Genomic DNA, 57,671 nt, shown 5'->3' on the forward strand with positions numbered 1-57,671 from the left:
ATCATTCGAGACAATGGAAGACGCATATGCGGCTATTGATCGGTACATGGACTTTTACAACAATCGCAGAATGCACGGAAGTTTGAAACGCAAACCTCCAAAGGTATTTAGCACTTGGATCCTGCAACAAAACGAAGAAGAACGCTCCAAATTCCATAAAGCCATGTAATCCGCTGAAAAACCTAGAATTTATACGATAATTAAATTTTTCGTGGCGTAGACTCCGGAATTAGGGGGCCTAGCCGAAAGTGCAGTTTTTTGGATCCTGCAACCGCTTGCAATAAGAAATACCTGCAAAAATACAGGAATTAAAAGAAGAAATGGCCGAGTTATCAAGTTTCATTCAATAAAAAATGTACTTTTGCAGCAATTTTGTAATTTTCAGGTAAAATGCGACGAAAAAGATGTACAATTGCAGGAATTTCATATCCAACTGCCTTGAGTGCCATGATTGACCTGACGGCCATTTGCATGCCCTGCCCCATACAGGCATTCTTGAACCGGTACCGGCAGTTCACATTTCTGCGCAATCCGGCTCCTTGGCTCCTTCGTTCCCTTTTATCGCTCTGCTCTTCCGCGATAACTTCCCTTGTTCAGGCCGCCACTTGCCTTCCCTTTCGTTTCCACTCTCCTTTTTGCCGCCCCTTTCCCTGATCGTTATCACGCCTTCTGACCGACTCCCTTCACTCTTTTCGGAGCGAGCTCGGCCGCCATGCGGACGGCTTCGAGCAAACTTCGTTCGTCCGCCATATTCTTGCCCGCGATATCGAACGCCGTTCCGTGATCGACCGACGTGCGGATGACACCCCCTTTCAAGCCGACCGTAATATTGACGCCCGCTTCGATTCCCATCACTTTGACGGGGATATGCCCCTGGTCGTGGTAGCAGGCGACCACGATATCGAAATCGCCCCGGGCCGCCCGGTAAAACAACGTATCGGCCGGATACGGTCCGGTAACGTCGATCCTTTCTTCCCGCGCCCGCGCGATGCCCGGCACGAGCTTCGCTTCCTCCTCGCCTTCGCCGAACAGCCCGTTCTCGCCGGCATGAGGATTGATGCCGCATACCGCGATCCGCGGATGGTCGAAGCCTGCCCGGGCCAGCGTATCGTGCGCGAGGCGGATCACCTTGTACGTGCGGTCGGGATCGATCAGCTCGATCGCGTGAAGCAAGCCGACATGCGTCGTCAGATGAATTACCTTGAGCGTCGGCGTGGCCAGCATCATCGAATAATCGTCCGTATTCGTCAGGGCGGCCAGTATTTCCGTATGGCCGGGAAACGGATGTCCGCCTTTACTGAGCGCCTCCTTGTTCAGCGGTGCCGTGCAGATGGCGTCCGCTTGCCCTGCCTGCACGAGGCGCACCGCCTTCTCGATGTACCGGTAAGCGGCGTCTCCGGCCGAACCCGACACGACGCCGTAGGGCAAATCCGCCGGCAGCAGCCGCAAATCGATGCAGCGGATCGCGAACGGATCGACTGCCGACATGCCGCTCTCCTCATCCATCGGCACTACCCGGAAAGGCAGTCCGAGCGAGGCGATTTCCCTTCTCAGAATGGCGGCATCTCCGACGACGAACGGCCTGCATATGTCATGCAGCGCTTCGTGCCGGTAAGCTTTGAGGATAATTTCCGGACCGATCCCTGCCGCATCGCCCATCGTGATTGCAATCCTCGGTTTGTTCTCTGCGTTCATACCAGAACCTCCCCACGAAGCGTTCGCACCGCATTCCACAGCGCGTCGTCGCTGCCGAAACTCCCGGCTTTCGTCACGGCCGCCACACCTCCGACGGACAATCGGCCTATCGGTATCCCTTCCTCGACTTCGCCGACGATCTCCATCCATTCCGCGCCGATTCGGTCGCACACCTGCCTTGCCGTATCTCCGCCCGTCAAGACATAACCGCCGACCGGAACGAACTGCCGGAGCGCGGCGACCGTTTCGCCAAGTGCGGCCGCGATGTTGTCGCTTGTCTTCTTGTGATCCAGGCCGCAATTTCTCCCTGCCGCCTGGGCCAGCCGGACATCTTCGGGATGTCCTGTCGTATACAGAACGATCGTACGAAACCGCGCATGAAGCGCCTCCGCCTTCCGAAGGACCCGCTCCATCTCCCGTTTGCCGGACCGTTGACCGACAGCGAGTACATGAGATCTCATCTCGAGCGGAAGAACGTCCGGCTGCCGCAGGAGGACCTCAAGTTGTTTTCGCGAACGGGGGCTCACACTGCCGACGACGACGAGAATCGTCGCCTCGCCATGGGTCACGGCAAGACGGATCTCCTCGTCGTTGCCCTCCTCTGCCGGCAATTGGCCGATAAGGCCGGCGGATCCCGCCCATACGACGGAATATCCGGAATTGTTCACGCCTTCTACAATCCGCCGCAAATCGTCGTCATCCAAGGAATCGAATACAAGATACGGCGTATTCTCCGAACGAAACCGCGACAGCCTGTCGTTCAGCCGGAAATCGGCCTCATGCAGTTCGCTTCGGGTCAGGAGGCCGACGGAACGAGTCGTCTGCGAACGCAGCAACGCGGGAATGTCCGATATCGTAACCGGCGTTTTGGGATCGCGGGCAATTTCCGTTTCGTGAAGCGGCAGCCCGTGCATGTACAGCTTCCCGTCCATCACTTGCCTGCCATGTTTCGGATAGGCGGGGGCAATCACGACGAAATCCGGCCGGTATACGTCGTACAGCGCATCGATTTCCCGGCCGGTATTGCCGCGAAACGTCGAATCGATTTTTTTGTAGACGAAGGAGAAACCGCTCCGTTTTACAAATTCCGCTGCCTCCTTCACCTTGGCGTACGCCTCTTCCGCGCGGGACGCCCGGCTGTCGGTATCGATCACGAGCTGGGGGAATCGTGCGTCTACGGAAGGCCCGCCGCCCGTCACAGCGGCGGATGGAAAGGAGCTCGCGTCGGCGCCATCGACGGGACGAATCATAATGAAAGGCCGGCATCCTTTCGCGGTCAACCTGACGGCGCAATCGTTGGCTCCGGTTAAATCGTCTGCAATTATTGCGATTTTCAACATTCCACTCCATTCTCATGTAGTCCTCATCGAGATTACCACAACTTTCAGCCTCCATTTTATCATTATTAGATAATACTGCAACAGTTTATTTGCAATTTGGTGGTACCTTTGATAAAATAGTTTTATTTTGCAACACTATATATGTACCAGGTACGCGCGGGACGGAGACGTCCGGCATGGCGCATCATGTGCAGAAATCCAGCCGGTCCAATGCAGGCTGTAAGGTCCCGCTGTAACGAAAAAAGCGACAACAAAGCCTTCCGCATGGCGCGGAAGGCTCGTGTATGCAGTTCACCGGTTTTCTTCGATTTCCCTGATCTTTCTCCATAATGTGGAGCGGTTGATGCCGAGCCGCTTCGCCGCTTTCGACTGATTCATGTTCTCTTCCTCGAGCACGATCCTGATCACGTCCTGCTCGATCCGGTCCAGCGTCTGGCTCAGATCGAGTACTGGCCGGCCGCTTACGGGGACGCTTTGTTCGGGCTCCTCGGACTGCGGCTCGCCGGTCGCGGCTTCTTCGATGTACGGTCCTTCCGCCCGCTTGACGCTTTTCCGGATCGCGTTTTCCAGCTCGCGGATGTTCCCGTCCCAGCGACGGGCCTTCAGTTCGTCCCAAACCGCCGGACGGACGCCGACGATCTGTTTGCCGTAACGCTCATTGTATTTGACGAGGAAGGTGCGAACGTATTCCTCCAGCCTGTCCATCGTTTCGCGGAGCGGCGGCATGCGGATGACGCATCCGGCCAGCGCTTCGTACCACACGGCGTCCATCCTCGACTCGTCGCGCATTTTCTTCGGGTCCTTCTCGAACGAATAAATGATGCGGGCCGGCACTTCCGCATGCAGGCCGGCCAGCTTGCGCTGCAGCTCCGGCGGCAACTGTTCCGCCCCTCTGACGTAGAGGACGGATTCCGGCCTCGCCTGCCGCATAAAGCGGACAAGGCGTTCGAACGTCCAATTGTCGTCGTAGGCGATGGCCGCTTCGACCAGCAACCCTTCCGGATTGCCGAGCGCATCTTGCACGGCGCTGGCGAAAAAGCGCTTGCCTGTTCCCCGTTCCCCATGAACCGCGGCAGGCAGGCCGGACTTCAGACAGCGGACGGCCAGTTCCACCTTCTCCCGAAAATCGGCACCGATGACGACAAACTGCGAAAACACCCCGGCCGCCTGTCCGTGATACCGGACCCGCAATTTGTTGGGCGTGAAGTGCCGAATTTCCAGGCTGTACATCGTCTCCCCCGATTCGGTCGCGACCGTTTTTCCGTCGATCATGATCTTTCGCCCGGGATCCTCCAGCGCCGGCCGCGCGCCGGCCGCTTCGTCCCCGCCGATATCACGCATGTAATGCCCAAGAGCGGGAATAAGATCGAACAGGGAACGATCCTGGACCTCCGCATGGGACAGGCGCATAAGCCGGAAAAACGACTCGTTCGCGTATTGAATCGTCCCCGCGCCGTCAAGCACGGCAAGGCCGCTATCCATGCCGTCGATCACCCGTCTGGCGGTACGGATTTGCCGCTCGTACCTTTCCAGATAGGCGTACATTTGCCCGACCTGCCGAAACGCCTCGATGACCGATTCCCGGCCCGACGTGATCAGAATGCCCTGCAGCCCCTCCTCCTTCGCCAGCCGCACCGCAACCGTATCCCCGACGATGACGGCCGCCCCCTTGCGCTTCGCCGCGCGAAGCGCCTCCGTCACTTCGCTTTCCCGCTCGATCGCCGTATGCGGAAACGGAATATTCATCAGGCCGGAGACGGCCGCGACGCTTTCGATAATGTTGGGGAAACCGATCATCTCGTAAGGGGCGGGATAGTCCTTGAGCAGCGTGAGCAAGCGCATGATGTCGATGCCCGAGACCGGGATTTCCGTGACCGGCAGGGCGGTGCGCCGGCGCAGCAGCCTGGCTGTTCCTCCCCGGCTGACGATCCATTCGAAGCCTTCCGATTCGTAGCGCCGCAGAATGGCTTCCGCCTCTTCCAAATCGCCTTGCACGACCGTAATATCGAATCCTTGCAGCTCCGGTTTGAGTCCGGCGATCAGCTCGGCAAGCCCCCGGTAAGGCGCGACAACGAGCGTTTTGATTCCCATATCCGACACCTGCCACTCCAGATTTTCCCCTCATTATACCTGACTGTCGTAAAAAGCGACAGTACAGGTTATCGGTTCAACCCGGAAGCAGTCGTCGATAAATGCCGGCAATATCGTCGACCGTCATCGGTTTCGGATTGTTGTCCATCAATCGCCGCACGCTCGCGGCGGCGACCGCCAGATCGGCAATATGCTCTTCCCTCACGCCGAACGGCCCTAGGTCCTGCGGAATTTCCAGCAGGGCCGTCCATTCCTCGATCTGCCGGACGACTTTCTCCGCTGCCGCGACAGTTCGGCCGTCGCTTCGTCCGATGCCCATCGCGCCCGCGACGGCGGCGAGCCGGTCCGCGATGCGGTCCAGATTGAACGCCATGACGTGCGGCAACAGCATGGCGTTCGCCACTCCGTGCGGAATGCCGAACTTTCCGCCGAGCGGATAGGCCATCGCATGGACGGCCGCCGTGCCGGCAGCGGTCAGCGCCATCCCTCCGTACATCGAACCGACGAGCATATCTTCCCGCGCCTCCAGGTCGCGGCCGTCGCGGAACGCCCGGACGATGCCGCCCGCGATTTTGCGGATCGATTCGAGAGCGGCCATGTCGCTGAACGGATTGGCTTTGTTCGAGATGAACGATTCGAGCGCATGGGTGAACGCGTCCATGCCGGTCGCGGCCGTCACATGCCGGGGCTGCGACACTGTGACGATCGGGTCGAGCAGAGCGAGCCGCGGCAGCAGCCGGCGGCTGACGACGCCGACTTTAAGCTCCCGCTCGGGCAGCGTGACGATCGCGTTGGGCGTTACCTCGGAGCCGGTGCCCGACGTCGTCGGGACGAGCACGGTCGGAACGCCGTCCCGCGCAATCGCGTCCGTGCCCGGCATGCTGCCTACGGGTAAGTCGTTCGTCTTGCGGACGGCCAGCAGCTTCGTCGCGTCCAGCACGCTTCCCCCGCCGATTCCGATGTAGACGTCATGCTCCTCTCCGGCCAGGCGGGCGGCAAGCTCTTCGATATGATCCGCAGTCGGCTCCGGCACAATGCCGCTCAGCGTATCGCAGGCCACGCCTTCCCCGGCAAGCTGCGCTTCGATCTCCGCGACGAAGCCCGAGCGCATAGCCGAGCCCGATGCGACGACGAGCGCCCTGCGAACCGGCCCCATCTCGCGGAGATGGGCGCCGATCCCCGACAGGGCATGGCGGCCCGCCACGATGCGTCCCGCGGTTTGAAAGGTATAAGTTCGAACGGCTTCGTTCAATATCGATTCCTCCTTGTGCCGGGCTTGGGGCCAACGCTTGCGCCCTCACTTGGGCTTACGCTTGGCGCCTTCGCTTGCGCCTTCACTTGCGCCTCAGGCGCTAAGCCCTGGGCACGATCGTATAAACCGCGCCCGCCTCGGTCTTAAATTCGGCCACGCCGGGTCCGATTTCCGCGGCGGCGATCTCGCCGGCTCCTTTTCGGACCCGGATCGGCACGGAGGCGCGGATGCGGCACGCATTGCCTCTCACCGACTCGATGACCGCCTCCCGCAGCCGGCCGCCGCTCCATTCGATGCCGACGGTGAAGCCGCCGCGCGCGCGCAGGCCGCGAATCCGCCCGTCCGGCCAGGCGGACGGCAGCGCGGGCAAGAGCCTCAGCTCGCCGCCGGCATGGCTTTGCAGCAGGAGCTCCGCGATGCCCGCCGTCGCGCCGTAATTCGCTTCCACCGTCAGCGGGTAGAAGGTCAGCTTCGGATGGCGGTGCGCGTTGAACAGATTCGGGAACGGGTTGCGGAGCAGCTTGACGAGATAGCGATGCGCCATCTCGGAATCTTCGAGTCTCGCGAACAGGCTGATCAGCCAGGCGAAGCACCAGCCGATCGCGTCCTCCTTCTCGTGCAGCAGCCGCCGCCTGATCGTATTCCGGCAGGCTTCCGCGAGCCCGGGATCCGCGTGCAGGTCGATCCGGCTGCCGGGATGAAGCGCGTACAGATGCGCCATATGACGGTGGCCGGGCTCCGCTTCTCCGAAATCGTCGAACCATTCCTGCAGCTGACCGTGGCGGCCGATCTTGAGCGGGCGAAGCCGCGCGCGGGCGGCGGCCAGCTCCTCGCGAAGCTCACCGTCGACCCCAAGTATGCCGGCCGCCTCGATGCAGCCCGCGAACAGTTCGTCGATCAGCGAATTGTCCATGGTGGAAGCCATGCTGACCGCCGCCTTCCGGCCGTCAGGCCCGACGAACGTGTTCTCCGGCGAAGTGGACGGATTGGTCACGAGATACCCTTCCGGATCCTCCACCAGCCAGTCGAGGCAGAACAGCGCGGCCTCCTTCATGATCGGATAGGCGACGTCCGCCAGGAACGTCCGGTCCTCGCCGAACAGATAATGCTCCCACAGATGCCGGCACAGCCACACCCCGCCCATCGGCCAGAACGCCCAGCTTGCCGGCCCTTTCGACGGGCCGCCCGACGGCGTCGTGATGCGCCACAGATCCGTGGCGTGATGGCACACCCAGCCTCTCGCCCGGTAATGCGCGCGCGCCGTCTCCCTGCCGGCCTTGCGCAGATCGCCGAGCAAGTCGAACAGCGGTGTGTGGCACTCCGCCAGATTGCACACTTCCGCAGGCCAGTAATTCATCTGCGTATTGATGTTGATCGTATAGTTCCCCGCCCAGGGTGGCCTTGGCCGGTCGTTCCATATCCCTTGAAGATTCGTCGGCTGCGTCCCCGGCCGCGAGCCGGCGATGAGCAGGTAGCGGCCGAACTGGAAGAAGAGCGTCGCGAGCCGCTCGTCCGTCCCGCCATCCCGCAGCGCCTCGATGCGCTCGTCCGTCGCAAGCTCCGGCCGCTCCGGCGCGTCAAGCTCGAACGAAACCCGGCCGAACAGCGCCCGGTAATCGTCCAGATGCCGGGCGAGCAAGTCCCCGTACGCGTATCTCGCCGCTTGCTCCAGCCGTTCCCGGCAAAGGCGGGACGGATCGCGGCCGTCCTTGCGCGGATCGCGATCGAAGCCATTGTAGCTCGTCGCCGCCGCCAGCAGGAAGGTGACGGCATTCGCGCCTTTCACCCGTAGCCCGCCCCCGTACGCTTCCACTTGGCCGCCTTCCGGCATGGCGACAAGCTGCATCTCGAAAGTTACGCCTTTGTTGTCGTCGTACCGCACGGGGTCCGCGCTCCTGGCGTGAAACGGTTCCACATGGCTCGGGCTCTCGCCCGACAGCGCGATCGTATCGGCGGCGACTTTGTGCGAGCGGTGCTGAAGCAAGCTGTCCAGCCTGGCCGTCACGGACACTCGTCCCGGACGGTCCGCCGCAAGCCGCACGACCAACACCTGATCGGGCGCGGATACGAATACGTCGCGGGTATACCGAACCCCGTCCATCGCGAAGCGGGTCCGGCAGACGGCGTCGTTCAGGTCGAGCTCGCGCCGGTAGTCCTCCGCATCCCCGCTCCCTTCAAGCTCGAGATACAGATCGCCCATCGGCTGATAGGAGGCCGTCCACGGACCGAGCATATACTCCTCGATCATTTGCTGGGCTTCCGGATACTTCCCTTCGAAAACGAGCCTGCGCACGTCCGCAAGCCGCTCCGCCGCATCACTCCGGTCCGGTTCGCCGGGATGGCCGGACCATAGCGTGTCCTCGTTCAGCAGAATGCGCTCGCGCTCCGTCCCTCCGAACACCATGCCGCCGAGCCTGCCGTTTCCGACGGCCAGCGCTTCCACCCATTCGCGGGCCGGCTTCCGGTACCACATAATCAGGTCGCCGGCGCTCATTTCGAGATCAGCTCCCTTGCCGGTTGACATGGGATGGCGCCTTCCAGAATGAATACGCCGTATGCGGGAATTTCCGCTTCCCCGCTCAGCGTCCCGCCGCCGAGCAGCTCGGTCAGGGGCTCGGGTCCGAGGCGAACGGCCGCCGGCCGGTCGTTGTGATTGAGCAGAAACGTATAGCGCCGCCCGTCCTTCACCCGAACGGCCGCTTCCACCCCCGGAGCTGTCTCGGCCGCGGGCCGGATGCCCTTCCGTTCGATCAGGCGGCCGAAGAAGGCGTCGAGAAACGCCTCTTCCGGGTCGGACGCGATATACCACGCCTCCCCCTTCCCGAACCGGTTGCGGGTCAGCGCCGGCATGCCGCGGTAAAAATCGCCGCCGTAGACCGCTTCCGTCTCGGCCCCCTCCGGATGCAGCAAGTCGCACAGCAGGCCGCACGAATAGGTACCCGCAAGCCCGGCCGTTCCTTGCCGCATGACGATCGTGTTGGCGTCGCCGGGGAAGAGCGCGTCCGTCTCTTCGACCCATATGCCGAGCAGCTTCCGCAGCTCGCCGGGATAGCCGCCCAGCACGATGAGGTCGTTCTCGTTTACGATGCCGCTGAAAAACGTCGTCACGAACGCGCCGCCGCCCGCCACGTACGCCTCCAGCTTCGCCGCGTACCCCGGCTTCGCCATGTATAGCACCGGAGCGATGACGAGATCGTACCCGCCGAGCTCCGCTTCAGTGCCGATCATGTCGACCTGGACGTTGCGGCGGTAGAAGACGTCGTAATACTTTTGAACCTGTTCCAGATATTTCAACCGGTCGGTCGGTCCGCTCGAATGCTCGATCGCCCACCAATTGTCCCAGTCGAAGACGATCGCGACCTTCGCTTCCGTCGCCGCTCCGAGCAGCGTATCGCCCAGCCGTCGCAGCTCGCCGCCGAGCGCGGCGCATTCCCGGAAGACGCGCGTATGCTCATGTCCGGCGTGGTCGATGACGGCGCCGTGGAATTTCTCGAACGCCCCGGCCGAGCGGCGCAGCTGGAAAAACATGACCGACTCGGCGCCCCGGGCGACAGCCTGATAGCTCCACAGCCGCATCACGCCCGGTCGCTTCAGCGGATTGACAGGCTTCCAGTTCAGCTGGCTCGGGCTCTGCTCCATGAGCAGGTACGGCTTGCCGCCCTTCAGCCCGCGCATCAAATCGTGGCGCATCGCGATCCGACTCATCGGCATGTCGTTCGTCGGATAGCTGTCGAGCGCGACGATGTCCAGCTCTTTCGCCCAACGGAAGTAGTCGAGCGGCTTGTACGTGCCGTTGCTCTGGAAATTGGTCGTCACGATCGCGTCCGGAATGACGGCTTTGATCGCGTCGCGCTCGATCTTGTAGCACTCAAGAAAGCTATCCGAGTTGAACCGGTCGTAATCGAGGGACATGCCCTGGAACGCCGTCTTGTCGTCGTCCATATGCTCGCTCAGACGGCTCGGCAGCACGATTTCCTCCCAATCGTAGAACGTGTGTCCCCAGAACGACGTATACCAGGCGCGGTTCAGTTCTTCCAGCGAGCCGTAGCGCGACTTGAGCCATTCGCGAAACGCGCGCTCGCAGTTGTCGCAGTAGCAGCGCCAGCCGTATTCGTTGTTGACGTGCCACAAGAGCAGCGCGGGGTGGTCCTTGTACCGCTCGGCCAGCTTGCCCGCCATGAGCCGCGAATGGCGGCGGAACGTCGGGCTGTTCGGGCACGAGTTGTGGCGACGGCCGAACTTCCGCTTCCGCCCGTGCGAGTCGACCGTCAGCACGTCCGGATATTTGCGCGCCATCCAGGCCGGGTGAGCCGCCGTGCCGGTCGCAAGGCAAGCCCCGATGCCGTTCGCGTGGAGCATGTCCATGACGTCGTCCAGCCATTCGAAGCGGTAGTTCGTCTCGTCCGGCTGATTGCGCGCCCACGAGAAAACGTTGATCGTCGCGATGTCGATCCCGGCCAGCTTGAACAGCCGCATATCTTCCTGCCAGACGTCCCTCGGCCACTGCTCGGGGTTATAGTCGCCGCCGTACAAAATTTTGGTCCATCGTTGGGTCATAAGGACATAATCCTTCCTTGCTCGTATTCGTGCCGGTCGACCGGCTCCGGCACCAGCCGGCTCCATTCCGCCGGACGGTTCTCCTTCAGGTTAAAAGGCTTCAGGCGGACCGCGAACCGGATCGGCTCTGGCGGAAGCAAATATCGATCCAGCGTCGGCGCATATCCGCAGCTATGGTTGCCGAGACCCGATTGCTTCATGTCGACGCTCACTTCGACGAAGCCGGCCGGCGCCAGCTCTTCGAGATGCTTCGCCGCACCGAGCGCCTCGGCCGTATACGGCAGCGCCCCGACCTGGCCGAGCGGCGCGGCCGCTCCCGCGATGAACAGCCCGACATCGTCCGGAGCGGATAGGACGGCCCAGCGGACATCCGCTTTCGAGCCGTTCTCCTGCGGCTTGATGTACGGCACGAATTGCTCCGCGACCGCGCCTTCGTACAGGCCCAGCTTGCCGCTCTCCTTGCGGTCGGCGTAGCATTCGTGCGGGCCGCGCCCGAACCAGGAGAAGCGGCCGAAGCGCTCCGGCATCCGGAAGCGCAGCCCGGCCCGCGGCAGCGGCGGCAGTCCGTCCCGCGCCGGCCGAAGCCGCGTCTCGATCGCGACGTCCCCGCTTCCGTACACGGTGTACGCCTGGGCAAAAGCGAACAGCGGCGGGACGCCTTTCACGCCGAGCACCCCCTCCGACCGGATCCGCACCGCCTTCCCTTCGCAGGCCGAATAGGTTCGGACGCTGCGGACATAGGGCTGTAGCTCCGGGTAGCCTGCCTCCCGCCACCGCTTCGCCATGCGGACGTCGTTGTCCACCGGCGCGCGCCACAGATGGATGCGCGGACCGGCCGCAAGCAGCGGCTCGCCGTCGAACGTCCAGGCGGCGATTTCGCCGGCCATCTTGTCGAACGTCAGCGCGAACCGGTCGCCCGCGATGCCGATGGCGCGCCCGTCCTCCTTCAGCCCGAGGATGGGCATCGTCCCGACGCGAACGGCCGGAAGCGGAGGGGCCGCATTCGGCAGCGGAATATCCGTCCACGCGACTTCGTGGCCGGCCGGCGCCCAGATCGCAGGCTCGCGCAGCGTAAAGCTGATATGGAGCCAATATTCGGCGCCCGGCTCCGCCGCTCTCGTGCGATACGGGACGGCGACGATCTCCTCGCCCCCGGGGGGAATCGCGAGCGTCGGAAGCCCCCCCTCCTCGACGGCTTCCCCGTCGCGATAGACGCGCCAGCGAATCGCCAGATGCTCCGTCGTGACCGTATCGTACCGGTTCGCGATCCGCACGGTCCCGCGTTCGGGATCGACCGGATGGACGGCAACGGGCTCGATCGCTTTCTTGAATTCCAGCAGCGCCGGCTTGACCGACCGGTCCGGGAACAGCAGGCCGTCGACGCAGAAATGGCCGCTGTTCGGCTCGTCACCGAAATCGCCGCCGTAGGCGTAGGCGAAGCTGCCGTCCTCCCTCCGGCGGCGGATCGCAAGATCCGTCCATTCCCAGATGAGGCCCCCGCACAGCCTGGGGTATCGGTAGACCGTATCCCAGTATTCCTTCTGGTTGCCCAGCGCATTGCCCATCGCATGGCCGAATTCGACCATCAGGTACGGCCGCTTGTCCTCCGCTTTCTCGCCCTCCGCGGACAGCATCTCCACCGACGGATACATGCTGCTCACGATGTCGACGACGGCAGCGTCCCTTGCCCGCTCGTAATGGATCGGGCGCGTCGGGTCCGCTTCCCGCGTCCAGGCCGCCATCGCGTCGTGGTTCGCGCCGTAGCCCGACTCGTTCCCGAGCGACCAGACGATGACGGAAGGATGGTTCTTGTCCCGCTCCACGAGGCGGATCATCCGGTCCAGGAATGCCTCTCGCCAATCCGGATCCCTAGCCAGACGGCTCTCGTGGATGGTCTTCTCGTCCGGATTGTCGATCCAGCGGCTGATGTCGCCGAGGAAGACGCAGCCATGCGTCTCCAGATCGGCCTCGTCGATGACGTACAGGCCGTACCGGTCGCACAGATCGAGCCACCGCTCGTCGTTCGGATAGTGGGAGCAGCGGACGGCGTTGATGTTGTGCCGCTTCATCAGCTCGATGTCCTTCACCATCAGCTCCAGCGTCGGCACGTGGCCGAGCTCGGGGTCGAACTCGTTGCGGTTCACCCCGCGAATGACGATCGGGCGGCCGTTCACGAGCAGCTTGCCGTCCGCCGTGCGAACGTCCCGGAAGCCGACCGCGTACCGCTGCACTTCCGCCGTCCGGCCGTTCTCGTCGACGACGCTCAGCAGCAGCGTATAGAGAGCCGGACGCTCGGCCGACCACAGCTCGGGGCCGCTTACGGCAAGCTCGGCGAGGACGGCGGTCTCCGAGCGGGGACCCGGCGCCGCATCCGGTACGAACCTTCCCTCTGCGGCCGTCTCAAGCGACGGACCGAGCAGCTCGGCCCGCAAGGCGCAGGCGCCCGCCGGACGGTCGGACGCGTTGCGCAGATGCACCAGAAGCTCCAGCGTTCCTTCCCGGTACGAGGCGCCAAGCCTCGTCCGGATGCGGACGTCGCGCATATGCACGCGGGGGACGGCGACTAGCCAGACGTCGCGGAATATACCGCTCATCCGCCATTTGTCCTGATCCTCCAAATAGCTGCCGGTCGACCATTGGTAGACGCGCACCGCGACCGTGTTGCGACCGGGACGGACGAGCGCCGTCACGTCGAACTCCATCCGGTTGTGGCTGCCCTGACCGAAGCCGGCTTCCTGCCCGTTGACCCAGACGTGGAAAGCGGCGTCCACGCCGTCGAACGCGAGAAGGACGACGCGGTCCGACCAGCTGTCCGGCAAGTCGAACGCACGTCTGTAGGAGCCGGTCGGATTCGGCTTCGGAACGTACGGCGGATCGACCGGAAACGGATATTTGCTGCTGCTGTACAGCGGCGTCCCGTAGCCGAGCAATTGCCAGTTCGACGGCACCGGGATGTCGTCCCAGCCTTCCGCCTCGAACGGCTCCTCCCAGAAGCGCTCCGGCGCGTCGGCCGGACCCGGCGCATAGTGAAACTTCCAGCTTCCGTTCAGCAGCATAAAATGCGGAGATCGGGTCCGGTCGCCCGCAAGCGCGGTTTCCCGGTCCGGGTACGGAACCGAGAAAGCGCGGGGGCGTTCCGCCCCGATCTGCAAGACGCGCGGATTTTCCCAATCGGGTATGCCTCCGGCATTGAATCGGTTCATCACGATCCTCCCCGTCTGACAAGCTCGAAATAATCGGGGCCGCCGACCTGTCCGCCCTTCAGCGCCAGCTCCAGCCCGTCAAGCCGCGAATCCCGGGCGTGGCACCGGCAGAGCGGACCGCCGGGCACGATCCTGCGCAGGCAGGTAAGCGCATGGGCGCCGAGCTCCCGTGTCGCATAGCCGGACGTGTCGCCGCCGGCGATCAGCAGTCGCGTAACATCCGTCGCGAGCAGGATGTCCCGCGCCAAGCGGCCGAGACGTGTGCCGATGAGGCGGCCCGATTCCGCGGTGGCGACGCCGCGGCGGTGCATCGCCTCGCGCAGCCGCCCGATCGCCGGATCGCCGGACCCTTGCGCCGTGTACAGGATGACGCTGCGGCCCTCGCGAAGACGGCGGACCGCCTTCTCCAGCAGCTCCAGCATCGAACGCTCAGCCTCTGCGGGATCCAGCCACTCCCACACGGGCACCCGGATCCCGGCGTAGCCGTCGGCAACCGCCCGCTGCAGCTGCGCTTCCGTCACCGGTGAACAGCTGCCGGAGACGACAAGCAGCTTGTCGGTCTCGCCCGGGTCCTCCCAGCGGACCGGTTCTGGCGGCACGATGCCCGCCTTCCGCCAATGGGCGGCAAGCGCGTATTCGATGCCGGAGGAGCCGATCGCGAACAGCCCTTGGCCGCCAGGCGCGCCGAACCGTCCGGCTTGCCCGTTGCAGCCGGACGGTCCGGTCCACACGACGCCGGAACGCCCGTCAGGTCCGGATGTTCCCGCGCCGGCGAACAGTGCCGTCCCACCGGCCTCCCCCGCGCGGGTTTGCCCCGCTCCTGCAGCGTCCCCCGCCCGGACTCCCAGCGCTTCTTCCCAGATCAGCCGGCCGGCCGTCTCCAGCCTCGCCTCGTCCAGCACGTCGAACAGCACCGCGTCCGGCGCAGGCGTTCGCGCAAGCCGCTCCTCCAGCCGGCTGCGGACGTCTTCGTAAGGCCCGTCGAGCGCGGTCAGCTCCATCAGCCCGACCGGCAGCTTCGTCTGCCGCGCCAGATGCAGCCGCAGATCGGATTCGTCCATCGGCGTCACCGGATGGCGCGACATCGTCGGATGCCGGTCCAGCCGGTACGTCTCGTCGCCCGCCGCGGCAAAATGATGGCCGAACACGGTGTACCGCCGAAGCGCCGGCGCGCCGGCCAGCAGCGGCACGAAGCGCTGTCCGGCGAACAGCCGTCTGCCGAGCTCCAGCATTCGGCCGATGCTTCCGGTTTCCGGCGACGAATCGAAGGTGGAGCATATTTTGTAATGGACGACGGGCGTCCCGTACGATTGCAGCATGGCAAGCTGCGGCGCAAGCTCGCGCTCCATCTCCTCCGGAGCCAGCGACCGGCTCACCCCGGCGACGCCGATGCATCTGACGTTCGGGAACCGCCAGGCGAGCAGCTCCGGCGAAGGAGGCGACAAAAACAGCGCCGTCTCGACGCCGCTCGCGGCAAGCGCCTCAAGCGCGTCCGTCGAGCCGGTGAAGTCGTCGCCGTAATAGCACAGCAGGCGGCCTTCCCTGCGATCGTTCTCGCTGTCCATCGGCCAGCACCGTCCTTACTTTGCGAATTTGTCCATGGCCCTTCTCAATTCCGGACAGTCCATGGCGTACTGCTCCAGCGGAATGCCGCGGACGGCGGCTTCCCACCCCTGCTTCATGCTCTTGGCGCCGGCGGCCGGCCCGTCCGGATGGGCGAGAATGCCGCCCCCGGCCAGGTGCATCACGTCGACGGTGCCGGTCCGCTCGTAAGTGGCTGGAGCCGTGCCGGCCCATTGGCCGGAGGACAGCACCGGCATCGTCCGGTAGCCGCCGAACAGCGGCTTCATGCAGGCCTGCACGGAGCGGACGACTGAATCGTCGCTTTCGTAAAATTTGCTGCCGAGTCCGTTCACATGGAGATGATCGGCGCCGGCGAGCCGGCACAGCTTCTGATACACCGCGAAATCCATGCCGAGCAGGCCGTGCCGCGTCAGCATCCCCCACTGGTTGCGATGGCCGTGGATGGGAACTTCGCTGAAGCCGTTCAAATAGGCGAGCCCCGCGAAGCCGACGCTGTTGATGCTGACCATGACGCAGTTGCCCCCGGCCGCCACGACGGTGTCGTGGTGGCGGCGCAGCTCGTCGATGTCCCCGGTAATATTGAAGGCGTACATCAGCTTTTTGCCCGTGCGGTCGGCCGCCCGGTTCACCGCCTTCATCACCGCCCGCACTTTCTCCTCGAGCGGCAGATATGGAGGATTGGCGTTCAGCTCGTCGTCCTTGACGAAGTCGAGCCCCGCCGTCGCGAGCTCGTAGACGAGCGACTCCAGCTCGTCCGCCGATAGCCCGACGCTAGGCTTCACGATCGTGCCGATAATCGGGCGGTCCCATACGCCGGTCAGCCTGCGCGTCCCCTCGATGCCGAAGCGCGGACCGGGGTAACGCGCCGCGAACGCCTCGGGCAGCTCCACATCGAGGAGGCGAAGGCCCGACAGCTCGCGAAGCTCGTACAGATTGCCGGCGATCGCCGCCATCAGATTGGGGATCGAAGGCCCGAAATTGTGCAGCGGAAAAGAGACGACAACTTCCCCGCGCGTATAGATGCCGTTATGGCCGGGTGGCGTCCGCGCGCCCGCGAGCGATGGCTGCCGCACCTCTTCCAGCGCCGTCACCCGCTCCAGCCGGGCGCCGAACCGGTCTTTGACCGACTCGGTCTCGCCCGGAACGGCCGTGAACGTGCCGGTCGACTGCTCGCCGGCGATCGCTTGCGCCGCCCGCTCCAGGGCGAACGGCGTTTCGACCAGATAAGTGGCCACTACCCGCTTCGTTTCCATCATTTCACCGCTTCCCGAAAATTCAGGCCGGCTGCTCGAGCAGCCGCTTGACCGCCGTAACGCCGAGATAGGGGCTGGAATAAACCGGCTTGCCGGTCGCCTCCCGAAGCGCCACCTCCATTCTCGCCATCGACCCCTGGGCCAGCACGATCGCGTCGGCGGAAGCCGAGAGCCGTTCCGCCGTCTCCCGGATGAGCCGGTCGTGATCCTCCGGCCTGCCGCCGACGAGCGCGTCGTACGCTCCTTCGGCCAGCCCGTCGAACAATTCGACCGCTTTGCCGGCCGCTTCCGCCTGCGCGCGGATCAGCTCCGTCGTCGGCCGCAGCGTCGTCGGCAGCGTGGCGATGACGCCGAGGCGCGAATAGCGGGCGACCGCCTCCCGCGCCATCAGCTCGTCGATTTTGACGATCGGGACGGGGATGAACGGCCGCGCCTGGTCGACGACCGCGCCGACGGACGAGCAGGTGTTCAAGATGACATCGGCGCCGATGTCCGCGGCGTTCCGGTAGTAGCTCAAGAGCCGGGAAGCGACCTGCGGCGTTACCCGCCCGGCCTTGATGACATCATGGATCAGGCTGTCGTCGACGATATTGACGAGCCGGCAGTCCGGCAGCAGCTCGCCGAACACCTTCTTGAGCGGTTCGGCAAGCCCCTGCCCGGTATAAACCGCCACAACGGTTTTCTGCATCGTTACACCCTCCTTTCGATCGCTACCATACGTATTCGCGTTCCGGGCGGTAATAATCGCCCTCGCGCATCGGCGCCCGGTCCAGATTCGGCCGGCCGCTGTACAGCGGCTTGCGCTTGCCGCGCGGCGTGATGTCGATGACGTCGTCGCCCCGCCACTTCGTCTCGAAGCTCTCGCCCATCGCCGTCTCCGTCGTCGTGCGGAAGCTGAGCGGGAACGTGACGACGATCTTCTCTCCCGCATGCGCCGGCCCGAGCTGCAGGAAGCAGCCGCCCAGCCAGCGGCTCGGCTCCGTACCCGTGCCTTCGGACGTCTCCCCGCCGAGCGTGCGGGTAAAGCGCAGCTTCGTATAGCCGGCCCACTCCGGAATCCGGATCTGCAGCTTCGGAATGTCCCGGTGAATGTCGAGCTCCACCTTGCCCTCGTACGGCAAATAGCTGCTCACGTCGAGCCAGCGGGAGCCGCGGCTGAGCAGGAAGTTGACGCTGACCTTCCCGTTCTCCTCCGTCACCGTGTTGCTCCACCCCATGTACAGGCCGCGCGTTCCCGAGCCGAGACAGCAAATCTGCAGGTCGCTCGTGTGCCCCCGGCCGTGGTTGTGGTCGCAAATGAAGTCGTTCGGCGCGGAGTACCCGGCGAACGAGCCCCGCGTACGCTGCGCCACCTTGTAATAGGACAGCCAGCCCGGAATATCGTTCGACTTGTCATCCGTCTCCTCCACCCAGCTCAAGTCCAAGAGCTGCGACTCGGCGAGATGGTTGCGGAGGAAGCGCTCCACGACGCCCCAGTAGGATGTGTAGCCGCTGCGGGCGAGCGTAATGCCCGTCGCGATCAGATCGACGAGCGAGCAGGTTTCGTGCTCGTAGGCCTGATCGTGCATGTCGCCCGGCGTCCAGCCGAACGCGGTGCTCCAGGTGAGCGCCCAGTCGTAGCTTTTCTTCACCCAGTTGATCAGCGAGGCGTCACGGTTATAATAGCCGAGCCGCGCGATCGCGTCGAGCGTGCCGAGCCGCGTATGGAAGTGGCCGCTGCGGTAGGCGAGCGCCGAATTGAAGCTGCCGTCCTCGTTGAAGACGCCGCTTCTGTGCACGATCATATGGGCGAAAAACTGGCACAGCTCGTACGCGTCCGGATTGCCCGTCAGCTCGTGATATTTCAGCAGCGGCATGATGAGCCGCCCCGAGAACGCCGCCGGATCCGGAGCGAGCCTGAGCTGGACCGCGTTGGCCGACGGCCAGCCTTTCTCCGTATATTCCGAAGCCGGATAGTACCATACGTCCTTCTCCTTGACCGCGATCCGCTTCAGCGCCGCCACGTGGCGGTCGGCCGCCTCCTTCGCCCGGCTGTCGCCGGTCGTCATGAACCAGGTCGTCAGCGCGAGCAGAACCGCCCGCTGGTCGATCAGATTCGCGTTCGGCTCCCAATTTTTGACCGGGTTGCGCCCGCGATAGCTCATGCCGTCTGCCTTGAAGAAGCTGAGCAGATTGTCCCGGTAGCGCCGCTCCGTTTCGACCCCGTAATCGGAGCCGGTCATCAGCCTCGCCAATATCATCGAGTCGACCATCCGCCCGTGCGAGGAGCCGTAATCCCAATCGCCGTGCGTCATAAAGGCCGGCTTATGGTTCAGATCCGCGTTGAAAAACGGAATGCCGCCGTGATCCTCGTCCTCCATGCCGACCATGGCGTTCAGCGCATGCGCCGCCCTCTCTTCCAGCAGCAACGTATCCGGTATTTGCCTCTTCCCCATGATTCTCCCTCTCTTTCTGTTCCTTCTCGGCTTCGTTAGAGCGGCAGCGCGACGCTTCTTCCTCTCCGCCAGATCGATAATGCCGGGAGCCGCCGCATCCGGGGGCTCCGGCGCCTCTTCCCCGCCCATGTCGGTATGGAGCCATCCCGGATGGACGGCTTACACGGCCACCCCTCTCGGCTCCAGCAACCGCTGCAGCTACCGGGAAAACATATTGAGCGCCGCCTTCGAGATCGCGTATGAGTAATCGCCACCGTACGCCCGATGGAAGCTGCCCGAGGCGGACGAGACGTTCACGACGGCCGCTTCCCCGTCCGGCGGAAGAAGCGGCAGGAAGTGCTTCGCCATGCGGATCGGACCGTATACGTTGACGTCCATCGTCCGTTCCAGATCGGCGATGTCGAGCCGCTCCAGCGCGTCGCCGCGGCCGAGCAATATCGCGGCGTTGTTGACGATGGCGCGGACGACGATCCCCGCCTCCCGCAGCCGCCCGGCCAAGCTTGCAATTTCCGACTCCTTCGTCACGTCGAGCGGCGCGATCTCCAGTTTCCCGGGATGGCGTTCGGCGAGCTGCGCGAGCCGTTCGGCCGGACGGCTCGCGTCACGGACGCCGGCCCATACCGCATGTCCCCGGCGAAGCGCTTCCTCCGTCAGCGCCAGACCGAGTCCGCGATTGGCTCCGGTGATGACGATATTCATGGCCACATCGCAAACCTCCCGGTTACTCGATTTCATGCAAATCGACGGGCCGGTTCTCGGCCATCGAGCGGTACGCCGCGAAGACGGTCCGCATCGTGACCAGATTGTCGCGCACGCTGTTCTCCGGCTCGCGGTCTTCCTGGACCGCCAGCATCAGCTCGCCCATCGGTCCCATGAACGCATGGGGAAACCAGCGACCCTCGAGCGCCGGCTCGTACGGCCGGTCCGGGACCAGCTTGCGGGAATAGAAGCGCAGCGTATCCTCCCGGCCTTCGGGATAGTTGTACAGCGCGCCGTTCGTTCCGCCGACCGCCCCTTCCGTCCCTTCGAACCGGAACGTGGCGTACCAGTCGTCCTGGGGCTGGCGGTTGTTGTGGCTGTCGTGGACGAGCCCCCGCGCCTCGCCGGGAAACTTGAGATGGATCAGCGTGCGCGTCTCCCCCTTGTACGGCTGCCCGGGCCAGCGCGCGCCGTCGGCATAGACGTATTCCGGGTCCATGCCCATCACGTAGCGGATCGCATCGAGATAATGAATGCTGTGGTACATCACTTCGAGCGTGCCGATCTTCGTCAGCCACTCCCAATTCTCCCATTCCGTCCGCACGTTGACCTGGACGGTGCCCTGAACCGGCCGGCCGATCCAGCCGCGGCGGACGATCGACCGGCTGGCGGCGATCCCGGGCGCCCAACGCATCTGCTGGTTGGAGGCCGCCCGGATGCCGGCCGAGGCGCACATGTCCGCGATTTCCTTCGCCTCCCGGAACGTCTCGGCGAGCGGCTTCTGGCACAGCAGATGCTTGCCCGCGGCCGCGCACTCGCGCACGATCCCCGGCTGATGCCGGGCCGGCACCGCAATATCGACGATCTGCACATCGGGGTCCGCGAGCAGATCGTCGAGCGAACGGTAGACGCGCGGCAGCTTATGCGCTTGCGCCGCCGCCTCCGCCTTGACGGGATCGATATCACAGATGCCCACGACCCGAAAGCCGGCCATCCGGTAAGCAGGCAAATGGCAGCTTGTCACGATTTCCCCGGCGCCGACGACGGCGATGCCCATGTCCTTGTTCTCCGGCAGCTTCGGGGCGTAATCCAGTTCCGGCGTCTCGCCGGAGGATGGTTTGTTCAACGCGTTCGCCTCCTATCGCTCCAAGCGGTAAAACCGGGCCGCCGTCTCGCCCAGCATCGCCCGGACGTCGGTTTCGGAGTAATCTTTCAGCGCTTCGTTCGTTTCGCGCCATACCCGTCCGTACTCGTCCGCCAGCAGGGCGACAGGCCAGTCGCTGCCGAACATGAGCCGGTCCGCCCCGAACGTCTTCACGGCATAGTCGACGTAAGGCTTCAGATCGGCGGCCGACCAGCCGGCTTTGGCGGCGGTGTTCAGCCCGGAAATTTTGGCGCAGACGTTCGGATATTGCGCCGCGCGGGCGAGCTGCTCCGCCCAAGGCTCCCAGCCGTCGTCCGCGATCGGCGGCTTCGCCAGATGGTCGATGACGAGCCGGAGTCCGGGCACGGACTCCGCGAGCAGCGGCACGTGCTTCAGATGGTTCGGGAAGACCGCCACCACGTCGAACGACATGCCGTACTCGGCCAGCAGGCGCAAGCCTTCGATGACGTCGGCGCGCACGACCCAGTCCGGATCCTTCTCGTCGTGAATGAGATGGCGGATCCCTTTGAAGACCGGTAGCTTCGTCCACCGCTTCAGCCTTTCTTCCGCTTCCCGCCGGTCCGGAAGCGGCACCCAGCCGACGACGCCGCCGATCCACTCGTAGCGCTCGGCCAGTTCGAGCATATATTCGGTATCCTCGTACGAATTGGCCGACTGCACGAGCACCGTCTTGTCGATGCCCGCCGCCCGCAGCTCCGGCTCAAGCTCCTCCGGCTCGAACGTGCGGTAGATCGGTCCGTGCTGCGGACCGAGCCACGGATAATCGCCCCGCGACAAATTCCAGAAATGCTGATGCGCATCCACTTTCATATCCGTCTTCCTCCTTCCGGCTGCTGAGCCTCGTCATAATTGAAATTCTTCGCGAATCCGCCCGTTGTGCTCGCCGATCTTCGGCGCGCCGAGAGCGGACTTGTAGATTTCGCCGTCGATCCGGATCGGGCAGCGGGTCGTCTCCAGCTTGGCGCCGTTGCCGCGGGAGACGGTCTGCACCATCTGCAGCGCCCGGAACCCTTCGTGCGCGAGCAGCCGGTCCCAGCCGAGCACGTCGGCGCACCAGATGTCGGCCGGCTCCAGTATGTCGAGCCAATGCGCCGTCGTCTCCGTCCGCAGATGATCGCGCAAAATCCGCTTGATCTCGTCCCGTTCCGAGAACAGCCGTCCGGGCTCCTTATACGCCGTCAGCTCGGGGCATCCGAGCAGCTCGCCGAGCCGGTCGACCGGATTCATGGCGATGGCGATGTAACCGTCCGCCGTACCGTAGATGCCGTAAGGCGCGCCGAGGTATGCGTTCGCATTGCTTACCTCGCTGCGTTCGGGAAGCTTGCCGCCGTCGTTCAGATGGGTGGTCAGCACCTCGAATTGGACGTCGAGGATCGATTCCATCAGGCTGACTTCCACGAGTCCGCCTTCGCCTGTCACGCCCCGGCGGACGAGACACGCCAAGATGCCCTGCACGAGATGGGCGCCTGCCATCATGTCCGCGACGGACAGCCCGAACGGCACCGGACCTTGGCCGGCGTCGCCGCTCAGCCAGGTGAGCCCCGACAGCGACTGGACGAGCAAATCCTGTCCCGGTTTGTCCTTCCACGGCCCCTCCTTGCCGTAGCCGGTCACGACGCCGTACACGATGCGCGGGTTGATCGCCTTCACCGCATCGTAATGGAGACCGATCTTCTCCATGACGCCCGGCCGAAAATTTTGAATGAGCACGTCCGCCTTCGCAATCAGTCCGCGCACCGCTCTCAGATCGTCCGGATTTTTCAGATTCGCCGCGAAGCTCTGCTTGTTCCGGTTGATCGAATGGAACAAGGTGCTGTCCCCGTCGAGCTCCAGATTGGAAATGTACAGCCTCCGGCACAGGTCTCCACCGTCCGGCCGCTCGATCTTGATGACGCGGGCGCCCAGGTCGGAGAGCCGGAGCGCGGCCGAAGGGCCGGACAGAAACTGGCTGAAATCGAGCACGGTGAGCCCCGCCAACGGCTTCATGTCCGCTTCCCTCCCCTAAGCCCGAGCGATTCGGCGTAGAGCGCGTTCAGCCGCTCCATGACCCGGTCCGTACGGCCGCCTTCCCGCAAGTAATCGCGGACGACGTCCCCCGCACGGTCCTGGAAGTGGAGATACCCGTCGTACCGCGGGCGCACGTAAGCGCGATCGAGCGCGGGCAGCGTTCGGCGGAAATAGTCGCGAGCGCGCCGGTTCGCCTCGTCGTCCTCCCAGGCGGCGCGATGACCGGGCTGCCCTCCGCATTCGACGTACAGCGTCCGCTGCACGAGCGGATCGGCGACGTATGCGGCATAGCGCAGCGCCGCTTCCCGGTGCGGGGTCCCGGCCGAGACGGCAAGCCCCGTCCCGCCGAGCGTGCTGCGCAGCCGGCCGTGGCCGGTGAGCGACACGAGGTCGCCGAACGTAAGCGGGCGATTCGCGTAGCCGGGACGCGAATAGTTGGAATAGCCGTAAGCGAACGGGCAATAGGCGTAATCGTCCCCGTCCGTCATCGCTTCATAGACGGCGATCGGATTCCAGCCGTAGATCCGGTCCGGACAGAGCGCTGCAAGCTCCCGGTACATCTCCAGCGCCCGCGCCGCCGTCTCCTTGCCGACGACCTCCTCCTCGGAAGCGAACGGTTCCTCGCCGAGCGTCGCGCACAGCATGTAGAAGTTCATCAGCGTGTCGATCGGGATGCCCGGCATGACGACCCGCCCCCGCCGGGCCAGCGCCAGCAGCTCCTCCCACTTCTCGGGAGGCGTCAGGCCGTCCCGCTCCATCAGGTCGGGCCGGTGCGACGAGACCGGGGCCGCGGCGTCGATCGCGAGCGCCGTCTGCTTGCCGCCGAAGCGGTAGCTTGCGTGGGACGCGCCGACGGAGTGCGCCGCCTGATCGGCCATGAACGCCTCCGGCAGATGCGCGCCGAGGTCGAGCAGCACGCCGTGCGCGGCGGCATAGCCGGCCCACGGATGGTCGATGACGAGCAGATCGTACCGCTCGACCAAATGCGAGATGGGCGCGTCCGCGAATTCCTGCAGCGACCGCTTCTCCCACGTGATGCGGACATCCGGGTTCCGCTCCTCGAACCGCTGGGCAGTGGCGGCCATCGGCACATAGCCCCGGGAATGGTTCCACGTGATGCCCTTCAAATGAACGGTCATGTCCGCGCCTCTCCTTTCCGCTTGACCATCAGCAGATGCTCGCAGGCGAGCACCGTTTCCCCGTGCTGGTTAACCGCTTCCAGCCGTTCGCTGACGATGCCGTACTCGGGCCGTTTCGGGTGGTCTCTCTTGTCGTGAACGGTCACTTTCGCGCGGATCGTATCGCCGATATGGACCGGCCGGACGAACCGCAGCCGGTCGTAGCCGTACGAGAACGCTTCCGGATTGATCTCTCCCGCCATCATGCCGACCGCGACGCTGAACACCAGCGTGCCGTGGGCGATGCGCCGGCCGAACGGCTGCGTCTTGCACCATTCCTCATCCATATGATGGGGGTAGAAGTCTCCGGTCTGCCCGGCGTGCAGCACGATGTCCGCTTCCGTGATCGTCCTTCCCGCCGACTGCCTGGCCGCGCCAAGCTCGTAATCTTCGAAAAATATCGAACGGATCAAGCGCTTCCCCGCCTTTCACCTTTTATAAACCGTCATGAGCTGCTATAATGAATGATAAAGATCCTCGGTACCCTGGTACTACCACAGCACCACAATACCAGAATACCACCGAAGGGTCGCGAACTCAATACGAAATTTCCAAGCGTGAACGGCTTTGCCGTCTTCGATTGGCGGAGATTCCGTTTCGCGGATGAAACATAAGCCCAATATAAGGGTGAGACTTGTCATTTCTTATATTTTGAACAAAGGGAGTTGTTTTCCGATGGTTCAAATTAAAAGCGTAAAACGCGTCACCGTTACCGAGCAAATCATGGAGCAGATCGTCGGCCTCATCCGTTCCGGCGAGCTTCAGCCCGGCGAGCAGCTGCCGAACGAGCGGGATCTGGCCGAGCAATTCGGCGTGACGCGGGGGCGGGTGCGCGAAGCGCTGCGCGCGCTGTCGCTGATCGGGCTCATCACGATCAAATCCGGCGAGGGCAGCTTCGTGAACCGCCGCCAGGAGCCGATTCCGCCGGAGACGATCGTCTGGATGTTCCACCACGAGCTCGACAATCTCGACGAAGTGTACGCCGCCCGCAAGCTCATCGAGACGGAGGTGTACCTGTCGGCGGCCGCGAACGCCAAGCCGGAAGAGGTGGAGCCGCTGAAGGAAATCGCCGACCGTCTGGAACGCCTGCAGCATGCGGAGGAGCCTGAGCCTTTCCTCGACGAGCTCGACCGGTTCGATCTTCACGTCGGCCATATATGCCGCAACCGCATCTATGCCAAGCTGATGCAGACGATCGTGTCGCTGCGCCGGGAGACGAGTCTCAAGCTGCTGCGCGTTCCCGGGGCGATGGCGAGCAGCGTCGGCAGCCGGTCCGCCCTTCTGGATGCGCTGGCCCGGAACGACGTGCCTTCGATGAAGCGGGCGACCGAAGCTTTCTTCGAGCAATCCAAGCGGTTCTACGCCTCGATCGGCGATTCCGATCTATCCTAGATTCGAATAAGGCCCCGCAAGGCCGTCTGTCATCCGGCATTCGGCCTTCTTTCGCAGGAGCTCTCCTACTTCATCTTCTCAAGATTGGCGCGCCATATGTTCGTTTTCTCCGCCAATATTTTGTTGTAGCCCGCTTTCGTCACGTCGGTTTCCAGCTTGGCGTACACCGCTTCGAACGCTTCGTCCGTCTCGGCGAACACCAGCTTCGCGTTCGCTTCATGCCAGATTTGGCGGATTTGCTGCTCGACGATGCCGAGGTCGGACTTCGGGTCGATCGACATATTGTTGAACTGATCCGCATTCAGCTTCGCGAACGATCCGAAAAATTCGCTTGCCGCGTTGCCCCAGTTGGCGGTTTCCGGGTTTTGCGCGTTCTTGTGATGCCCGATGACGTAGAACAGCCACGAACCAAGCGGATTGAACAGCCCGAGCTTCAGATTCGCCTTCTCCTGCGGCGTGATCGTCTTCCCTTTCTCGTTGTCGATCGGCGCGCCGTTCTCGTCCACCTCGTCGTACAGCAGTCCCGGCGGTCCGAACGCGTTGATGCGCTGCCCGTCCTCGCCCGCCCACCAATCGTAGAACTGGAAAATCTGCTCCGGATTGTCGGCTTTTTTCGTAATGATGACGACGTTCCAGCCAAGCGTGCCGTACGTATGGGGATTGACCGTCTCCGGATCGGCCCCTTTGTCGTAAAGGAACGGAATATAGTCGTAGCCGGCCTCCGGATCCTTCGCCTGCAGGATGGCGTTCGCGGTGTTGCCGTGGCCCGTAATGTTGGACAGCCCCGTGACCGCGACCCGTCCGGAATTGATCTTTTCCTGCACCTGTTCGAGCTTCTGCGTGAACATATCCTGCGTCACGAGCCCTTCGCGGTACAGCTTGTTCAGAAACTTGTACGACGCCTTGTAGGCGGGATCGCGGAATATCGGCTCGAGCGTCTTCGTCTCCATGTTCGGAAAGGCCGGAACGTCGCCGATGTTCCAGATCGTCCGGTTGTCGCCGTACCCGGCATAGATCAGCTTGTACAGCATGTTGATGCCGCTCAGCGCCATGCCGGTTTCGAGCGGCACGACGTTCGGATATTTCGCCTTGACCTTCTTCAAATAGTCGTACAGATCGTCGAACGTCCGAAGCTCCGGCTTGCCGAGCTCGGCATAGATTTTCCGGTTGACGGTCCAGCCGGTATTCGAATATTTGTAAGGGTTCCGCTCGCTGTCGAACCAGTTCGGGATGACATAGATATGGCCGTCTTCCGCCTTCAGCATGTTGAACGTCTGGTCGTCCACCAGTTCCCGCAGCACCGGATATTTGGCGTAGTAGTCGTCGAGCGGGACGAGCATCCCGTTCTTCCGCATCGTCTCGTATTCCGGAGATCCCCTGTCCAGCATGATGACGTCCGGCAGATCGCCTGCCGCCACCATTGCGCCGAATTTCTGCTTCGCGTTGCCGTTCGAGCCGATTTCGACGATATTCAGCTTTTTGTTCTCTTGAAGCCACTTCGTCGTGACGTCGTTGCCGTATCCGATCGGGGAAGCGAAATCGTAATTCGAATAAAAGCTGAATTCGAGCGGATCCACCCCGAATTTCGGCGCGGCCGCCGCTTCGCCGGCGGAACCGGACGCTTCGGACGGCGGCTGCATCCCGGCCGGCTCGCCCGTCCCGCCTCCCGCGCAGCCCGACAGCGCCGCCCCGGCCATCATGACGCCGGCCAGGCCGGCCAGCAGCCATTGCCGCCTTCTTCTCCCTTTCATGGCCATTACCCCTTTCAGGACTGATGAATTTATCGTAGAAGGGCGATGCGCCCTTAAACGCCGGTACGGTCATTCCTTGAGCGAGCCGATCATGACGCCCTTGACGAAGAAGCGCTGCACGAACGGATACACCGCGATGATCGGAAGGCTGACGACCATCAGCGCGGTCATCTGCAGCGATTTGGGCGTAATCGCGCTCGCGACCATGTCCCCCGCTCCGCCGGCCGTTCCGCCGAGCTGGCTCAGCATTTCCTGCGCGGAATTGGAATTGATCATGTTCATCAAGTAGTTTTGCACCGGAAGCAAGTCGGCGTTGTTGACGTATATACCGGCCGCGAACCATTCGTTCCAGAAGAAGACGGCCTGAAACAGGGAAAGCGTCGCGAATACCGGTCCCGACAGCGGAAGCACGATGCGAAAGTACAGACCGTACGCGCCGCATCCGTCGATTTTCGCCGACTCTTCCAGTCCGTCCGGAATACCCTGGAAGAAGGTGCGGAAGACGATCATGTTCCATACGCTGACGGCCCACGGCACGAACAGCACCCAGAAGTTGTTGAACAAGCCGAGCTCGCGAAGCCATAAGTAGGTCGGGATGAGCCCGCCTTGAAAATACATCGTGAAGACCGCGACGAGCATATAGCCTTTGCGTCCGATCGTTTCTTTTTTGGACAGGCCGTAGGCGAGAAGCGACGTGAAGAAGATCGCCGCCGCCGTTCCGCACGCGGTGCGCAGAACCGAGATGCCGAACGCCTTGAAAAAGCGCGGGTCGCTCAGCACGACGCGATAATTGTCGAGCGTAAATTCCCTCGGCCACACCGTCAGCCCGCCGAGACTCGTATCCGTCCCGGCATTCAGCGAGATGACGAGCGCGTTCCAGAACGGATAGAGCGAAATCAGGGACAGCGCGGTCAGCGCGGCGTACACGAACGCGTCGAGCAGCTTGTCTTCGAGGCTTTTGCGCCCCATTCGCGTCCGAGCCGTCACCATAGCGACGACCCCCCGACTTTCCGCGCCAGCGCGTTCGCTCCCCACAGCAGCAGCACGTTGACGGCCGATTTGAACAGTCCCGCCGCCGTCGCGAACGAATAGCGCTGCTGGTTCACGCCGACGTTGTACACGTACGTGTCGAGCACCTCGGACACTTCGCGCAGGATCGCGTTCTTCCCGCCGTTCGTCAGCACCAGAATATCCTCGAAGCCGGCGTTCAGCAGGCTACCGATATGGAGGATCAGGAAGATCGTCACGACGGGCGCGATCGTCGGCAATGTAACCGAGAAGATCTGCCTCAGCCTGCCGGCGCCGTCCATGGCGGCCGCCTCGTACAGATGGGGATTGACCCCGGCGATGGCGGCGAGATAGACGATGGAGCCGAAGCCGACCTCCTTCCACAGCCCGGACGAAATCAGAATCGCATAGAAATAGTCCGGAATCGACAGCCAGTTGACCGGGCGTTCGATCAGGCCGAGCTTCTGCAGCAGCACATTAAGGCTCCCGCTCTCGACGGACAGAATCGAGAAGACGAGACCGGATACGATGACCCACGAGATGAAATGCGGCAAATACGTCATCGTCTGGACGATCCTTTTGAACACCGCGAGCCGCACTTCGTTCAGCATCAGGGCGAGCGCGATCGGCGCCGGAAAGATGAATGCCAGCTTGAGCAGCGCGACGATGAGCGTGTTCTTCATGACCATGGCGAAATCCGGGGATTGAAAGAACAGCCGGAACTGCTTGAGGCCGACCCACGGGCTACCCGCGAAGCCCTGAAATATGTCGTACTCCTTGAACGCGATGATAATCCCCCACATCGGGATGTAGCTGAACAGCACGATGAAGATCATGCCGGGCCATATCATCGACTGCATTTGCCACTGAGCCGCAAACCGCCGGATGGAACTTCCGCTGCTCCTTGCATCCGCGCCGGCCGTCCGGATCGGGTTCATGCTCCCGCCTCCTTTTTGTCGCAAGTTGTTAGCTCAAGCTTACGATTTTCAAGAGCGCTTTCTAATGGAGCGGAGCAACGAAATATAGTACATTTTCAACGGTGCCGGCCTATACGTTGTGCAATCTGCGGTACTCGCCGGGCGTCATCCCCGTCCGCTGCTTGAACTGCCGGTTGAAGTACAGGATGTTGCGGTAGCCGATCCGATCGGCGATTTCGTACACCTTCAGCGTCGGCTCCAGCAACAGCCGGCAAGCGCGCTCGATCCGGACGCGGATCAAATAATCGCTGAAGTGCTCGCCCGTCTCGTCCTTGTACAGCTGGCCCAGGTAATTCGGCGAGAAGCCGAAATGGTCGGCCACCTGGCCGAGCGTCACCTTCTCTTCCAGCCGGTCCGCGACATACGTCCGGATGGCGCGGATGAGCTTGCGGCCGGGCATGCCGGGGTCGCTACCATCGCGGGGCGCGGAGCGTCCGTCGTCGGCAAGCGCGGCAATGGCGGGCTCGGTGGCGGCAAGCCGGTAGGCGGGCACGAAGTGGGCGAACCGGCCGGACGCTCCGGCATCGGTGGCTGCGGCGTTTGCGGCGCCGACGTCGCCGAGCCTTGCGTGGCCTGGCCCTGCTGTGCCATGCGCGGCTCCGCCGAGCCCTGCCCTGCCCGACCCGGCTTCGTCGAGTGCGGCGATCAGCCTGTCGAGCGTGTCCCCGAGCTCCCGGTCGTCGATCGGCTTCAGCAGATAGTCGCTGGCGCTCACCCGTATCGCCCGCTTGGCGTAATCGAAATCGTTATGACCGCTCGCGAACACGATGCGAAGCTCCGGTCTCAGCTCGCGCGCGCGTTCGGCCAGCTCGAGGCCGGACATGATCGGCATCCGGATGTCGGAGATCATCACGTCGACCGGCCTTTCCCGCAAAATCCGCAGCGCCGCGAACCCGCTGTTCGCGGTTGCGACCACCTCGAACCGTTTGCCGCAGCCGGCGACGCGCCGCTTCAGCCATTCCAGATCGACCGATTCGTCGTCCACCAGCAGCATCGGATACACCATCGTTCAACCCTCCCTCACGTCCGGGCCGTACGGCCGGCAAGGAATGACGATCCGCACCGTTGAGCCGATACCCGGTCCGCTGAAAATTCGCACCCCGTACTCGTCCCCATACTGCAGCCGAATTCGTTCGTCCACGTTGCGAATCCCGTAGCCGCCGCTTCCGTCCCGCCGTTCGCGCATTCGTTCCGGCACCATCCCGACGCCGTTGTCGATGATCCGGAATTCGATCCGTTCCCCCTCCCGCCTGCCGCAAATCCGGATATGGATGCGCTCCTCGAACCAGGCATGCTTCAGCACATTTTCCACGAACGGCTGCAGAATCAGTTTGACCGTCTCGCACCCTAGAATGCCGGGTTCCACTTCGTACGAGACCGTAAACCGGCTCGCGTATTTGATCGCCTGGATATGGAGATAGCTTCTGACATGCTCGATTTCATCCCCGATGGCGATCGTCGTGCAGCCGTCGTTCAACGCCAGCCGATAAAACTTCACCAATCCCGCCACCATTTCGCTCAATTTCCGGGTCTCTCCGATGTGCGCGAGACTGTTGATCGAAGACAGCGTATTGTACAAAAAATGCGGATTCATCTGCGCCTGCAGCGCGCGAAGCTCCGCCTCCTTTTTTTGCAGCCCCTGGACGTACACCTTACGGATCAGCTCGTCGATGCTTTGCGCCATCCGGTTGAAAGCGGAGGCAATGAGCGCGAACTCGTCGCGTCCCGCATGCGGTATTCGCCTGGAGAATTCCCCCGACTGAAAGCTTCGGGCGAACGAGACGATCCGCATCAGCTTTCGCCCGGAATACCGGGCGACCGCGAACGCCATCGCGGCCATCGCCGCGAAGCTTAGCCCGCAGACGAGCAGCGTGATGCCGCGAATGCGGCCGGCATCCTTCTCGAGCAGCCTGAGCGGGATTTTCGCTTCGAGCAGCAACTCCGTCCCCGGAACGCGTTCCGAAACCGTCATATAGTCCCGGTCGCGGGGAGAAAGCACTTCGGGTCCGTTCGTGAACAGGACGCGGCGGTCCCCCGGCCGAACGTCAATCGCCCGGAAGATCATATCCGGATGCAGAACGGCCTCTCCGTTCGCGCCGAACAAATCGCGCAGCGGGACGGCGATCCGCAGAAAACCGATTTCGGTCTGGTAATCCTCGAAAGAGATCAGCTTGCGCAGCAAGGAGATGTTGCCCATCTCCTTGTCCGTATCCGCCTGCCGCCACACGTTGTCCTCTCTTGCGCGCAGAAGCTCGAGATGCCAGCCGCTGCTTACAATCCGGTCCATGGAGAGCAGCGCGTAGCTTTTTCCTTCGATCTTCTCGCTCAACTTGCCGTATATTTCATCGATGGCGGGATTCGCCGCGTACACGAAAATTCTGGCGTTCTGGACCGTCATCTCGAGCGACGCCTCGAGCAGCGGTAGCAAGCCGCGAACCGTCGCCTCGTACACCGCCGGGCGATCTCCGGACGCCTGCAGCGATTGCTGAAAGGTAGGGCTGCTGAACAAGGAGTCTGAAACCGCTTGCAAATCTGCCATCCGATACTGCACGCCATCCCGGATTTGCCGCAGCGCCCAAACGGCGTTCGAGCGGACAAGCTCGCTTCTCGACTGAACCGCCGTACGGTAAGAGAAGTAGCCGACAACGGCATCCGTCAGCATGACGAGCAAGAGGTACGGAATCATCATTTTGTAGGAAAACGGAATGTACCGTCCGTATCGATAACGCAGCACGTCCGTCACCCACCCTCCTTGAAAATATGATGCAAACGCCGTTTCACCCGCCAGCCGGGGCTGCACCCGAAGCGGCGACTGCAAGGAAAGCCGGGCATACCGCTTCCCGGCTTTCCGGCTCTCCACCCGACGCGTTTCGGCTCCAAGCAAGCGGCAGCTCGTGCATCACACCTCCACCGCCTCCGCCCTCCGACGCGTCTCCAATCTTTTCGGCCGGCTTTCATTCGGATTCGGGCGCTGCTTCGCGTTCGGGACGGACGAGCCTCCCGTTTGCGGCTTTTTGATCCGTTGCCCCTGAAGGCTGCACGACGGACATACCTGGCTATCTTGCAAAATGAGGCGGCAAACCTCGCAAGTTTGCAACGTTAGTCCGACGTGAGCTTGATACTGCGTGAAGTTGATACTGCGTGAAGTTGATACTGCGGAATCCGAGCTCCTTACCAAGAATACAGCCATAGCAGAGACGAATAGCGAGTGGTGAATCGGTTACGTCAGATGCAAACGGACTTGCATTCCGTTATTTCCGGGGGAACGCCCCGATCTTAGCCGCTTTTCGGACTCAGATTCCGTTATCGCCTCCCGATAGCTCGGAATTGCGGCATATTCCCGAAAATAGCGGATTCTGAGTCCCTTTAATCGGGAAATCGGCCTTGGCAAGCACCAATAGCGGAACGATTGTCCGTTGCATCGGCGGCTTGGCCAACGAAGTCTCGTTCCGGCGCCCGGAAAAGACGCCGGAGCCTGACGCCATTTCCGTCAGACGGGACATCCTTGGCTGCCCGGGGGCTGCACATAAAAGTCTGCGGCAACGACGGCTTGCGTCATGCCGCTTCGCGCTTACCGGCGCGCGCCCGCCCCGATTTTGCTCGTCAAGACGAAGCTGCCGGAGCCGGTTCGGAGCACGGCGTAGCCGGCCTCCAGCTTCAGCAGTTCGGCGGCGGGGCCTTGAAGCTCGACATCGTCTGCCGACGCCGCGGGAATGAAGATCGTCCCCTCGGCATTGACGGGAATGTCGACTTTCATCTTAAGCGTCCCTTCTTCCCGCTCCCAACGCACCCCTGCCCGTCCTGCCCGCAGCTCGCACCAGGCTTCCGCCCAGTCGATCCCGTCCGCGGCATGCGGCTTAACCGTTACGGCAAACCGCCCGGTATCGGGGCGATAGCGGTAATCAAGTCCCGCAAGTCCGGTGTACAGCCATTCCTCGAGATGCCCGAGCATGAAATGGTTCTGCGATTTGCCGACCGTCGGGCCGTCCCACGCTTCGGTCAGCGTCGTCGCGCCGTTCGCGACCTGGTAACCGTAGCCCGGCTTGTCCGTATGGCAGGACATGCGAAAAATGACGTCCGAACGTCCCCCTCTTGCTAGCGCGAGCAGCACGTAGCGATGGCCGACGTCGCCGGACGTCGTCTGCCAGCCGCGCCCTTCGATATTGCGGATGAGCCGGTCAAGCAGCGCGGCGCGGTGCTCCTCAGGCGCAAGTCCGATGGCGAGCGGCATGGCGAGTGCGGCATCGCTTCCTTCCGCATAGCTCGCTTCAGCGGGGTCGAAGAAGGCGTCGTTGAACGCCGCTTTGATCGATGCAGCGAGCCGTTCGAACGCGGAAGCGTCATCGTACCGCCCGAGAAGACGGGCAATCTTGTCCATCACGACGGCCAGTCCGTAGAAAATCGCCGTTTCTGCCAGGGGGACAGGCGTATTCTGGGAAAAGCCCGGCCCTTTCGGCCCGATGTCGTACCAGTCACCGAGCCCTTCCCGGAGGATGAGTCCGTCCGATTTGGCGGACAGGTAGTCGACGTATCGCTTCATGCCCTCGTAATGTCTTTCCAGCACGGCGAGGTTGCCATAGCGCTGCAGCATCTCCCATGCCGACAGAATGAAGGTGCCGCCCCAGGCGGCCGCGTCCCGGAACATGTGCCACGGCTCCCGGAAGACGACGTATTCCGGCGCGGTCGTCGGCACCATGCCGTTCGGCTGCTGGGCGTCGGCGATGTCCGCCAACACTTTCGCAAGAAGCGCTTCGATATCGTAGTTGAACATAACGGCCGGGCCCATCAGGTGGACCTGCTCGAGCCAGCCGAGCTTTTCGCGATGCGGGCAGTCCGTGAAGACGCTCTTCATGTTGCTCAAGACCGCCATATTGATCAGTTCGTGTATGCGATTCAGCATCCGGTCCGAGCAGCGAAAGCCGCCCGCAGCCGGGACGTCGGGGTACAGCATCTGCCCTTCGATCCCCAGGACGACCGGCTTCCCTTCCGACGCGGCCGCATGCCCGGCCGGGACCGCCCCTTCCACCTGCACGTAGCGGAATCCGTAATAGGTGAACCGCAGCCGCCATCTCTCCGCGGCGCCGCCTTTCAGCGTATAGTTCAGCGTATAGGGCGAGCCCGACCATTTCTGATTGGCCATGCCGTCCTCCGTCAACAGTTCGGCCGGCGTCAGCTTGATGCGCGCCCCTTCCGGTCCGCTCGTCTCAAGTTCCGGCCATCCGGAGAAGTTTTGTCCGAGATCGTAGACGAAAATGCCGGGCTTCGGTTCCGTCACGGCCGCAGCCTGAAACCGGCGCATCACCTTCACCGGGGGAGACGGCTGGGCGATAAGCTTGCCGGAAGGAGCGCCGACTTCGGCCGCCCAAGTCCAGCCCCCGTCTTTCGCGAAGCCCGGGGCGTCCCAGCCTTCCTGCTCCAGCCGGGCGTCGTAATCTTCTCCGCCGTAGATGCAGGAAAAGGTCAGCGGGCTCGGGGCCGTCCTCCACGTCCGGTCCGTTCCGATCGTCTCCGTCCGGCCGTCCTCGTATTCAATGAACAGATCCGCCAGACATTTCGGCTCTCCGTACGAATCTTTGAATTTCGCGTACCTTCCGCCGGCGACGTTGTAAAATCCGTTGCCGAGCAGCACGCCGACGACGTTCTCGCCCTGCCGCAAAGCCGCCGTGACATCGTGCGCCGCATACAGCACCGTCCGGTCGTAATCGGTCCAGCCGGGATCGAGCTCGCTGTCGCCGACTTTCGTTCCGTTCAGCCGGAGCTCGTAATGGCCGAGACCGCTGATATAAATCCGCGCCCGACGAACCGGCCCCCGGATGGAGAAGACGCGGCGGAATTGCGGGAGCGGAAGGCGCTCTATCGCTGCGGCCGTTTTCGGTTCGGCCGAACCTGCTTTCGCTGCGGCCGGATCTGTCGAAGCCGAATCCGCTTTGGCGGGATCCAATTGGGCAGGAGCGCCGATCCACCGCCCTGTCCAGTTGTCCGCTCCGAGCTGTCCCGTCTCCCACAAGCCTAACGGGCTCTCCGCCTGCCCGCCTTCATCGTCCCAGACGGTGACGCGCCAAAAATAGGACCGTCTCGGCTCCAGCGCGGGACCGGCGTAACGCACCGAGGTGTGCCGGCCGCTTTCGACCGTTCCGCTGTCCCATACGTCGGCAATGCCGTTCGCCAACCGTTCTTCGGTCGAAGCGACGGCGATCCGGTAAGCGCGCTGGTACTGCGTCTCGGCAGGTCCGAACGACCAGCCGAACAGCGGCGTTTCGGCATCGATGCCGAGCGGATTATGGCGTCCTTCGATCCATAGCTTCGCAATAGTTAAGGGCATGGAAACCTCCTGAGCGTTTTACGGAGTAAAGCGCAGCTTCGCAAAGCATGAACTTCAATAGCAGTAAAGCGAGGATCATCCGATAAAGGCAGGGACCGCCTTGGCGTGAGGAGCGCGGGGCTTTTCTACCCTTAGCGCTTTACCGCCTTACGGGACCTCGCGCGCGAGGCTCTTGTCCCCCGGTGCGGGTTCCGGCGCCAGAATGGCCGGCAGCCGCTCTGCGAGCCGGTCCGCCATGTGATGGAACCCCCGGTCGTTCGGATGCAGGCCGTCGGCGAAATATTCGTCCCGATGCGGGACGAGCGTCAAGCCGTCGATATAATGAACGTTCCTCCGGGAATCGCATATCGCTTCGAGCGTTCTGTGAATGTCCGTGAACGCGCCGCTCGGCCTGGCGCCCCCCATGTCCGACCGCCACAGCGGCGACAGAACGGCAATCGGCACGTCCGGATACAGGCCGGCCAGCTTGCCGATGAAGCCGTCCGCCTGACGCTCGAACTGCCCGTGCGACTTGCAAACCGTCCAGTCGTTCGTGCCGTACGCGACGGTCACAAGATCGGGACGGTACGGCAGATCGGGATCGATCTTGTCCGGGTGAAAGACGAACCCGCTGATCGCCTGGTTGAGCAAATTCATCCGCAATCGGCGGGCAATGAGCGCCGCATACGTCTCCGACGAACGGGCCGCGTTCATGCCCTGCGTAATCGAATCGCCGAAGCAGAGGAGATTCCGCGCATGCGGCTCCCCCGGCCGGCAGACAGCCCCATCGGCGAACGCCAATTCGTCCACCGCAACGCTGGCCAGATACGGAAGCCAGACCGTTACGCGGCGCGGGGATCCGGCACGGATCGGCAGCTCCGCCGTCCATTCGCCCGCTCCTTCCCCTGTGAACGTCTCCCCCGGACTGCCGGCAGGCTCGTCGTCGATGAACAGGTCGAAGTGAAGCCGCTCCGTCGTTCCAGGCTTGAGGGTTACGCGATAGCGCATTCGGATAAACGGAGAATCCGTCACGACGTCAAGCCGAATGCCCGCGGCATTGTAGCAGCGGAACAGGTGCGGTCGCCCTTTGAAAAAATCGATCTGGGCATCGGTAAAGCGAAGCGGCATCATCCCCCCGCCCACTTCCCGCACTTCGAGGCAGCCGTGAAACCATTCCTTCATCCCGGTCCCTCCTCCCGCACCATCATTCCGTCAGCTTCCGCGACGTCGCGACCGTAATCGTGCGGAATTCCGGGAAAATGTTGCACGTCCGGTCCCCCTCCCGCGGCCGTCTGCTGGCGGTGTAAAAATGATACAGCACGCCTTCGTGCGTAATGACCGACGGCTTGTGCGCGAAAATCGCGTCCAGCTCGCTTTCCTTCCCGACCGTGATGATCGGTTCGGGATATTTGGTCCAGTTCAGCAGATCGTCCGAGAAGGCGATGCCTTCCTGGGCCGCCTTGTAGTCGTAGCCGAAGAAGAACATGACCCAACGGTCGCCGTCCCGCAGCACGCAAGGATCGCTGACGAATCCGCTGTCCCACGCGTCCGGCGTCACCCGGATGACCGGATTGTCCGCATGGCGCCGCCACTGTACGAGATCGGTCGAAGTCGCGACTCCGGTCTGTTCGACCCACCGGCCGCGGTTTTTGTTTTTGGCGTTGTAAAAAAGGTAAAACGTGCCGTCGTGCTCCAGCAGACATTCCTTGTAAAGGCCGCCGCGCTCCCATTCCTCACCGTCCTCCGGCGCAAGGATCGGATCGGGAAGCCGGTGCCATGTCGTGAGGCTCTCGTCCTCCGTCCAGGCGAGACCGATCTTGGCCGATCCTTCCTCGTAGCCGTCGCCGGGGTACGAATGATAGGCGAGCCAATATTTGCCGTTCCACCGCTTCAACGTGCCTGGACCGTGCATATCGTTGTCGCGCATGATCCAGGTGCCGGCGATATTTCTAGAATCCCAGCCGGAACCTTCGTCCCGCCGCAAAATCGTGGACATGTGCTCCCAATGCAGCAAATCGTCGCTTACCGCAAGCGCCGTCTGGTAACCCTTGCCGTCGAAGCCGACATACATCATATAAAACCTGTCATGATGGCGGAACACGTACGGGCAATCGACGGCATGGCAATCGAAAGCGCCCGGCTCGCCGGAGCCGACAAGCACCGGCCTGCCCCATTTGAACGGCGTCAGGCAGCCCGACAGCTGCTCCCGGTCCAATCCCTTCTCCATCTACTACTCCTCCTTGTTCACGCTTGCCAAATCGATCCGAACGGGACCGTACAGGCCGCCCGACGGGAACGCCGCCTGCCATTCGGGCCTATGCGTCCGATCCCAATACGTTACGGTCGGGTCGGCGCCGACGAGACTCGTCGGCCTTCCGTGCTCGTAATGCGTACCGAGCGTATTGGTCACCCGGACGCGCAGCCGGTGCGGACCGGGTTCGAGCTTGCCAAGCGCGAAACGGTACGGACGCCATACGCGCACGCCCGCCGGCTTGCTGTCGATCCACGCCTCGGCCGTACCCCGCACATGACCGAGATCAAGCGATGCCTCCGATTCCGCGGCGACCTCCACCACCGTCTCGTATTCGACGGCCCCGCTGTGATGCGGCAGATGAAGCGCGGTGCGCCAGTCGCCGAGTTCGCCGCGGAACGGAACGATGTCGAAGCGGACCGGGGCTTCCAGCACCGCCGCTTCCGTCTCCATGCCGGCCGGTTCGATCCGGATGGCCGCGATGGTCCCGGCGTCTTGCGGCGGGAACGAGACGACGCCGCCCGCGCAAGGCGTCTCCCGGCCGCCGATCCAGACGCGCGCGGCGCCCGCCGCGGCCAGATGCATGCGATGCGCGCCGACCGGCAGCGGAAAGCGCAGCCAGACCGGCTTGCCGAGAGCTTCCAGGTCGGCCGCGAACGGCACCGGCGGCAACTGCGGCACCGAGTCGGGCATCAGCCAGCCGACCCCGGGCAGCGGGTGCGGCCGCGGGTTGATCCAGAGCGACTCCGTCTCGGCGAACGGCAGGACGGCGCTGTGCAGGACGAGCGGCGCTTCTCCGCGTTCGTCCTGCCAGTCGGTCCCGGTGCAGAACGGTACGACGCCGCCGTCCGCCAGCTCGATCCGGCCGTCCGCGAACACCTCGCCTTTGCCTTCCGGCAGCACGAACTTCACCTCGTTGTCGCCATCCCGCCAGTAGCCGGTAATATCGACCTCTTCTTGACCCTGCCGGATATACGGATTGAAATCGCCGTGCTCAGTTACCGTGACGCCGTTCACCTGCATGATCGCGCGCCCCCGGGCGGCGAAGACGACGCGCACCTTGCGCACTTCGCGGCCGGCCGGCGCGGCGAGCGTCCGGCTCAGGAAGGAAGCGGACGAAGGCTGCCCGGCATAGATCCACTTGGGCAGCGGATCGCCGGCGTCGGCGCTGATTTCGACGCCGGCCCGCTGCATCCCGCCCGCCCGCGCTTCCGCCCGCAGCAGAACTTCGTTCGGCCCTTCCCGCAGCTCGATCCATGCCGTCTTCTCTTCCGGGCCGCCCGACCAATCGATGGCGCGGCCGTCGATCCAGCCGGCAATGTCGGCGTTGCTCTCGGTCCGGATCCAGTACCGTCCGGCGCGCGGCGCGATCGCGTACGTCCGCGCCCATACGCGCTCGCCCTTGTCCGCTTTGCCGAGATGCAGAAAGCGGCGGGGCACGCGGCCCATCCGGCCGGCCCAGGTGCGGAACGCCAGGTCGCCGAATACCGTGCTGTACACGAGCGGCTGTGCCTCGGCTTCGTCGAATGCCTCGCCTTTGTGCGCAAGCCAGTACGCGGATTCGCTCCACAGCCGCTCGGTCCAGCCTTCCTCGTCCGTCCCCTGCAGATGCCAGCCCGCCGCCATGCCGTCTTCGGCGCCGCGCTCGGTGCGAACGAGTACGATGCGCCGCTCCGGCGGCATCTGGCCGCGCCGTTCGTTATGCAGGTCGAAATCGCCGTACCGGTTGTCCAGCGTCGGATCGACGCGCACCCGCCACTCCTGCGGCGTCACCGTTACGACCGCGTCCCCGGTCAAACCGGCCGGCCGAGCCGGCATGCGGCCTCCGAATGCCGCGACGTATGCCGCCGGGGACGTAGTATCTGCTGACGCCGGGACCAGCAATGTGGCCGCCGGCGCCATCGGTGCCGGGGGGACGGACCGTGCCGACGGCTGTGCCCCCGGCGTTGCCGGCGCCTTCGCGCTGTCCATATCCAGCGCTGCGGCAGCCTCCGCTTCGGCCTCGCCCTCAGCCGCGCAGACGACGAGGGCGGCCGGCCAATCGCAGAACTCGACGGTCAGCCGGACCCACTCGCCCTCGCGCACGTACGCGAGATCGGCGGTCCGGCCGCTCACCGGATCCCACAGCCGCGGCGTACCCGGCGTGCGGAGACGGTACTCGGCCGGCCCCGGCGGCTTCGCCGTCTCGTCCGCCGGCTCGTGCATGCGGAGCAGCGCCCCGTCCTTCGGCAGCAGCAGGAAGATGTCCGCATCTTCCGTCCGGCGCTGCAGGGTGAGGCCCGGCCCTTCCACCCGCCGCGCCACTCGGCGCTCGACGATGTCCGCCGCTTCCTCCGCCGTCTGCACGTATATCACTCCCGGCAGCGCCGCCCGCTCCTCCTCCGGCACGTTCACGCCGACGACGAGCCCGCCGCCCTCGAGCATTTGCCGCACTCGTTCAAGCGCGGCCCGGTCCATCGTCGCCGTGCCGCAAAGAATGAGGGCGGCGAAACGCTCGCCCGCGATGGCGAGCGTGCCGTCCGCGGCGTCCCCTTGAGCCAGCGCCGAATCGTCCACGACGTCGAAATCGAGATGCCGGCTGCGCAGGACGCCCGGGAACGCTTCGGCGTCGCGCCGGTTGATCGCGCCCGCCACGTCGCGGTACGCCTCCCGAAGCCGCGTCACATGCGGATTCGGATCGCGGTTTGAGGCCGCCATCGGGTGCTCGAACGGCTTGACGTCGTCCAGGGACAGATAGCCGACCGCCGCATACGAAGGATAATGAACGGCGACGTCGGCGACATGCGTCCCTTCGCTGAGCAGCGCGCACACCCGGCTGACCGTATCCGCGAAGATGCCGTAATGCTCGAAATACGGTTGCCGCCATCCCGTATCCGGCGGCGCCCATTCCCACCAGCCGCCGCGGGTAGAGTAATAGACCGCATGAGGGCTGAACAGCGTCGCCCCGGCCTGCAGCCACGGCACGAGCCAGTGCATCGTCTCCTCGATCGTGCCGCCCCAGCCACTCGAATGGAACGCTTCCAGCCATACCCGGGAGCCGCCGTTCGCATGGACGATCGAGGCGTGCGGCTTGATCTCGCCTTCCATATCCGCGCCAGGGGCGTTGTACCAGCGGTGCGTGCGAAAGTAATCGAGATAGAGCCGCTGCGCGGCGTGCACGTCCACCCGCCGGGCGGGGCCGGCCTGGTCGCAGCCGATCAGCATGCCGTGCCGGCGGTGCCACTCGCCGAGCGGGATGAAGAACGCCCGCTCGGCCAGCTCGGCCGCGATCGCGTATACCCGCCGCCGCACCTCCTCCGCTCCCGGAATGTCGTCGAACAGCGCGGGAAGCGCCGCGATCAGGTCCTCGCCGTGGCGCTCTGCGTAGAGCGCCGGCACGTCCGGCGACCAGAGCGGCAGCGGCGGCAGCTCGTCCTGGAAGCTTCCGGCGATCGTGCGGCCGAGATCGTGCGGGAAGCGCCGCTCCAGCTCGCCGTGCACCCGGTCGAGCAGAGCCGCCGCCGCCTCCGCGTCCAGCCAGTTGAACCCTTGACGGACGGCCGCGTACCGGTGCCGCTCCGTTCGGAGCAGCGGCTCGGCGCCGTCCGGGAGCGCTTCCTCCGGGCCCAATCGGCGCAGCTGGTAGCCGGCGAACTCCGGCCGGGCGGCGACGAGCCGCGCCAGCTCGTTCGCCCCCGAGAAGCCGATCTGGTCGTAAAACCAGAGCCGCATCCCGAGCCGCTCCGCCTCCCGCAGCGCCGCCTCGAACAGAACCCACCATTCCTCGCTCATGAAGGCGGGGCTGTCCCCGCAGGAGCCGTACTGCGGTCCGGTCGGCGCCAGGTGAATGATGCCGATGTTGCGAAGACCGCCCTCGCGGAATTTTCGCAGCTGCCAGCGAACGCGCTCCTCCGTCACTTCCTCGCCGCTCCACCACCAGAACGGCACCGGACCGTAATGCGGGTCCGGCACCGCGAACCGCGCTTCCAACGTTTTCAACTTCATACGACTATCGTCCCCTCCGTTTTCGTTGACGCTATTCCGAGACTTCGTTCACTTCCCGCGTCATTTGGTCTCCGCCAAGCTTCTTCCAGTTCTCGACGAACTTGTCGAATTCGTCGACCGGCGACTCGCCGTAGATGATTTTCGTGAACGTCTCCAGCTCCAGCTTGTCGAGCGTCGCCTTCTTCGTCGCCATCGTGGCCGTCGGCGGCGCGCTGAACTGGTTCAGCATGAGCAGATCGTTGTCGACATAATGCTTGACGACGGCAATTGTGCTCTCCGGACCGAAGATCCGCTCATACACCCACTGCGCCGGATCCTCGCCGCTGCGATATTTTTGAATGAAGTCGTAATAACTCCTCTCTTCCCGGTTCAATTTGGCCGGATCGTTCGAGGCGAGCGCGCTCGTGACGTTCTGGTATATCGTCAAGTTTTTGTTCGGCTGCAAAATTTTGACCGGCACGACCTGGAAGCCCTGGCCGGACGGGCCGAGGTAGTCGGCGGCTTCCTTCTCGGCCGATTCGCCGTACAGCTTCTCGACGGAGAAATTGAGCAGTTTGACGAGCGCTTCTGGATGCTCGAAACCTTTGCGCACGACATAGACGGTGGAGTTCTGAATCTGGTTCGGCACAACCGTCGGCTCGCCGTCCGCGGACGGGATCGGATAGGCCATCCAGTCCGCCCCGGACTCCTTCGCCATCGCGCCGATGGCGAACGGCGAGGCGAGCGGGCCGAAGAAGATGCCGGCCTTGCCCGCGATCAGCGACTCGGACGCTTTGGTGACGTCCTTCGTGCCGAATTCCTGATCGATCACCCCGTTCCGGTACAGCTCCTGCAGCTTGGCCAGCGCCGTCTTCATCTCCGGCTGAATGCTGCCGTATACGATGCCGCCGGATTCGTCGCGGATCCATGTCCCGGAATAGGCGCGATAGGCGCTCGCGAACCCGTTCAGCTTGATCGTCCAGCCGCCGTCCAAATCTTTGTTGAGCTGAATGCCGAACGTATCTTTCTTGCCGTTACCGTCCGGGTCTTGCGTAGCGAACGCCTCGGCGATCCCGATCAGATCGTCCATCGTCTTCGGCGGCTCGAGGTTCAGCTTCTTCATCCAGTCCGTCCGGATGAACACCATCGGCGCCGTGTCGAGCGATCCGCTGTAATCGGTCAGCCCGTAAAGCCTGCCTTCATGCCGGACCGGTTTCAGACCGTCTCCGCCTTCGCCGTAAAACCGCTTCAGCAGCTCGGAGCCGTACGTTTCGTAGGCGTCCGTCAAATCGGCGATTTTCCCCGCCTCGAGAAGCTGCTTGTACTGCGTCTGGTTGACCGGGAAAATATCGGGGAGATCGCCGCTCGCGAGCGTCACGTTCATTTTGTTGCCGGCGTTCGCCCGCTCCACGATCCAGTCGTATTCGATCTTGATGCCGAGCTCGTTCTCGTACCCTCTGAGCCAGATGTTGTCTTCCAGCGTGTCCCCGGGAGCCAGGAAATCTTTGCCCACGTCGTTCATGACGGACCGTACCGTAATCGGCGGATCGTACTTGGAGAGCGGGCCTGTATCCGCCACCGTAGGTCCGGACGGCACGCCGTCCCCGCCTCCCTCCGCTCCGCCGCGGGCTTCCCCGCCGCCGTTGCCGCAAGCCGCGGTCAGCGCCATTGCCAGCAAACCGGCCGTCGCAAGCGATCTTTTCAAGTAAGTTTTCACCGCAGAACCTCCCTCGCATCTCTGTCGGATTTGGCTTTCGCTGTCCATTGTAGCCGCAGGAGGCTGAACGCAAGTAGTGGAAGCTTGTGACATTCGGTATCTTTTCTTTACATCGCCTCGTGGCGGCGCCGTCACGACGCGTTCCGGTTGCGGTACTCCTGGGGCGTGCAGCCGACCGCCTTTTTGAAGAAACGGTAGAAATAATGGGGGTCCGCAAAACCGAGCATCTCGGATATTTCGTGAATTCTGCACGCCGTCGTCCGCAGCAGCTCCTTGCTCCGCTCCACCCGCGCCTCCTGAATGTACTCCGAAAGCCCTTTGCCGCACGTCTGCTTGTACCATCTGGACAAATACGACGGATTGAGCGACACCTCCCGCGCGATGCGCGACATCGAGAGATCGCCGCCCAGATTGTTCCGGACAAAATAATGGATGCGTCCGACAAGGTTCGATTCCGTCAGGCGCAAATGATCGCTTCGCGCATTCTGCATCCATTCCAGCAGCGATTGGAAGTATGCGACCAGCTCGACCCAGCGGGTATGCGCGCCGAAATGCAGCATGGCGGCAAGGTTCGCCTGCGATACGGCCCGATCCTTCAGGCCGAGCTCCTCCAGACAGACGATGCACAGGCGGCACAGCGCCTGGAGCACCAGCATCCGGTCGAACGGATCTTCCGGACCATCCTCCGGAAAGAGTCGGACGAACTTGCCGTAATGCTCCGTCCATTCCCCGCCGCCGCTCTCCAGCAGGCTTTGCCGCATCTGCTCCAGCAAATACTGCGCGGACAATCTGCCGGACGGGTCCGCTCCCCTGCCCCCGTCTTCATCCTGCACGAAGGTGAGCCTCTCGTTCCCCTTGAACCCGCCGTTCAGCACGGCGAGCCTCAGCCGGTGCGCTTCCCGCGCGAGCTTCTCGAACGGAAGGAAGCGTCCGCTCGCCGCGGCGGAGACGGGGATGCCGAACAAATCCCGGCATACCTCCTGAATCGTCTCCAGCGTGCCGTGGGCGAAACTGGCGGCGCGCTCCTCCCGCTCCGCCGTCCCGTCCGGCGCTCCTTGCGGCTGAATGAGGCCGACCAGCGATCGGCCGTCGTACGGCACGCACTTGGCGACGGTTCGCGAGCCGAGCAGCTCTTCCGCGATATTGCCGATCGCGAACAGCATCAGATCCCGCTCGTGAACGGACTGATATTTTCCCCAGTCCTCGACGAAGAGCGACAGGACGAGGACCGGCTCGCCGGCGGACAGCGGCAGCTTCACGGCGTCGAACTCCGTCTGCAAGCCCCGCAGCGACGCTTCTTCCGTCCGGCGCAGCACGTCCAGCAGCAGCTGGCGCTGCAGTTGGGCGATCGCTTTCGGAAGCTCCCGCTGCAGCCATTCCTTCTGATGATAGACCGACAGCTCGTCCTTCACCGCCGCGAGCGCCCGGTCGACCGCTTCGCCGATTCGCTCCATCCCTTCCGTTTTCAGAATGTAATCGATCACGCTGCCGCTGCGCAGCGCCCGGTGCGCGTAATCGAATTTGTCGTGGCCGGTGAGCAGAATCACTTTGCAGCGCGGCCACCGCTTCTCGATATGGCCGAGCAGCTCCATTCCGTCCATGCCGGGCATGCATATATCGCTCAGCACGACGTCGATCTTCATCGCGTCCAGCCACGAGACCGCTTCTTCGGCTGAATAAGCGAGCACGATTTCGACATCCTTGAGGCAGCGCTTCAGAAAATATTCGTGTAGCCCGTTCACGATAATCGTTTCGTCGTCGATAATGAGCAACCGGTACATGATGCGTCAGTCCTTTGTTTCAGGTTGTGAGGGCAGCCGGATTTCGGCGCGCAGTCCGCCGAGCGTGCTTCTCGACAACGCAAGTCCGTATTCCGGTCCGAAGCGGATCTTGAGCCGGTGATGCACGTTGAACAGCCCCGTCGTCTCGCAGTCCGGCAATGCGGGCACGCCGGCCAGCCTCTCCCGCAGCCGCCGCAAGTTCTCGTCCGTCAGCTTGGCGCCGTTGTCCTCGACCGCGACGACAAGCGTCCCCGCCTCTTCGCGATGCGTCAGGCGCAGCACGCCGCCGGAAGCCTTCTGCGCCAGGCCGTGCATGAATACGTTTTCCAGTATCGGCTGCAGAATGATGCGGGGCACCCGGATCGGACGGTACCTCTCTTCCAGCGGCTCGGCCTCGACGACAATCCGGTTCGAGAAGCGGATTTGCTGAATGCGCAGATAGACCACGGAATGGTCCATCTCCTCCCCGAGCGTCACTTCCTTGTTGAAATCGCGCGTCATGAACCGGAAATATCGGCCCAAATAGTCGGAGAACTCCTTGATGGCGTCGACGTTTTCGAGCTCGGCCATCTGCTTGATCGTAAACAGGCTGTTGTACAAAAAATGCGGCGCGATTTGCGACTGCAGGTGCTTGAGCTCCGCGTCCTGCGTGCGGATGCGCTGCAGGTAGTTCTCTTCGATGAGCGCATGGAGCCGCCTCTGCATCAGGTTGAACTGGCCGTACAAGTATTCGAACTCGTCGCCGCTTCGATGCGCGATCCGCTTCGTCATATCTCCCCGCTCCACGGCCCGAAATCCCCGAATCAGCTTCAGCAGCGGCCGGTGGATGATCCGGTAGAGCCCGTAGGTGAACGCGACGATCAGCGCGCACGATACGGCCGTCAGGGCGAGCATCCGGAACGAATAGCGCCGGATCGGCTTGAACAGCGCATCCTTCGGGACGTAGCTGACGAGACGGAACTGGTAGGCGTCGTCCGCCGCCGCATAATAATAGCCGTCGTCCGTCTCGGTGCGGACGATCTCCCCGGTCCGCGCGCCGGCCGCCGGGCGGTAAGACGCGAGCTCGCCGCGCACCGACTCGTCCGACACGAGGGCGCCTCCGCTCTCTCCGAAGAGGAGGAAGGCGCCGCCTTCCGCCTCCTTCCGGATGCTCCTGAGCTGCCGGATCAGCTCCCCGCGGGAAAGCTCGACGACAAGCAAAAAATTCGGCGCGGCGGACGGATCGAGCAGGTCGGGCTGCGATTTGGCCAAATAGTACCCGCCCCCGTATTCGGTCACCGTTTCGCTCAGACTCGCTCCGGTAGCCAGGAGCCCCCGCCAATCTTCCGCGCGGCTGTCCGACACCCCGCCCCTTGCCGAGACGACTTTGCCGAGCGCGGGAAGGTAGTAGCGCACATCCTCTATGTACGGGCTGCTCGACTGCATCTGGCGCAGCTTGAGCCAGATGCTGTTCAGCCTGCGGGCGATCTCGTAGTTGGACATGATCGGCGCCATCGCGCTGAAATCGGACAGCTCCCCGTCGAACGAATACTCCAGGAGCAGGCTGTTCATTTTGGACAATTCGAATTCCAGATTCGAATAGTGGAACTGCAGGACGGATTCGTTGGAGCGCTCGATCTCCGCCCGCATCTGTCTGGAGCTGTCGCTCGTAAACCAGACGCCGAGCCCGTAGAGCGGAACGATCAGGACAAAGAACATCAGCAGCATCTTGACGAATAAGGAATTCCACCCGGTGCGCATGAATCAGCCGCCTTTGTTTTTTTTCCCTAAGCTTAACCCTTCACGCTGCCGAGCACCAACCCCTTCACGAAATATTTTTGCAGGAACGGGTAGACGGCCAGAATCGGCAAGGCGGCGATGAAGATTTGGGCCGCGCGAAGCGTTCGGCTCGACACGTCCTGCAGCATCCGGGCTTCCTCCACCGTCAAATTGGTCTGCGGGATCGACGTTTTGTTCAGGATCGATTGCAAATAGGTGGCCAGCGGATATTTATCCGTATCGTTCATATAGAGCATTCCGTCGAACCAGGAATTCCAGTGAAGCACGAGCGTGAACAGCACGATCGTCGCGAGGCTCGGCAGCGAGACGGGCAGATAGACCCGCGCCAGCGTCGCGAAGTGGCTCGCTCCGTCCATCAGGCTCGCTTCCTCCAGCTCTTTCGGCAGACCCCGGAAAAAGTTGAGCATCAGCAGGATGTTGAACACCTGAACCCCCGTCGGCAGCACGAGCGCCCAGATGGAATCGAGCAGGTGCAGCTCCTTGACGACGAGATAGCTCGGAATGATCCCCCCGCTGAACAGCATCGTGAAGACGAACAGCCAGGCGTACATCGTGCGCTGCGGGAAGACGGCGCTCTCCTTCGACAGCGGGTAGGCGACCAGTACGGTCACGGCGACGCTGATGACGACGCCGACCGCAACCCGCGCCACGCTGTTCATGAAGGAAGTCGTGAATTGGCCGTTCTGCAGCACGTAACCGTAGGATTTGAACGTAATATCGACCGGCCAGAGCGCCACCTGACCCGCGCTCGCCGCCGCGCTGGAGCTGAAGGAGACCGCCAGCACGTTGACGACGGGAAGCAGGCACAGGAGCGTAAGGATGACCAGCATGCCGTTGTTGAGGACGAGGAACGTCCTGTATCCGCGAGACAAGAAATGCATAATCCCGATGCCCCCCTCCGTTAAAAGATCCGGTATTTCGCGAACCGGTAGGCCAGCCAGTATCCGAGGCCGATCAGGACGAGCGACACGACCGATTTGATGAGCCCGATCGCCGCCGCGACCGCATATTGCGTCTGTACGATGCCGATCCGATAGACGAGCGTGTCGAGGATGTCGCCGGTCTCGTACACCATCGGGTTGTACAGGTTGAACACTTGGTCGAAGCCGCCGTTCAGAATGTTCCCGAGACTGAGCGTGCCCATCAGCACGACGATCGGCCGGATTCCCGGGAGCGTAATGTGCCAGGTTTGGCGCCACCGGCCGGCGCCGTCCATGACCGCAGCTTCGTACAGCCCCTGATCGATCGCGGTAAGCGCCGCCAGATAGACGATCGTGCTGAATCCGAACTCCTTCCATTGGTCGGTGAAGACGAGCACATACCGGAACCAGTCGTTGCTCGAAAGGAACGGAATCGCATCCCCGCCGAGGAAGCGGATTGCGGTATTGACGAGGCCTTCGCTCGGCGACAGGACGTCGATGACGATGCCGCCGAGAATGACCCACGAGAAGAAGTGCGGCATATAAATGACCGTCTGGACGGAGCGCTTGAACAGCGTCGAGCGCACCTCGTTCAGCATGAGCGCTACGACGACGGGGACGGCGATGCCGGCCGCGATCTTCATCGACGAGATGATGATCGTGTTCCGGACGGCCGGCGCAAAATCCGGGAGCGCCAGCATGTAGGCGAAATTGTCCCATCCGTTCCAGTTCATGCCGGCAAAGCCGACGATCGGATTGAAATCCTGAAAGGCGATGCCGAGCCCGGCCATCGGCAAATAGCTGAATAGCGCGATCATGGCAAGACCCGGCACCAGCATCAGATGCAGTTGGCCGTTTCGGCGAAACCGTTTCGTTCTGTTCGGCATAGTACCCTCCTCCTGTCGCCACCAGTATAGAAGAGTACAGCCCGGACTTGTAGTGGGGCATCTTTACTTTGGGTATCTTTTGTTTACATCTAAACCTCAAATAAAATAGTTTAGTCTTTTCGGTTCATTTTAACATGAAAACGGAGGGTGTTCAATTGTTTAGTTCATATTATACCAGCTCGAAACCGCCGTTTTATCTGGGTCTTAACTATCTCCAATTAACCTTCCTGGACCCATGGTATCTCAACATTTTTAGTAAATGAAACCCATACTTTTTGGGGAAAATCGGATCGACGCTTGCTTTTGGAGCTCCATTGCGTATAAACTAAACTTACTAAACCAAGCGTAAACGGCTTCGCCGACTTTGGCAGGCGGAGATCCCGTTTAGCGGATAAAAGATAAGCCCGCTATGTGCGCTTAAATGATGAAGCAAAATGGAAGCGAGGAACAAAAATCGCTTGAAAATGGAGGACATCGCGAAGCTTGCCGGCGTATCGAAATCAGCCGTGTCGCTGGCGCTCAACGGCAAGCCGGGCATCGGGCCCGAAAACCGAGAACGGATATTGCAGATTGAGAGAGAGAGCGGCTACATTCACAAAGCGAAGGCGGCGCCCGACGAGTCGGCGAACAGATCGCTGAAGTTTCTGGCGTTCGTCAATTCGGGCAACGTGCTTCGGGAATATTACGAGCAGCCGCTCTTCAGGAGCTGTCGTCGGCTTCGACAATATTTCGGAATCGGTCATCGTCACGCCGGAGCTGACGACCGTCCATGTCGAGTAGGAGGGATGGCCAGACTGGCCGTCGAGCTCGTCATCCGGTCGATCGAGGAGGGCGACCCGGTCGCGACCAAGATCGCCGTCGATACCCGCTTGATCGAACGGCATTCTTCCCGCCGCCTTGGCGAGCCGGCGATTGCCGCGTACCGGTCCTGACGGCCGTGTCCCGACGGGCCGGGGCTGACGGGCCAGTCTGACGCCCGGTGTCCGACGAATCCGGCCCAGACGATGGGGCCGTCCGCCCGGCCCTTGCGCGCTACACGCCCGAATACGCCATGAATCCGCCGTCGACCGGAACGGTAATGCCGGTTATAAAGCCGGACATGCTGTCGTCGGCCAGCCAGATGAGCGTGCCGAGCAGATCGGCCGGCTCTCCGAATCTGCGCATCGGCGTATGCGTCAAGATTTTGCGGGATCGCTCCGTAAGGGAACCGTCCTCGTTCGTCAGCAGCCGCCGGTTCTGCTCCGTCAGGAAAAATCCCGGAGCGATCGCGTTGACCCGGATGCCGGCATCGGCCATATGGACGGCCATCCATTGCGTGAAATTGTTGATCGCCGCCTTGGCCGCGCTGTAGGCCGGCACCTTCGTCATCGGGCTGTACGAGCTCATCGACGACATATTGATGACGGTGGCGCCCGGGCGGCGGACCATCTTGCGCGCAAACACTTGCGTCGAGATCAAGGTGCCGAGGAAATTCAGGTTGAAAACGCGGCCGAAGCCTTCGACGCTCAGGTCGAAGAAGCTGACGACGGCTTCGTCTTCCACATCTTCCGGACGGAACGTCTCGTTCGTCGTATTGCCTCGCGGATCGTTGCCTCCCGCTCCGTTCACGAGTATGTCGCACGGACCGAACCGTTCCGACACGACCGCCTCCGCCCGGACGACGCTCTCCTTGTCGAGCACATCGCAGGCGACCGCGATCGCTTCCCCGCCGGCTTGGCGGATCGCTTCGGCGACCGCTTCTCCTTTCTCCGCCGTCCGGTTCAAAATCGCCACCTTCACGCCATGCCGCCCGAGCTCCCTCGCCATCGCCGCGCACAGCACGCCGCTGCCTCCGGTAATGACGGCCGTTCTGCCCCGCAAATTGTCGTGAATCGGTATCGTCATTTACGCATTCCCCCGTTTGCTTCGCTCCAGCGCATCCCATGCGCCCCACAAGTACATAATGCCGAGCGCCCGGTCATACAGACCGTAACCCGGCCGGCACTTCTCGTCCCAAATATGCCGGCCGTGGTCCGGCCTGACATAACCGGTGTATCCGATTTCATGATAAGCCCTGACAACTTCGGCGATATCGACGGTGCCATCGCAGCTCCGGTGGGACGTCTCGATAAAGTCGCCATTCGGATAAACCCGCACGTTGCGAATATGCGCGAACGGAATCCGGTCCGCAAATTCCCGCACCATCGCCGGGATGTCGTTCTCCGGATTCGCGCCGAGCGAGCCGCTGCACAGCGTAACGCCGTTGTTCGGATGGTCGACCATTTTCAGCAGGCGGCGAATGTTGGCCTGCGACGTCACAATCCGCGGCAATCCGAAAATCGACCACGGCGGATCGTCCGGATGGATGGCCATTCGGATGCCGCTGCGTTCCGCCACCGGAATAATCGCCTCGAGGAAGTACTGCAAATTGCGCCACAAGTCTTCCTCCGTGACACCCTTGTACGCTTCGAACAGCTCGGAGAGACGGCCGAGCCGCTCCGGCTCCCAGCCGGGCATCGTCAGGTCCGGATTGGAGGCGATGCGCCGTACGAGTTCCATCGGGTCCATGTTATCGATTTTTGCCTTTTCGAAAAAGAGCGCCGTCGAGCCGTCCTCCATTTCCTTGAACAGCTCAGTCCGGGTCCAGTCGAACACCGGCATAAAATTGTAGCAAATCGTCTTGACGCCGACGGTCGCCAGTTTCTCGATCGTCCTCTGGTAATTTTCGATGTACCGGTCGCGCGTCGGCAGTCCGAGCTTGATATCTTCATGAACGTTAACGCTTTCAACCACTTCCAGATGCAGCCCGTACGGATCTACCTGCCGTTTGACTTCCAATATTTTGTCCATGGGCCACTCTTCACCGGCCGGCACGTCATGCAGCGCCCAAACGACGCCCTCGACGCCGGGAATTTGCCTGATTTGCTTCAGCGTAACGGTATCGTTCCCTTCCCCGTACCAACGAAACACCATGCGCATTCGTCCACATCTCCCCTCGATTCAATCGACAAAATACTGCGGATACTTCGCCCGCAGCTCCGGCAGTTCACGGTCCAGCTTCCCGATATGCCGCTTCAGCCTCGATGCGGTCAGCTCCTCATCCCCCGCCTGCATGGCGGCCAGCAAGCCGCGGTGCTCCTCCAGCGTCTGCTCCATGTAATGGTATTCCCGCATGGCGAGAAACCGGATGCGGTTCAGGTGCGCGCGCATCTGGTTGATGACCTGAAGCAGCGTCGCATTGTCCGTCATCTCCAGCACGACGCGATGAAAATCTTCGTCAAGCTGCAGGAACAAAGCGGGATCGCCTGCGGCGGCCGCCTCCTGCTGTCTGTCGAACAAGTCCATAATCGCCCGTTCCGCGGCCGTGCGGTCTCCGTCACGCCACTGCTTCGCGACGAGGCGAAAGGCGCCCAGCTCCAGATGCTCGCGGATGAATTTCGCTTCTTCCACCTTGCGCTGCGATATAGGCGCGATCCTCGTTCCCCGCTGCGGCAGCACATCCAGCAGCCGCTCGCTCACGAGCAGCCGGATCGCTTCCCGGACGGGTGTGCGGCTGACCTGCAGCAATTCGGCCACTTCGTTCTCGTAAATCATCGTTCCCGGTTCAAGCTGCAGCGAAACGATGCCGGCGCGAATCGTCTCGTACACCTGGTCGCCCAGCGATTTGCGGACGGGGCGCTGCGGCAGCGGCGTAAGCTTCAGCACGAATCTGTCACCTCCTGCGCGATGTATTTTGCCAGCCAGCCTCTTCTTTTTAAGCGCTTCAAGCACTTGCATTCTTGTATACAAGAATATCATACCGCAAAAACGAACGTCGCTCAAGAATTGGCTGCCTTTCGGTTTCGAAAACGTTTGGCATTCCGGCCGCCCGTTATATGACCGAAAAATAAAAACTCCCCCGGATTTCCGATCCGAAGGAGCCTCTCATCGATTATAAGCAAAGCATTATGGCGGCGATAAATTTATCGGCGTGCATACCATTGACGCGATGCGGAACCTCTTTTGAACGTTTTGAGCGGCATATCGGGCAATTCGTTCACGGAGACGACACGATCCGTTTTTTTAATCGGTTTGCGCCAATACTTTTCGTTGCCGGGCAAATCGTCGAACCATGCCGCGTCATCGGGACAGTCCAAAACCATGAAACGGCCGTAACGGTTATCCCGCGATTGATGATACTTCAAATAAGCCTTTCCTCCTTCGATAGCCAATATTTCGATTTTCCCCGATGTATGACTCATCGACAGACGCACCCGTTTGCCGAGTCCGGAGGTTCTCGCTTTCGCCTTCTCTACGATGCTGTATACCTCGGCCAGAGGGAGAACAAAATCGCGGTTTCCGGCAACAGGCCGGTTCACGAAAAAGTAATAGGGCGTTACGCCGGCCCAGGACAATCGATCCAGCAGCTCTCCCAGCACCTCGGGATCGTCGTTGATCCCTTTCAGGATCGGCGTCTGATTGACGACGACTGCGCCTGCGTCGTGCAAGGCGGCAAAAGCCCGGACCGCTTCCTCGGTTATTTCGCGCGGATGGTTGACATGCGTCATGACATACACTCTTTTGTCCGAACTCGACACTTCCCGGATCGTCGCGAGCAGCGCTTCGTCCTCGTAGATCCGCATCGGATTGAACACGGGAATTTTGGAGCCGAGCCGTATGATTTTCACATGATCGATATCGCGCAGCCGCAACAATATCGACCGCAGCTTCGGCGTTCCCAGAATCAGGCTGTCTCCCCCGGTCAACAGGACATTGTTGATTTCCGGATGGGCGGAAATATAGGCGAGGCCCGGTTCGACGTCGGTGACGGCCTCCTTCACGTCGTTGCGGAACAGCCGTTTGCGGAAGCAGTACCGGCAGTAAGCGCCGCATACTTCGGATACGATGAGCAGCGCGGTCGTTTTGTACTTGTGCTGACACCCCGGGACGACATAGTTGGTGTCCTCGTCTGACGCATCCCAGCGGCCGTATTCCAGCAGTTCCCCTTCATTCGGAATGACAAGTTTGCGAATCGGATCGTGAGGATCGTTCCAGTCGATCAGACCCAGATAGTAATCGTTGACCCGAAAAACAAATTTGTCCGTAATGCGCTTCAGTTTCGCTCTTTCTTCCGCCGGGATGTTCGTCAATTTATCGATGTCGGTAATATACTTCGGTTGAGCCATCGTTCGTTCTCCCTCCTCTTGTTTCATTTGAATGAAAAAAGACCCTTACACAGCATGTGTGTACGGGTCTCCTCAAACAAAAAGACCCTGTAAAGGGTCAAATACGCACCAATACATTATTCGACCCATCCAAAGCTGACGAGGTTAGCTGACGGGCTCGGGATAGATGGTTCCCTACGGCCGCATGAAGCGGCACGATTCGCCCCGGAAGACTTGGTTCCCCCGCTTTCCGGTCCATAACCGGAAATTAAGCTTATTACTTATAATATTTGAATAATTCAGAATTGTCAAACTCAAATCAGTTGCGAATCCGTTCGCTTGTATCGCCGTAATAGAGAGTATAGAATGTTAGTAGTTAGATTTGCACCGCCGAATGACAGCCAAGAACACGCCCTGTTGCGGGGCGAAAACGGATTCATGGATACGTAGATCCGGACAGTTTTAACAAAGAGGTGACAGCATTGGAGGACCTGAAGCAAGCGTACGCTACTCTCGGCCTGCCTGAAAACGCGACCAAGGAAGAAGTGGAGAAACGCTACTACCTGCTCATGCGGCAGGCGCGCGCCCAAGGAGCCCGCCGCGACCATGAAGAGGCCGGCGGCAACGCCGTCGATTTCGAAGCAGTTAACCGGGCTTACAAGTTCATTATCGAATATGACGAACGGAAAGCGCAGGAGCAATTCAAACAATCTCAATATGGAAAATATAAAAAGATGGCCGGCACGGCGGAAAAATTGGACCATTTCTTCCATTACTACAAGTTCCACCTGCTCGGGGCTTTGGTCGCCGTCATTCTGATCGGATTTGCGGTCAACAGCTACCTGGAGCGGCAGGCGCAAAAAGCGGAAGAAGCGAAGAAGCCGCCGATCGACGTATCGGTCATGTTTCACGGGGATTTTTACTTGAACAATCAGAATCAGGATACGGAGGAACTGGAAGCGGCCCTGCTCTCCTTCTTTCCGGAATGGAAGCGGATCGGCGCGCAGATTACCTACGATCCGTCCGATCCGAAAAACGAGTTCGACATCGCCGCGACGCAGAAGGCGGTTGTCATGCTGATGACGGAAAAAAGCGACGTTTATATTCTCGACCGGAACAGTTTCACCAAGCTGGCGAGGCAGCAGCTGTTCCAGCCTTTGGACGAAGCCTACGAGCAAACGTTGAAACCGCTGCTCCCTTCGGAAGCGGCGGCGCTCAAAACGCGCTCCTCGGAAGACACCACCGATCATATTTACGGCATCGATATTAGCGGCAGTCCGCTCGTCAAAAGTATACCGGTCGTCTCCAAAGAGATGATAGCCGCCATTCGCGCCGACGCCAAGCATCCGGACAAGGCGCTGCTCTTTATTCAGCGCATGCTGGAAGGTGCGAAGCCGGAAGGTACGAAGCCAGAAGGTACGAAGCCAGAAGGTACGAAGCCAGAAGGTACGTCGTCATAATTGAATTTCCACAGGGGCTGTCTCAAAAGGTCTTGAATGACCTAGGGATCGCCCCTTCTTTTTTTGTCTTATAGCGGTCTGTCTTGTCCGCCACCGGACATTGAGGCGGAAGAGTGGCCGCCGCGACAATGTTGCTGTTGGGCCGCTCCAGCGGGCCGCGATGTCACCGGTGGTAGCCCAAGATGGCTATGCCAGCGGGCTGATGTTACCGGCGATAGCCAAGGATAGCTATGCCAGCGGGCCGCGATGTCACCGGTGGTAGCCTAAGATGGCTATGCCAGCAGACCGATGTCACTGGCGATAGCCGAGCGCCCCCATTCCGACGGGGCAGGGGCCGCCGGTAACAGCCGAAGAGCGGTGAATACTGCAAAAGTGCAGGATTTTTGCCCCTGACAGATGTCTTTGGCTCAAATTACTGCGAAAGTGCAGGATTTTTTGATCACTTCCGCCTTACATGTCGCTTGGAGACCAAAAATACTGTATTATCGCAGGAATTTAAGCGTCCGAGCTGTCAATAGGGGGAAAAAGCTGCACTTTTGCAGTATTGGTTTTGAGCCGGAGAAACTTCACGAATACTCCCTCGCACACTATGCTGACAAACGGACCATGAACATTAGGGACAACCACTTTGTTTCGGCTCACTGTACGTTCGGGTCGTCCGGTGCGTCCCGTGCGTTCGATGCGGCCGGTGCGCCTGGTGCGTCTGTGCGTTCGGATCATCCGATGTGTCCGGTATGTTCGGCGCGTTCGGCTCACCGTACGTTCGGGTCGTCCGATGTGTCCGGTATGTTCGGCGCGTTCGGCTCACCGTACGTTCGGGTCGTCCGGCGCGTCCGGCGCGTCCGGTGCGGCTGGCGCTTCCGCGCATGCAAAGCATGTGAGCCGTCCGCCTTCATCGAGTCTGCCGTTCAGAAATCCGTCCTCGCAGTAAATTTCTTTGCGGCAGACCTCGCATTCCCCCACGAGTTCCCTCATATTCCATCCACACCTCCTAACCGCCGAATAGAATTTATTACGAACGAATGCGGTTTATTTCGAGTGATACAGTTTACCTCGAGCGAACACGGCTACTTCGAGCGAACACCGCTACTTCGAGCGATCACGGCTACTTCGAGCGAACACAGTTTACCTCGAACGAACACGGCTTACCTCGAGCGTACACGCCTTACTTCGACCAACACGCCTTACTTCGAGCGTACACGGCTTACTTCGAACGAACACAGCTTACTTCGAACGAACACGGCTACTTCGAGCAAACACCGCTACTTCGAACGTACACGGCTTACTTCGAACGAACACCGCTACTTCGAACGTACACGGCTTACTTCGAACGAACACGGCTTACTTCGAGTGAACACGCCTTACTTCGAGCGAACACGACTAACCTCGAGCGAATACGCCTTTCTTCGAGTCCACACGGCTTACCTCCAAGCGAAACAACGGTTTAACGTTCCTTGCAAAATTGAAAGGTTTCTGTAAGCCGGTTCGATGGCTCGTATCCTTCCGAACAGGTACATTATAAGCAAACGGTCCATAAACCGAAAGCTAGAAGGAGCGTGTATCGAACCATGCTGGAAGTACGAAACGTATCCAAAGTCTATGAAGGCAAAATCGCGTATCAGGCGCTGTCCAATTTGAGCCTGACGGTGCCGAAAGAACAGTTCGTCGGCATTATGGGGCCGTCGGGAAGCGGCAAAACGACCTTGCTGAACGTCGTCTCCACGATCGACAAGCCCACTTCCGGGCAAGTGATCATCGACGGGAAGGAGACGAACCGGATGAACAAGCGGCAGCTCGCGCTCTTCCGGCGGCGGGAGCTCGGATTCGTCTTTCAGGACTTCAATCTGCTGCAAACGTTGACGGTCAAGGAAAATATTATATTCCCGCTGACGCTCGACAACG

At 62.1% G+C, this 57,671-nt stretch carries 41 protein-coding genes and 1 riboswitch (1 of these 42 running past the window's edge); of the genes, 5 read left to right on the top strand and 36 right to left on the bottom strand.

Features of this window, described 5'->3' with window-relative positions; translation table 11 throughout:
* The first annotated feature begins 13 nt into the window (after nt 1–13).
* Nucleotides 14–169 (top strand): hypothetical protein, encoded by a 156-nt coding sequence (locus ABEV74_RS04330; RefSeq protein WP_430143744.1) that lies wholly within the window; start codon nt 14–16, stop codon nt 167–169.
* Nucleotides 170–660: 491 nt separating this feature from the next.
* On the opposite strand, the gene pdxA is transcribed toward ABEV74_RS04330, so the two are convergent.
* The 17 genes from pdxA to ABEV74_RS04415 form a co-directional block, all read right to left on the bottom strand.
* Complete coding sequence (gene pdxA / locus ABEV74_RS04335; protein WP_430143660.1) at nt 661–1,695, bottom strand: 4-hydroxythreonine-4-phosphate dehydrogenase PdxA; 1,035 nt, start codon at nt 1,693–1,695, stop codon at nt 661–663.
* On the bottom strand, nt 1,692–3,035 hold the full coding sequence (locus ABEV74_RS04340; RefSeq protein ID WP_430143662.1) for a four-carbon acid sugar kinase family protein: 1,344 nt from the start codon (nt 3,033–3,035) through the stop codon (nt 1,692–1,694). Before ABEV74_RS04340 ends, pdxA begins: the two co-directional genes overlap by 4 nt.
* 291 nt (nt 3,036–3,326) lie before the next feature.
* Nucleotides 3,327–5,126 carry a PrpR N-terminal domain-containing protein gene (locus tag ABEV74_RS04345; RefSeq protein WP_430143664.1) on the bottom strand — a complete coding sequence of 600 codons (1,800 nt, stop codon included), beginning with the start codon at nt 5,124–5,126 and terminating at the stop codon, nt 3,327–3,329.
* 76 nt (nt 5,127–5,202) lie between these two features.
* Nucleotides 5,203–6,378 carry an iron-containing alcohol dehydrogenase gene (locus ABEV74_RS04350; RefSeq protein ID WP_430143666.1) on the bottom strand — a complete coding sequence of 392 codons (1,176 nt, stop codon included), beginning with the start codon at nt 6,376–6,378 and terminating at the stop codon, nt 5,203–5,205.
* Between the two features lie 100 nt (nt 6,379–6,478).
* Nucleotides 6,479–8,872 carry a glycoside hydrolase family 95 protein gene (locus ABEV74_RS04355; protein WP_430143668.1) on the bottom strand — a complete coding sequence of 798 codons (2,394 nt, stop codon included), beginning with the start codon at nt 8,870–8,872 and terminating at the stop codon, nt 6,479–6,481.
* Nucleotides 8,869–10,935 carry a beta-galactosidase gene (locus tag ABEV74_RS04360; RefSeq protein ID WP_430143670.1) on the bottom strand — a complete coding sequence of 689 codons (2,067 nt, stop codon included), beginning with the start codon at nt 10,933–10,935 and terminating at the stop codon, nt 8,869–8,871. The genes ABEV74_RS04355 and ABEV74_RS04360 overlap by 4 nt, the downstream gene beginning before the upstream one ends.
* Nucleotides 10,932–14,138 carry a glycoside hydrolase family 2 TIM barrel-domain containing protein gene (locus tag ABEV74_RS04365; RefSeq protein WP_430143672.1) on the bottom strand — a complete coding sequence of 1,069 codons (3,207 nt, stop codon included), beginning with the start codon at nt 14,136–14,138 and terminating at the stop codon, nt 10,932–10,934. Before ABEV74_RS04365 ends, ABEV74_RS04360 begins: the two co-directional genes overlap by 4 nt.
* Nucleotides 14,138–15,703 (bottom strand): four-carbon acid sugar kinase family protein, encoded by a 1,566-nt coding sequence (locus tag ABEV74_RS04370; protein WP_430143674.1) that lies wholly within the window; start codon nt 15,701–15,703, stop codon nt 14,138–14,140. The genes ABEV74_RS04365 and ABEV74_RS04370 overlap by 1 nt, the downstream gene beginning before the upstream one ends.
* A gap of 15 nt (nt 15,704–15,718) precedes the next feature.
* Nucleotides 15,719–16,978, bottom strand: a complete 1,260-nt coding sequence (locus tag ABEV74_RS04375) for a ribulose-bisphosphate carboxylase large subunit family protein (protein WP_430143675.1) — start codon at nt 16,976–16,978, stop codon at nt 15,719–15,721.
* A 19-nt stretch (nt 16,979–16,997) separates the two neighbouring features.
* On the bottom strand, nt 16,998–17,663 hold the full coding sequence (locus ABEV74_RS04380; protein WP_430143677.1) for an aspartate/glutamate racemase family protein: 666 nt from the start codon (nt 17,661–17,663) through the stop codon (nt 16,998–17,000).
* Nucleotides 17,664–17,685: 22 nt separating this feature from the next.
* Nucleotides 17,686–19,410 (bottom strand): glycoside hydrolase family protein, encoded by a 1,725-nt coding sequence (locus tag ABEV74_RS04385; RefSeq protein WP_430143679.1) that lies wholly within the window; start codon nt 19,408–19,410, stop codon nt 17,686–17,688.
* A gap of 198 nt (nt 19,411–19,608) precedes the next feature.
* Entirely contained in the window at nt 19,609–20,109 is a 501-nt protein-coding gene (locus ABEV74_RS04390; RefSeq protein WP_430143746.1) for an SDR family NAD(P)-dependent oxidoreductase, read from the bottom strand.
* Between the two features lie 22 nt (nt 20,110–20,131).
* The gene (locus ABEV74_RS04395; RefSeq protein WP_430143681.1) at nt 20,132–21,235 is read right to left on the bottom strand and encodes a Gfo/Idh/MocA family protein; all 1,104 of its coding nucleotides are present in this window, start codon (nt 21,233–21,235) and stop codon (nt 20,132–20,134) included.
* Nucleotides 21,236–21,247: 12 nt separating this feature from the next.
* Nucleotides 21,248–22,084 carry an amidohydrolase family protein gene (locus ABEV74_RS04400; RefSeq protein ID WP_430143683.1) on the bottom strand — a complete coding sequence of 279 codons (837 nt, stop codon included), beginning with the start codon at nt 22,082–22,084 and terminating at the stop codon, nt 21,248–21,250.
* Between the two features lie 33 nt (nt 22,085–22,117).
* On the bottom strand, nt 22,118–23,260 hold the full coding sequence (locus ABEV74_RS04405) for a CaiB/BaiF CoA transferase family protein (RefSeq protein WP_430143685.1): 1,143 nt from the start codon (nt 23,258–23,260) through the stop codon (nt 22,118–22,120).
* A complete protein-coding gene (locus tag ABEV74_RS04410) occupies nt 23,257–24,420 on the bottom strand; it encodes an extracellular solute-binding protein (protein WP_430143687.1) in 1,164 nt (387 codons plus the stop codon). Before ABEV74_RS04410 ends, ABEV74_RS04405 begins: the two co-directional genes overlap by 4 nt.
* Complete coding sequence (locus ABEV74_RS04415) at nt 24,417–24,872, bottom strand: MaoC family dehydratase (protein ID WP_430143689.1); 456 nt, start codon at nt 24,870–24,872, stop codon at nt 24,417–24,419. Before ABEV74_RS04415 ends, ABEV74_RS04410 begins: the two co-directional genes overlap by 4 nt.
* Nucleotides 24,873–25,134: 262 nt before the next feature.
* Between ABEV74_RS04415 and ABEV74_RS04420 the strand changes: the two genes are divergently transcribed.
* Nucleotides 25,135–25,851, top strand: coding sequence for a FadR/GntR family transcriptional regulator (locus ABEV74_RS04420; protein WP_430143690.1), 717 nt, complete (start codon nt 25,135–25,137; stop codon nt 25,849–25,851).
* A 65-nt stretch (nt 25,852–25,916) separates the two neighbouring features.
* On the opposite strand, the gene ABEV74_RS04425 is transcribed toward ABEV74_RS04420, so the two are convergent.
* The 14 genes from ABEV74_RS04425 to ABEV74_RS04490 all read right to left on the bottom strand — a co-directional run bounded on the left by ABEV74_RS04425 (nt 25,917) and on the right by ABEV74_RS04490 (nt 49,186).
* Entirely contained in the window at nt 25,917–27,602 is a 1,686-nt protein-coding gene (locus ABEV74_RS04425; protein WP_430143692.1) for an extracellular solute-binding protein, read from the bottom strand.
* A gap of 69 nt (nt 27,603–27,671) precedes the next feature.
* Entirely contained in the window at nt 27,672–28,571 is a 900-nt protein-coding gene (locus tag ABEV74_RS04430) for a carbohydrate ABC transporter permease (protein WP_430143747.1), read from the bottom strand.
* A gap of 14 nt (nt 28,572–28,585) precedes the next feature.
* Complete coding sequence (locus tag ABEV74_RS04435; protein WP_430143693.1) at nt 28,586–29,548, bottom strand: ABC transporter permease; 963 nt, start codon at nt 29,546–29,548, stop codon at nt 28,586–28,588.
* Between the two features lie 109 nt (nt 29,549–29,657).
* Nucleotides 29,658–30,593, bottom strand: coding sequence for a response regulator transcription factor (locus tag ABEV74_RS04440; RefSeq protein WP_430143695.1), 936 nt, complete (start codon nt 30,591–30,593; stop codon nt 29,658–29,660).
* 3 nt (nt 30,594–30,596) lie between these two features.
* Nucleotides 30,597–32,447 carry a sensor histidine kinase gene (locus ABEV74_RS04445; protein WP_430143697.1) on the bottom strand — a complete coding sequence of 617 codons (1,851 nt, stop codon included), beginning with the start codon at nt 32,445–32,447 and terminating at the stop codon, nt 30,597–30,599.
* A gap of 711 nt (nt 32,448–33,158) precedes the next feature.
* Entirely contained in the window at nt 33,159–35,909 is a 2,751-nt protein-coding gene (locus ABEV74_RS04450) for a family 78 glycoside hydrolase catalytic domain (protein WP_430143698.1), read from the bottom strand.
* 147 nt (nt 35,910–36,056) lie between these two features.
* Nucleotides 36,057–37,070 carry an SGNH/GDSL hydrolase family protein gene (locus tag ABEV74_RS04455; protein ID WP_430143700.1) on the bottom strand — a complete coding sequence of 338 codons (1,014 nt, stop codon included), beginning with the start codon at nt 37,068–37,070 and terminating at the stop codon, nt 36,057–36,059.
* A 22-nt stretch (nt 37,071–37,092) separates the two neighbouring features.
* Nucleotides 37,093–38,115: a hypothetical protein gene (locus ABEV74_RS04460; protein WP_430143702.1), complete on the bottom strand. Its 1,023-nt coding sequence runs from the start codon at nt 38,113–38,115 to the stop codon at nt 37,093–37,095.
* Nucleotides 38,116–38,118: 3 nt separating this feature from the next.
* Nucleotides 38,119–42,123 carry a hypothetical protein gene (locus ABEV74_RS04465; protein WP_430143703.1) on the bottom strand — a complete coding sequence of 1,335 codons (4,005 nt, stop codon included), beginning with the start codon at nt 42,121–42,123 and terminating at the stop codon, nt 38,119–38,121.
* Between the two features lie 31 nt (nt 42,124–42,154).
* Nucleotides 42,155–43,819 (bottom strand): extracellular solute-binding protein, encoded by a 1,665-nt coding sequence (locus ABEV74_RS04470; RefSeq protein WP_430143705.1) that lies wholly within the window; start codon nt 43,817–43,819, stop codon nt 42,155–42,157.
* A 131-nt stretch (nt 43,820–43,950) separates the two neighbouring features.
* The gene (locus ABEV74_RS04475; RefSeq protein WP_430143706.1) at nt 43,951–45,600 is read right to left on the bottom strand and encodes a response regulator; all 1,650 of its coding nucleotides are present in this window, start codon (nt 45,598–45,600) and stop codon (nt 43,951–43,953) included.
* 6 nt (nt 45,601–45,606) lie between these two features.
* Nucleotides 45,607–47,340, bottom strand: a complete 1,734-nt coding sequence (locus ABEV74_RS04480) for a sensor histidine kinase (protein ID WP_430143708.1) — start codon at nt 47,338–47,340, stop codon at nt 45,607–45,609.
* Nucleotides 47,341–47,372: 32 nt separating this feature from the next.
* Entirely contained in the window at nt 47,373–48,260 is an 888-nt protein-coding gene (locus ABEV74_RS04485) for a carbohydrate ABC transporter permease (protein WP_430143710.1), read from the bottom strand.
* A 20-nt stretch (nt 48,261–48,280) separates the two neighbouring features.
* Nucleotides 48,281–49,186 carry an ABC transporter permease gene (locus ABEV74_RS04490; RefSeq protein WP_430143711.1) on the bottom strand — a complete coding sequence of 302 codons (906 nt, stop codon included), beginning with the start codon at nt 49,184–49,186 and terminating at the stop codon, nt 48,281–48,283.
* A 464-nt stretch (nt 49,187–49,650) separates the two neighbouring features.
* Here ABEV74_RS04490 and ABEV74_RS04495 point away from each other — a divergent pair, with 464 nt between their 5' ends.
* A complete protein-coding gene (locus tag ABEV74_RS04495) occupies nt 49,651–50,118 on the top strand; it encodes a LacI family DNA-binding transcriptional regulator (RefSeq protein ID WP_430143749.1) in 468 nt (155 codons plus the stop codon).
* A 100-nt stretch (nt 50,119–50,218) separates the two neighbouring features.
* Here the strand turns inward: ABEV74_RS04495 and ABEV74_RS04500 are convergent, their stop codons facing one another.
* The 4 genes from ABEV74_RS04500 to ABEV74_RS04515 form a co-directional block, all read right to left on the bottom strand.
* Nucleotides 50,219–51,070 (bottom strand): SDR family oxidoreductase, encoded by an 852-nt coding sequence (locus tag ABEV74_RS04500; RefSeq protein WP_430143713.1) that lies wholly within the window; start codon nt 51,068–51,070, stop codon nt 50,219–50,221.
* Nucleotides 51,071–52,144: a mannonate dehydratase gene (uxuA, locus tag ABEV74_RS04505; protein WP_062493632.1), complete on the bottom strand. Its 1,074-nt coding sequence runs from the start codon at nt 52,142–52,144 to the stop codon at nt 51,071–51,073.
* A 21-nt stretch (nt 52,145–52,165) separates the two neighbouring features.
* The gene (locus tag ABEV74_RS04510; protein WP_430143714.1) at nt 52,166–52,870 is read right to left on the bottom strand and encodes a GntR family transcriptional regulator; all 705 of its coding nucleotides are present in this window, start codon (nt 52,868–52,870) and stop codon (nt 52,166–52,168) included.
* A 257-nt stretch (nt 52,871–53,127) separates the two neighbouring features.
* A complete protein-coding gene (locus ABEV74_RS04515; RefSeq protein ID WP_430143716.1) occupies nt 53,128–54,330 on the bottom strand; it encodes a KamA family radical SAM protein in 1,203 nt (400 codons plus the stop codon).
* A gap of 117 nt (nt 54,331–54,447) precedes the next feature.
* A riboswitch (cyclic di-AMP (ydaO/yuaA leader) is annotated at nt 54,448–54,594 on the bottom strand.
* Between the two features lie 197 nt (nt 54,595–54,791).
* Between ABEV74_RS04515 and ABEV74_RS04520 the strand changes: the two genes are divergently transcribed.
* Nucleotides 54,792–55,769 carry a J domain-containing protein gene (locus ABEV74_RS04520; RefSeq protein ID WP_430143717.1) on the top strand — a complete coding sequence of 326 codons (978 nt, stop codon included), beginning with the start codon at nt 54,792–54,794 and terminating at the stop codon, nt 55,767–55,769.
* Nucleotides 55,770–56,573: 804 nt separating this feature from the next.
* Here the strand turns inward: ABEV74_RS04520 and ABEV74_RS04525 are convergent.
* Nucleotides 56,574–56,744 carry a hypothetical protein gene (locus ABEV74_RS04525; protein ID WP_430143719.1) on the bottom strand — a complete coding sequence of 57 codons (171 nt, stop codon included), beginning with the start codon at nt 56,742–56,744 and terminating at the stop codon, nt 56,574–56,576.
* A 593-nt stretch (nt 56,745–57,337) separates the two neighbouring features.
* On the opposite strand from ABEV74_RS04525, the gene ABEV74_RS04530 reads away from it, so the two are divergent.
* Nucleotides 57,338–57,671: the beginning of an ABC transporter ATP-binding protein gene (locus tag ABEV74_RS04530; protein ID WP_062493639.1), read on the top strand. 431 nt of this gene lie beyond the right edge of the window; only the first 334 of its 765 coding nucleotides appear in the window; its start codon is at nt 57,338–57,340; its stop codon lies off the right edge, out of view.

Origin of the sequence: Paenibacillus cisolokensis, from assembly GCF_050481165.1 — a bacterium.
GTDB classification, from domain to species: Bacteria; Bacillota; Bacilli; order Paenibacillales; family Paenibacillaceae; genus Paenibacillus_AH; species Paenibacillus_AH cisolokensis.

What these genes read in the sequence shown, in the direction of transcription:
- pdxA (WP_430143660.1), bottom strand. Translation starts at nt 1,695, where the DNA reads ATGAACGCAGAGAACAAACCGAGGATTGCAATCACGATGGGCGATGCG.
- ABEV74_RS04370 (WP_430143674.1), bottom strand. Translation starts at nt 15,703, where the DNA reads ATGGACAGCGAGAACGATCGCAGGGAAGGCCGCCTGCTGTGCTATTAC.
- ABEV74_RS04500 (WP_430143713.1), bottom strand. Translation starts at nt 51,070, where the DNA reads ATGACGATACCGATTCACGACAATTTGCGGGGCAGAACGGCCGTCATT.
- ABEV74_RS04460 (WP_430143702.1), bottom strand. Translation starts at nt 38,115, where the DNA reads ATGGAGAAGGGATTGGACCGGGAGCAGCTGTCGGGCTGCCTGACGCCG.
- ABEV74_RS04410 (WP_430143687.1), bottom strand. Translation starts at nt 24,420, where the DNA reads ATGACCGTTCATTTGAAGGGCATCACGTGGAACCATTCCCGGGGCTAT.
- ABEV74_RS04340 (WP_430143662.1), bottom strand. Translation starts at nt 3,035, where the DNA reads ATGTTGAAAATCGCAATAATTGCAGACGATTTAACCGGAGCCAACGAT.
- ABEV74_RS04430 (WP_430143747.1), bottom strand. Translation starts at nt 28,571, where the DNA reads ATGGGGCGCAAAAGCCTCGAAGACAAGCTGCTCGACGCGTTCGTGTAC.
- ABEV74_RS04365 (WP_430143672.1), bottom strand. Translation starts at nt 14,138, where the DNA reads ATGAACCGATTCAATGCCGGAGGCATACCCGATTGGGAAAATCCGCGC.
- ABEV74_RS04405 (WP_430143685.1), bottom strand. Translation starts at nt 23,260, where the DNA reads ATGAAGCCGTTGGCGGGGCTCACCGTGCTCGATTTCAGCCAGTTTCTG.
- ABEV74_RS04380 (WP_430143677.1), bottom strand. Translation starts at nt 17,663, where the DNA reads ATGCAGAAAACCGTTGTGGCGGTTTATACCGGGCAGGGGCTTGCCGAA.
- ABEV74_RS04480 (WP_430143708.1), bottom strand. Translation starts at nt 47,340, where the DNA reads ATGCGCACCGGGTGGAATTCCTTATTCGTCAAGATGCTGCTGATGTTC.
- ABEV74_RS04475 (WP_430143706.1), bottom strand. Translation starts at nt 45,600, where the DNA reads ATGTACCGGTTGCTCATTATCGACGACGAAACGATTATCGTGAACGGG.
- ABEV74_RS04495 (WP_430143749.1), top strand. Translation starts at nt 49,651, where the DNA reads ATGGAGGACATCGCGAAGCTTGCCGGCGTATCGAAATCAGCCGTGTCG.
- ABEV74_RS04355 (WP_430143668.1), bottom strand. Translation starts at nt 8,872, where the DNA reads ATGAGCGCCGGCGACCTGATTATGTGGTACCGGAAGCCGGCCCGCGAA.
- ABEV74_RS04390 (WP_430143746.1), bottom strand. Translation starts at nt 20,109, where the DNA reads ATGAATATCGTCATCACCGGAGCCAATCGCGGACTCGGTCTGGCGCTG.
- ABEV74_RS04485 (WP_430143710.1), bottom strand. Translation starts at nt 48,260, where the DNA reads ATGCATTTCTTGTCTCGCGGATACAGGACGTTCCTCGTCCTCAACAAC.
- ABEV74_RS04450 (WP_430143698.1), bottom strand. Translation starts at nt 35,909, where the DNA reads ATGCCCTTAACTATTGCGAAGCTATGGATCGAAGGACGCCATAATCCG.
- ABEV74_RS04345 (WP_430143664.1), bottom strand. Translation starts at nt 5,126, where the DNA reads ATGGGAATCAAAACGCTCGTTGTCGCGCCTTACCGGGGGCTTGCCGAG.
- ABEV74_RS04440 (WP_430143695.1), bottom strand. Translation starts at nt 30,593, where the DNA reads ATGGTGTATCCGATGCTGCTGGTGGACGACGAATCGGTCGATCTGGAA.
- ABEV74_RS04385 (WP_430143679.1), bottom strand. Translation starts at nt 19,410, where the DNA reads ATGGGGAAGAGGCAAATACCGGATACGTTGCTGCTGGAAGAGAGGGCG.
- ABEV74_RS04435 (WP_430143693.1), bottom strand. Translation starts at nt 29,548, where the DNA reads ATGAACCCGATCCGGACGGCCGGCGCGGATGCAAGGAGCAGCGGAAGT.
- uxuA (WP_062493632.1), bottom strand. Translation starts at nt 52,144, where the DNA reads ATGCGCATGGTGTTTCGTTGGTACGGGGAAGGGAACGATACCGTTACG.
- ABEV74_RS04490 (WP_430143711.1), bottom strand. Translation starts at nt 49,186, where the DNA reads ATGCCGAACAGAACGAAACGGTTTCGCCGAAACGGCCAACTGCATCTG.
- ABEV74_RS04425 (WP_430143692.1), bottom strand. Translation starts at nt 27,602, where the DNA reads ATGAAAGGGAGAAGAAGGCGGCAATGGCTGCTGGCCGGCCTGGCCGGC.
- ABEV74_RS04330 (WP_430143744.1), top strand. Translation starts at nt 14, where the DNA reads ATGGAAGACGCATATGCGGCTATTGATCGGTACATGGACTTTTACAAC.
- ABEV74_RS04525 (WP_430143719.1), bottom strand. Translation starts at nt 56,744, where the DNA reads ATGAGGGAACTCGTGGGGGAATGCGAGGTCTGCCGCAAAGAAATTTAC.
- ABEV74_RS04465 (WP_430143703.1), bottom strand. Translation starts at nt 42,123, where the DNA reads ATGAAGTTGAAAACGTTGGAAGCGCGGTTCGCGGTGCCGGACCCGCAT.
- ABEV74_RS04420 (WP_430143690.1), top strand. Translation starts at nt 25,135, where the DNA reads ATGGTTCAAATTAAAAGCGTAAAACGCGTCACCGTTACCGAGCAAATC.
- ABEV74_RS04515 (WP_430143716.1), bottom strand. Translation starts at nt 54,330, where the DNA reads ATGGCTCAACCGAAGTATATTACCGACATCGATAAATTGACGAACATC.
- ABEV74_RS04400 (WP_430143683.1), bottom strand. Translation starts at nt 22,084, where the DNA reads ATGAAAGTGGATGCGCATCAGCATTTCTGGAATTTGTCGCGGGGCGAT.
- ABEV74_RS04360 (WP_430143670.1), bottom strand. Translation starts at nt 10,935, where the DNA reads ATGACCCAACGATGGACCAAAATTTTGTACGGCGGCGACTATAACCCC.
- ABEV74_RS04455 (WP_430143700.1), bottom strand. Translation starts at nt 37,070, where the DNA reads ATGAAGGAATGGTTTCACGGCTGCCTCGAAGTGCGGGAAGTGGGCGGG.
- ABEV74_RS04375 (WP_430143675.1), bottom strand. Translation starts at nt 16,978, where the DNA reads ATGATGGAAACGAAGCGGGTAGTGGCCACTTATCTGGTCGAAACGCCG.